Source organism: Peribacillus sp. NPDC097264 (assembly GCF_050277925.1).
In the GTDB taxonomy this organism is placed as follows: Bacteria; Bacillota; Bacilli; order Bacillales; family DSM-1321; genus Peribacillus.
This window is the reverse complement of sequence record NZ_JBNNSR010000010.1, coordinates 1-57,671: the sequence shown is the minus strand read 5'-3', so window position 1 is coordinate 57,671 and position 57,671 is coordinate 1. Positions and strand designations below refer to the sequence as shown.

General features: G+C 43.7%; 49 protein-coding genes and 1 pseudogene. 16 read left to right on the top strand and 34 right to left on the bottom strand.

The genetic code is table 11. From position 1 onward, the window contains the following. Nucleotides 1-75 precede the first annotated feature (75 nt). From ACQKL0_RS16270 to putP, 3 genes are all read right to left on the bottom strand, one after another. Nucleotides 76-1,212: a DEAD/DEAH box helicase gene (locus tag ACQKL0_RS16270; RefSeq protein WP_402871896.1), complete on the bottom strand. Its 1,137-nt coding sequence runs from the start codon at nucleotides 1,210-1,212 to the stop codon at nucleotides 76-78. Nucleotides 1,213-1,263: 51 nt separating this feature from the next. After that, nucleotides 1,264-2,538, bottom strand: coding sequence for an ATP-binding protein (locus ACQKL0_RS16265; protein ID WP_407408491.1), 1,275 nt, complete (start codon nucleotides 2,536-2,538; stop codon nucleotides 1,264-1,266). Nucleotides 2,539-2,692: 154 nt separating this feature from the next. Next, nucleotides 2,693-4,165 carry a sodium/proline symporter PutP gene (putP, locus tag ACQKL0_RS16260; protein WP_427688616.1) on the bottom strand — a complete coding sequence of 491 codons (1,473 nt, stop codon included), beginning with the start codon at nucleotides 4,163-4,165 and terminating at the stop codon, nucleotides 2,693-2,695. A 175-nt stretch (nucleotides 4,166-4,340) separates the two neighbouring features. Here putP and ACQKL0_RS16255 point away from each other — a divergent pair, with 175 nt between their 5' ends. Beyond that, entirely contained in the window at nucleotides 4,341-6,383 is a 2,043-nt protein-coding gene (locus tag ACQKL0_RS16255; protein ID WP_427688614.1) for a molybdopterin oxidoreductase family protein, read from the top strand. A gap of 181 nt (nucleotides 6,384-6,564) precedes the next feature. Here the strand turns inward: ACQKL0_RS16255 and ACQKL0_RS16250 are convergent, their stop codons facing one another. The 4 genes from ACQKL0_RS16250 to ACQKL0_RS16235 form a co-directional block, all read right to left on the bottom strand. Further along, nucleotides 6,565-7,890 (bottom strand): aspartate aminotransferase family protein, encoded by a 1,326-nt coding sequence (locus tag ACQKL0_RS16250; RefSeq protein WP_427688612.1) that lies wholly within the window; start codon nucleotides 7,888-7,890, stop codon nucleotides 6,565-6,567. 399 nt (nucleotides 7,891-8,289) lie between these two features. Continuing rightward, nucleotides 8,290-9,723: an NAD(P)H-hydrate dehydratase gene (locus tag ACQKL0_RS16245; RefSeq protein ID WP_427688610.1), complete on the bottom strand. Its 1,434-nt coding sequence runs from the start codon at nucleotides 9,721-9,723 to the stop codon at nucleotides 8,290-8,292. A 37-nt stretch (nucleotides 9,724-9,760) separates the two neighbouring features. Beyond that, entirely contained in the window at nucleotides 9,761-10,402 is a 642-nt protein-coding gene (gene bluB, locus ACQKL0_RS16240) for a 5,6-dimethylbenzimidazole synthase (protein ID WP_402871915.1), read from the bottom strand. A 208-nt stretch (nucleotides 10,403-10,610) separates the two neighbouring features. After that, nucleotides 10,611-11,216 (bottom strand): uridine kinase family protein, encoded by a 606-nt coding sequence (locus ACQKL0_RS16235; RefSeq protein WP_427688608.1) that lies wholly within the window; start codon nucleotides 11,214-11,216, stop codon nucleotides 10,611-10,613. Between the two features lie 87 nt (nucleotides 11,217-11,303). On the opposite strand from ACQKL0_RS16235, the pseudogene ACQKL0_RS16230 reads away from it, so the two are divergent. Further along, nucleotides 11,304-11,981, top strand: a pseudogene (locus ACQKL0_RS16230) (HAD-IA family hydrolase). Here the strand turns inward: ACQKL0_RS16230 and dacB are convergent. After that, nucleotides 11,964-13,385: a D-alanyl-D-alanine carboxypeptidase/D-alanyl-D-alanine endopeptidase gene (gene dacB / locus ACQKL0_RS16225; protein ID WP_427688606.1), complete on the bottom strand. Its 1,422-nt coding sequence runs from the start codon at nucleotides 13,383-13,385 to the stop codon at nucleotides 11,964-11,966. The pseudogene ACQKL0_RS16230 and the gene dacB sit on opposite strands and share 18 nt — an antisense overlap. Nucleotides 13,386-13,621: 236 nt before the next feature. On the opposite strand from dacB, the gene ACQKL0_RS16220 reads away from it, so the two are divergent. Together ACQKL0_RS16220 and ACQKL0_RS16215 are read left to right on the top strand one after the other, a co-directional pair. Then, nucleotides 13,622-14,116 (top strand): PH domain-containing protein, encoded by a 495-nt coding sequence (locus ACQKL0_RS16220; RefSeq protein WP_402871923.1) that lies wholly within the window; start codon nucleotides 13,622-13,624, stop codon nucleotides 14,114-14,116. A 1-nt stretch (nucleotide 14,117) separates the two neighbouring features. Beyond that, on the top strand, nucleotides 14,118-15,578 hold the full coding sequence (locus ACQKL0_RS16215; RefSeq protein WP_427688604.1) for a PH domain-containing protein: 1,461 nt from the start codon (nucleotides 14,118-14,120) through the stop codon (nucleotides 15,576-15,578). Between the two features lie 31 nt (nucleotides 15,579-15,609). On the opposite strand, the gene ACQKL0_RS16210 is transcribed toward ACQKL0_RS16215, so the two are convergent. Then, nucleotides 15,610-16,281 (bottom strand): aspartate/glutamate racemase family protein, encoded by a 672-nt coding sequence (locus tag ACQKL0_RS16210; protein ID WP_402871929.1) that lies wholly within the window; start codon nucleotides 16,279-16,281, stop codon nucleotides 15,610-15,612. 202 nt (nucleotides 16,282-16,483) lie between these two features. On the opposite strand from ACQKL0_RS16210, the gene ACQKL0_RS16205 reads away from it, so the two are divergent. Next, nucleotides 16,484-18,475, top strand: coding sequence for a methyl-accepting chemotaxis protein (locus ACQKL0_RS16205; RefSeq protein ID WP_402871932.1), 1,992 nt, complete (start codon nucleotides 16,484-16,486; stop codon nucleotides 18,473-18,475). Between the two features lie 52 nt (nucleotides 18,476-18,527). Here the strand turns inward: ACQKL0_RS16205 and ACQKL0_RS16200 are convergent, their stop codons facing one another. Then, nucleotides 18,528-19,034, bottom strand: a complete 507-nt coding sequence (locus ACQKL0_RS16200) for a general stress protein (RefSeq protein ID WP_402871935.1) — start codon at nucleotides 19,032-19,034, stop codon at nucleotides 18,528-18,530. Nucleotides 19,035-19,197: 163 nt separating this feature from the next. On the opposite strand from ACQKL0_RS16200, the gene ACQKL0_RS16195 reads away from it, so the two are divergent. The 5 genes from ACQKL0_RS16195 to ACQKL0_RS16175 all read left to right on the top strand — a co-directional run bounded on the left by ACQKL0_RS16195 (nucleotide 19,198) and on the right by ACQKL0_RS16175 (nucleotide 25,457). Next, a complete protein-coding gene (locus ACQKL0_RS16195; RefSeq protein ID WP_402989183.1) occupies nucleotides 19,198-20,265 on the top strand; it encodes a M20 family metallopeptidase in 1,068 nt (355 codons plus the stop codon). A 431-nt stretch (nucleotides 20,266-20,696) separates the two neighbouring features. Next, complete coding sequence (locus tag ACQKL0_RS16190; protein ID WP_402871940.1) at nucleotides 20,697-21,248, top strand: 3D domain-containing protein; 552 nt, start codon at nucleotides 20,697-20,699, stop codon at nucleotides 21,246-21,248. Between the two features lie 130 nt (nucleotides 21,249-21,378). Then, entirely contained in the window at nucleotides 21,379-22,299 is a 921-nt protein-coding gene (locus ACQKL0_RS16185) for a ketopantoate reductase family protein (RefSeq protein WP_427651306.1), read from the top strand. Between the two features lie 186 nt (nucleotides 22,300-22,485). Further along, nucleotides 22,486-23,754 carry a dicarboxylate/amino acid:cation symporter gene (locus ACQKL0_RS16180; RefSeq protein ID WP_402871946.1) on the top strand — a complete coding sequence of 423 codons (1,269 nt, stop codon included), beginning with the start codon at nucleotides 22,486-22,488 and terminating at the stop codon, nucleotides 23,752-23,754. Between the two features lie 284 nt (nucleotides 23,755-24,038). Further along, nucleotides 24,039-25,457: an NAD-dependent succinate-semialdehyde dehydrogenase gene (locus tag ACQKL0_RS16175; protein ID WP_402871949.1), complete on the top strand. Its 1,419-nt coding sequence runs from the start codon at nucleotides 24,039-24,041 to the stop codon at nucleotides 25,455-25,457. A gap of 56 nt (nucleotides 25,458-25,513) precedes the next feature. Here the strand turns inward: ACQKL0_RS16175 and ACQKL0_RS16170 are convergent, their stop codons facing one another. From ACQKL0_RS16170 to ACQKL0_RS16135, 8 genes are all read right to left on the bottom strand, one after another. Then, on the bottom strand, nucleotides 25,514-26,620 hold the full coding sequence (locus tag ACQKL0_RS16170) for an AI-2E family transporter (RefSeq protein ID WP_402871952.1): 1,107 nt from the start codon (nucleotides 26,618-26,620) through the stop codon (nucleotides 25,514-25,516). Between the two features lie 360 nt (nucleotides 26,621-26,980). Then, on the bottom strand, nucleotides 26,981-28,507 hold the full coding sequence (locus tag ACQKL0_RS16165; RefSeq protein ID WP_402871954.1) for an acetyl-CoA hydrolase/transferase family protein: 1,527 nt from the start codon (nucleotides 28,505-28,507) through the stop codon (nucleotides 26,981-26,983). A 130-nt stretch (nucleotides 28,508-28,637) separates the two neighbouring features. Further along, nucleotides 28,638-29,288, bottom strand: a complete 651-nt coding sequence (locus tag ACQKL0_RS16160; RefSeq protein WP_427688601.1) for a LytTR family DNA-binding domain-containing protein — start codon at nucleotides 29,286-29,288, stop codon at nucleotides 28,638-28,640. Nucleotides 29,289-29,624: 336 nt separating this feature from the next. Next, nucleotides 29,625-29,801: a hypothetical protein gene (locus ACQKL0_RS16155; protein ID WP_402871960.1), complete on the bottom strand. Its 177-nt coding sequence runs from the start codon at nucleotides 29,799-29,801 to the stop codon at nucleotides 29,625-29,627. Nucleotides 29,802-29,825: 24 nt separating this feature from the next. Then, a complete protein-coding gene (locus ACQKL0_RS16150) occupies nucleotides 29,826-30,185 on the bottom strand; it encodes a P-II family nitrogen regulator (protein ID WP_402871963.1) in 360 nt (119 codons plus the stop codon). 14 nt (nucleotides 30,186-30,199) lie between these two features. Then, on the bottom strand, nucleotides 30,200-31,414 hold the full coding sequence (locus ACQKL0_RS16145) for an ammonium transporter (protein ID WP_402871966.1): 1,215 nt from the start codon (nucleotides 31,412-31,414) through the stop codon (nucleotides 30,200-30,202). Between the two features lie 253 nt (nucleotides 31,415-31,667). Then, complete coding sequence (locus tag ACQKL0_RS16140) at nucleotides 31,668-31,871, bottom strand: YbdD/YjiX family protein (RefSeq protein WP_402871969.1); 204 nt, start codon at nucleotides 31,869-31,871, stop codon at nucleotides 31,668-31,670. A 19-nt stretch (nucleotides 31,872-31,890) separates the two neighbouring features. Beyond that, nucleotides 31,891-33,939, bottom strand: coding sequence for a carbon starvation CstA family protein (locus ACQKL0_RS16135; protein ID WP_427688599.1), 2,049 nt, complete (start codon nucleotides 33,937-33,939; stop codon nucleotides 31,891-31,893). A 341-nt stretch (nucleotides 33,940-34,280) separates the two neighbouring features. On the opposite strand from ACQKL0_RS16135, the gene ACQKL0_RS16130 reads away from it, so the two are divergent. Next, a complete protein-coding gene (locus ACQKL0_RS16130; RefSeq protein WP_427688597.1) occupies nucleotides 34,281-35,009 on the top strand; it encodes a MerR family transcriptional regulator in 729 nt (242 codons plus the stop codon). Nucleotides 35,010-35,066: 57 nt separating this feature from the next. Here the strand turns inward: ACQKL0_RS16130 and ACQKL0_RS16125 are convergent, their stop codons facing one another. Both ACQKL0_RS16125 and ACQKL0_RS16120 read right to left on the bottom strand, forming a co-directional pair. Continuing rightward, complete coding sequence (locus ACQKL0_RS16125) at nucleotides 35,067-36,848, bottom strand: ABC transporter ATP-binding protein (protein ID WP_427688595.1); 1,782 nt, start codon at nucleotides 36,846-36,848, stop codon at nucleotides 35,067-35,069. Beyond that, nucleotides 36,823-38,571 carry an ABC transporter ATP-binding protein gene (locus tag ACQKL0_RS16120; RefSeq protein ID WP_427688593.1) on the bottom strand — a complete coding sequence of 583 codons (1,749 nt, stop codon included), beginning with the start codon at nucleotides 38,569-38,571 and terminating at the stop codon, nucleotides 36,823-36,825. The genes ACQKL0_RS16125 and ACQKL0_RS16120 overlap by 26 nt, the downstream gene beginning before the upstream one ends. Nucleotides 38,572-39,024: 453 nt before the next feature. Here ACQKL0_RS16120 and ACQKL0_RS16115 point away from each other — a divergent pair, with 453 nt between their 5' ends. After that, on the top strand, nucleotides 39,025-39,585 hold the full coding sequence (locus tag ACQKL0_RS16115; RefSeq protein WP_402958494.1) for a nitroreductase family protein: 561 nt from the start codon (nucleotides 39,025-39,027) through the stop codon (nucleotides 39,583-39,585). Between the two features lie 148 nt (nucleotides 39,586-39,733). Here ACQKL0_RS16115 and fosB read toward each other — a convergent pair whose 3' ends face one another. The 3 genes from fosB to ACQKL0_RS16100 are packed head-to-tail and all read right to left on the bottom strand — an operon-like array spanning nucleotide 39,734 to nucleotide 41,873. Further along, the gene (gene fosB, locus ACQKL0_RS16110; protein WP_427688591.1) at nucleotides 39,734-40,162 is read right to left on the bottom strand and encodes a metallothiol transferase FosB; all 429 of its coding nucleotides are present in this window, start codon (nucleotides 40,160-40,162) and stop codon (nucleotides 39,734-39,736) included. 28 nt (nucleotides 40,163-40,190) lie between these two features. Next, the gene (locus tag ACQKL0_RS16105) at nucleotides 40,191-41,162 is read right to left on the bottom strand and encodes a sensor histidine kinase (RefSeq protein WP_427688590.1); all 972 of its coding nucleotides are present in this window, start codon (nucleotides 41,160-41,162) and stop codon (nucleotides 40,191-40,193) included. A gap of 12 nt (nucleotides 41,163-41,174) precedes the next feature. After that, nucleotides 41,175-41,873, bottom strand: coding sequence for a LytR/AlgR family response regulator transcription factor (locus ACQKL0_RS16100; RefSeq protein ID WP_427651461.1), 699 nt, complete (start codon nucleotides 41,871-41,873; stop codon nucleotides 41,175-41,177). 162 nt (nucleotides 41,874-42,035) lie between these two features. On the opposite strand from ACQKL0_RS16100, the gene ACQKL0_RS16095 reads away from it, so the two are divergent. Both ACQKL0_RS16095 and ACQKL0_RS16090 read left to right on the top strand, forming a co-directional pair. Next, nucleotides 42,036-42,788, top strand: a complete 753-nt coding sequence (locus tag ACQKL0_RS16095; RefSeq protein ID WP_427688588.1) for an ATP-binding cassette domain-containing protein — start codon at nucleotides 42,036-42,038, stop codon at nucleotides 42,786-42,788. Next, complete coding sequence (locus ACQKL0_RS16090) at nucleotides 42,778-43,944, top strand: ABC transporter permease (RefSeq protein ID WP_427688586.1); 1,167 nt, start codon at nucleotides 42,778-42,780, stop codon at nucleotides 43,942-43,944. Before ACQKL0_RS16095 ends, ACQKL0_RS16090 begins: the two co-directional genes overlap by 11 nt. A 34-nt stretch (nucleotides 43,945-43,978) precedes the next feature. Here the strand turns inward: ACQKL0_RS16090 and ACQKL0_RS16085 are convergent, their stop codons facing one another. From ACQKL0_RS16085 to queF, 7 genes are all read right to left on the bottom strand, one after another. Then, the gene (locus ACQKL0_RS16085) at nucleotides 43,979-45,127 is read right to left on the bottom strand and encodes an ABC transporter permease (protein ID WP_427688584.1); all 1,149 of its coding nucleotides are present in this window, start codon (nucleotides 45,125-45,127) and stop codon (nucleotides 43,979-43,981) included. After that, a complete protein-coding gene (locus ACQKL0_RS16080; protein WP_427688583.1) occupies nucleotides 45,124-46,317 on the bottom strand; it encodes an ABC transporter permease in 1,194 nt (397 codons plus the stop codon). Before ACQKL0_RS16080 ends, ACQKL0_RS16085 begins: the two co-directional genes overlap by 4 nt. 12 nt (nucleotides 46,318-46,329) lie before the next feature. Next, nucleotides 46,330-47,265 (bottom strand): ABC transporter ATP-binding protein, encoded by a 936-nt coding sequence (locus ACQKL0_RS16075; protein ID WP_427688582.1) that lies wholly within the window; start codon nucleotides 47,263-47,265, stop codon nucleotides 46,330-46,332. A gap of 141 nt (nucleotides 47,266-47,406) precedes the next feature. Continuing rightward, the gene (locus ACQKL0_RS16070; protein WP_402872008.1) at nucleotides 47,407-48,066 is read right to left on the bottom strand and encodes a response regulator; all 660 of its coding nucleotides are present in this window, start codon (nucleotides 48,064-48,066) and stop codon (nucleotides 47,407-47,409) included. Beyond that, nucleotides 48,066-49,253 carry a histidine kinase gene (locus ACQKL0_RS16065; RefSeq protein WP_402872011.1) on the bottom strand — a complete coding sequence of 396 codons (1,188 nt, stop codon included), beginning with the start codon at nucleotides 49,251-49,253 and terminating at the stop codon, nucleotides 48,066-48,068. The genes ACQKL0_RS16070 and ACQKL0_RS16065 overlap by 1 nt, the downstream gene beginning before the upstream one ends. Nucleotides 49,254-49,377: 124 nt before the next feature. After that, nucleotides 49,378-50,724, bottom strand: a complete 1,347-nt coding sequence (locus ACQKL0_RS16060) for an aspartate kinase (RefSeq protein WP_402872014.1) — start codon at nucleotides 50,722-50,724, stop codon at nucleotides 49,378-49,380. A 244-nt stretch (nucleotides 50,725-50,968) separates the two neighbouring features. After that, nucleotides 50,969-51,466, bottom strand: a complete 498-nt coding sequence (queF, locus tag ACQKL0_RS16055; protein ID WP_402872017.1) for a preQ(1) synthase — start codon at nucleotides 51,464-51,466, stop codon at nucleotides 50,969-50,971. A 267-nt stretch (nucleotides 51,467-51,733) separates the two neighbouring features. Here queF and ACQKL0_RS16050 point away from each other — a divergent pair, with 267 nt between their 5' ends. Then, a complete protein-coding gene (locus tag ACQKL0_RS16050; RefSeq protein WP_402872020.1) occupies nucleotides 51,734-52,591 on the top strand; it encodes an EamA family transporter in 858 nt (285 codons plus the stop codon). A 279-nt stretch (nucleotides 52,592-52,870) separates the two neighbouring features. Beyond that, nucleotides 52,871-53,005 carry a BA3454 family stress response protein gene (locus ACQKL0_RS16045; protein WP_402958509.1) on the top strand — a complete coding sequence of 45 codons (135 nt, stop codon included), beginning with the start codon at nucleotides 52,871-52,873 and terminating at the stop codon, nucleotides 53,003-53,005. A gap of 163 nt (nucleotides 53,006-53,168) precedes the next feature. Here the strand turns inward: ACQKL0_RS16045 and qoxD are convergent, their stop codons facing one another. The 4 genes from qoxD to qoxA all read right to left on the bottom strand — a co-directional run bounded on the left by qoxD (nucleotide 53,169) and on the right by qoxA (nucleotide 56,985). Further along, nucleotides 53,169-53,453, bottom strand: coding sequence for a cytochrome aa3 quinol oxidase subunit IV (gene qoxD / locus ACQKL0_RS16040; protein ID WP_402872024.1), 285 nt, complete (start codon nucleotides 53,451-53,453; stop codon nucleotides 53,169-53,171). Further along, the gene (gene qoxC / locus ACQKL0_RS16035) at nucleotides 53,453-54,049 is read right to left on the bottom strand and encodes a cytochrome aa3 quinol oxidase subunit III (protein ID WP_402872026.1); all 597 of its coding nucleotides are present in this window, start codon (nucleotides 54,047-54,049) and stop codon (nucleotides 53,453-53,455) included. The genes qoxD and qoxC overlap by 1 nt, the downstream gene beginning before the upstream one ends. Beyond that, complete coding sequence (gene qoxB, locus ACQKL0_RS16030; protein ID WP_402872029.1) at nucleotides 54,049-55,995, bottom strand: cytochrome aa3 quinol oxidase subunit I; 1,947 nt, start codon at nucleotides 55,993-55,995, stop codon at nucleotides 54,049-54,051. The genes qoxC and qoxB overlap by 1 nt, the downstream gene beginning before the upstream one ends. Before the next feature lie 69 nt (nucleotides 55,996-56,064). Next, a complete protein-coding gene (gene qoxA, locus ACQKL0_RS16025; protein WP_402872032.1) occupies nucleotides 56,065-56,985 on the bottom strand; it encodes a cytochrome aa3 quinol oxidase subunit II in 921 nt (306 codons plus the stop codon). Between the last annotated feature and the right edge of the window lie 686 nt (nucleotides 56,986-57,671).

The window sequence follows — 57,671 nt, the reverse complement described above, 5'->3', positions numbered from 1 at the left end:
AAATGAGGATAGCCGGATTACGCTACAGAACATAAAAAAAGAGACAGCCTTCATGGCCATCTCCATTCTTCATGCCTATTCTTCTTCTACGATATTCCCACCATAGAAAGTGACTTTCGTTAAGGGGATTTCAAGTTCGCGAGCCATTTTCTTCAACTCACGCTCTTCTCTTTCCGTCACGATCGAGATGACCGTGCCATCCGCTCCGGCACGTCCCGTTCTACCAGACCGATGAATATATTGGTCAATGTTTTCAGCCATATCAATATGAACGACGGCTGTCAGTCCTTTAATATCAAGTCCACGGGCCGCCACATCGGTTGCAATCAACATCGGTGACTTTCCAGAACGAAGCTTACGCAACGCTTTTTCACGATCGACTTTATTCGACTCCCCGTGAAGTACGCCCATTTCGATGCCTTTAAACTTAAGCTTCTCATGTAACACGCTAAGCTCGGCAATATCGTTCAAAAAGGCCAATGCCTTCACATCTTTCAATCTTGTGATTTTCTCCAAGATTTTGGACTTTTCGCGTCTTTCGACTACAAAATAAAGATGATCGACCTTCGAATCCATTTTTTCACTTTTATCAACCTTGATCAATTCTGGTTCATTCATGAATCCTCGGGCCACTTTTTCCGTTTCTTCGGGAAGGGTCGCCGAGAACACCATGATTTGGCGGTCCTTAAGCGTCGTTTTGATAATATTGTTGATTGTTTGCATATGCTCGGGAATGATCAATTGATCTCCTTCATCGAGTACGATCGTTTTCACTTCATGCATCTTCAACTTCTTTTGGGCAATCAATTCATAGACACGGCCTGGTGTTCCCGCAATCACTTGCGGATGCTTCTTCAGTTTGTCCAACTGACGCTTCACATTGGCGCCACCAATGAAGGCTGCTCCAGAAATACCGCTACCTTCCGACCAAATCCGAATCTCTTCATTGATCTGCATCACCAATTCCCGTGATGAAGCCAAGATTAAAGCTTGGGGGGATTTTTTTTCAGGATCTATTTTTTCAAGCAATGGCAGTAAATAAGCAAGTGTCTTTCCCGTCCCCGTTGGAGATTCGGCCATGACGTCTTTTCCTTGTGCAATGACAGGAATCGTTTTCGTTTGTACCGGCGTAAGTTGTGCAAAGCCTGACTTTTTCCAGACTTCCTGGATAAATGGCTTTCTATCGTTCAGTAATACAGGTAATTCGCTCATATCGTTCTCCTTTAATAAAAAAACTTTTCATATCCTTTATAGTACCATTTGTTATAGGGTAGTAGCTAACGGAATCCGAATTGTCACCGTCGTCCCTTTATGTTTCTCACTTTCAAATCGCATCTCACCATTCAATCGATGGACAATTTTCTGACAGATGGTAAGCCCGATTCCCGTTCCCTTTTCTTTTATCGAATAAAACGGTTCACCAATTCGCTCCAACCGCTCTGGCTCCATCCCGATCCCATTATCACTGACCATGACTATAGCATGATCATCGATGATTTGCAGGGATATGTCAATTTTTCCATTCTCACCAACAGCCTCGATGCCATTCTTGATGAGATTGATGAATAGCTGTTTAAGCTCGATCGAATCGGCCATGACTAAAACGGGGTCTGCCCCTTTCACTTCAATGGCCATCTCAATATTGTTCAGGTTCGATTCAGCTTTCATGAGTGTATACACTTGATGCAGGCAGTCCCCAAGGTCCAGCTTACGGAAGGTGACATCCTGTTTCTTGCCAAGGACGAGCAACTCGCTCGAAATGATATTGATGCGTTCAATTTCCTTTAACATGATGTCAGTATGCAACGGGTCGACTTCCTTGGTCATATCCATTAATTGCACGAACCCTTTTAATGATGTCAACGGATTTCTTATTTCATGTGCCACGGCTGCCGAGAGATGCCCGATGACGGAGAGCTTTTCAGACATGATCATCAATTCCTCTTCACGCCGGACCTTGGTAATGTCCCGGACGATGGCATAGATTCCAAGTAACTCCTTGTGGACAATGATGGGCAAAAAGGTGACACGCATGATTCGCTTTTCGTCATCCATCCTCTGGATATTCGTTTCGAAGTGTACAGCTTCTCCCTCCAAAGACTTGATAAAATAATCAGATGCTTTTTCATTTTCGATCAAATCGATGAAGTATCCCGCTTGTTTTGCTTTTAATGCCTCACCTCGGACCCCGAGGAACTTTTCGGCTTTTGGATTAACCGACATGATCCTGCCTTCAAGATCCAATTGTAGAACACTATCTGGATTGTGCTTAAACAAGGATTGATACTGCTCATCCTTCAAGTTGAATTCCTGTTGGGACCGCAACATTTTCCCTGTCCAATACCGGATGATGACATAGAGAATGATCCCGGTTATGAATATATAGATCCACCCCTTCGAATGCTGGAACATCGCATAGGTGTGAACATTCTCTTTTGCGCGGGACATCGAGATGTAATCGGTAACAAAAATCCATAAGGCCCCAATGATCATATATATAATAGCTACTTTACCTGCAATTTTATGTGAATGGTTCATCGCGTATCCTTTATATTTATTTTTTGGCTTATTATTCCCAACTCACTCAAAAAAAAGTCCTCATGCACTACACATAAGGACTTTACAGCTATTGTACCATGTTTTTGCTAATGATTGAAAAGAGAGTGCCATCCATTCAATTGAACAGCGCATTCTATTTAGTTAGGTTTTTAACAGCCTGATCAAAATCTTCGTCTATTTCTTTAGAAGGTTTCGCCGATAACAGACTGAAAATCACGACGGCAAGCGTACCTGCGATAAAGCCAGGTATGATTTCGTAGACTTCCGCGAACTTGTCGATGGATTCCCATACGATCACGGTTACCGTACCGATGACCATTCCAGCCAGTGCTCCCCATTTTGTCATTCTTCTCCAGAAAAGGCTCAGTAAAATGACCGGTCCGAATGCCGAGCCGAAACCTGCCCAAGCATACCCGACCAATTTTAAAATGGTCCCGCTCGGGTTGAACGCCAAAATAAGGGCAATCACGGATATCGCCAATACGCCCAACCGTCCAACCAGCACTAATTCCTTATCTGAAGCATTTGGACGAACGAACTGTTTATAGAAGTCATCCGTCAACGCACTTGCCGACACCAATAATTGAGAAGCGATCGTGCTCATGACTGCGGATAGAATCGCCGCCAGTAAGAATCCCGTAATTAGAGACGGGAACAACTCTTTAGAAAGGAGGATGAATACTGATTCAGCATTCGCTTCCCCCAAAGGCGCATTCGCCTTGCTAAAGTAAGAAATCCCGACCAATCCTGTGAACATGGCACCTACAATGGCGAACACCATCCAGCCCATACCGATTCGACGGGCACTTTTCAATTCTTTCACGGAAGATATCGCCATGAATCGGACGATGATATGCGGTTGGCCAAAATAACCAAGTCCCCATGCCAGCAACGAAATGATCCCAATCGTCGACATTCCTTCAAACGCATGCAAAAGGGTCGGATCAATTGATTTTATTTCCGTAAATGTTGGAGTCCAGCCTCCTATATTTACAATGGTGACGACAGGTACTAGAATTAAGGCAATGAACATGATGGTTCCTTGAACAAAATCCGTCCAACTCACGGCAAGGAAGCCACCGAATAACGTGTAAAGAATGACGACACTTGCCGTCAGCCAGATTCCATATCGGTAATCCAGGTTAAAGGCCGTCCGGAAAAGCTCCCCGCCTGCTACCATACCGGAAGAGGTGTAGAAAGTAAAAAAGATTAAAATGACTAAAGCGGATACCACTTTTAAAATTCGGGAGGTATCTTTAAACCGATTCCCCAAATAGTCTGGTATAGTAATAGAATTATTCGCGATCTCCGTATATGTACGAAGCCTTGGCGCCACGAATAACCAGTTTAGATAAGCGCCTACTGACAGACCGATGACGATCCACCCGGCACTTAAGCCATTCAAGTACATGGCTCCAGGAAGGCCCATCAGCAACCATCCGCTCATGTCGGAAGCACCGGCACTTAAAGCGGTTACAGCCGGACCCAAGTTTCTTCCTCCGAGCATGTAATCCGTCAGGTTAGCGGTCCTTCGATAAGCAAGGTACCCGATTAACAGCATACCTGCCATGTATATGACAATTGAAACGATTGCTCCATATTCCAAAAATTCTTCCTCCATTACTTACGAACCTTTCGATAGAGAAGGCTCATTTTATTAAAATAAGCTTATCAGAAAAAAAAACATAAGTTAAGTAGTTCTTTCTAATACCCAATATATTAAAATATACAATTAATAGACTATTCAAAAAAGCGCTCCAAAAAACAAGGAGGACAAAGTCATGCAACCCTATTTCAAACAACAGGATGGAATCTTCCCATCGGTTTGCTCACTTGATTGCCCCGATCAATGCGGTTTACTCCTTCACAAAAAAGACGGAAAAATCGTGAAAGTCCAGGGGGATCCCAAACACCCGGTCACAAAGGGAAATATCTGCAACAAGGTCCGGAATATGACAGCCCGTCTATATGATCCGCATCGTCTTTCGCAACCGCTTATGCGAATCGGTCCAAAAGGAAAAGGGCAATTCGCCCCCATTAGTTGGGACGAAGCGATCGGGATGATCACGTCAAAATGGAAGGCCTTGATAGACCAGCATGGACCGGAATGCATCCTCCCCTACAGTTTTTATGGAAACATGGGAAACCTCAGTGCTGAAGGCATGGATCGTCGCTTCTTCCACAAACTTGGGGCAAGTAGGCTGGAGCGTTCCATTTGTAACTCTGCCGGTTCGGTCGGCTACAGTTATACCATGGGCGGTTCGTTCGGAATCGATCCGGAGGAAACGATCGACACAAAGCTTTTCATCATGTGGGGGATTAATGCCGTGAGTACCAATATGCACCAAGTGACAATTGCCCAGCAGGCCCGGAAAAATGGCGCCAAGGTTGTGGTGATCGACGTCCATAAAAACCAGACCGGGAAGTGGGCTGATTGGTTCATCCCCATCCTGCCTGGTACGGATAGTGCACTTGCCCTTGGCATCATGCATATTTTATATGCCGAAAATATGGTCGATCAGCCTTTCCTAGACGCCTATACGGTCGGTTCTGACGAATTGCGTGAGCATGTCCGCCAATATGACCCGGCGACCGTCTCCACGATCACGGGCGTTCCAATCGAAGACCTTTATACATTAGCCCGGATGTATGGACAGACCAAACCATCATTCGTTCGAATCGGTAATGGCCTGCAACATCACGATAACGGCGGAATGGCTGTAAGGACCATCGCCTGCCTTCCCGCCCTTACCGGACAGTGGCTTGTTAAAGGCGGTGGGGCGATGAAAGGGAACTCCGGTTATTTGGCATTTAACAAAGATGCCTTACAACGCCCTGAGCTTTTGCGAAACAAGACTACTCGCATCGTCAACATGAATAAAATCGGAGAAGCCCTTTTAGATAAGGAGAACCCGATTCGTTCCTTATTTGTATACAGCTCCAATCCTGCCCTTGTCGCTCCCAATGCAAACAAGGTTAAGGAAGGACTTATGCAAGAAGACCTATTCACGGTCGTCCATGATTTATTCTTAACTGAAACGGCGCAGTATGCCGACCTGGTCCTTCCCGCCTCTTCATCCTATGAAACGGAGGATTTTTATACTTCCTACTGGCATAATTACATACAAATTCAAAAGCCAGTCATGGAGAAATATGGAGAGTCCAAATCAAATGTGGAATTGTTCAAGCTGTTGGCTGCTAACATGGGATTCGAGGACCAAGCTTTTCAAGACTCTGAGGAAGACATGATCCGTCAAGCACTCGACTTCCCCGAGAATCCTTATTTAGGAAACATCAACTATGAAGCTCTTTCTGAACATCAGTTTGTAAAAGCCGAGATGCGACCACTCTTCCCAGGGAAACTGCCGACACCGAGCGGCAAAATCGAACTCTATTCCGAACGGATGAAACAGCATGGGTACGAACCATTGCCTACCTATACACCCATCGCGAAAGACAGCGATCTGCCGTTCTTATTCATACCGGCGCCGAACCATAATTTCCTGAATTCGACTTTTTCCAATAATGAGAAACATATATCGATGGAAAAAGAACCAAAACTGCATATGAATACGGAAGACGCAGTAAAACGAGGGATAACAGACGGCGATATGGTCCGTATCTGGAATGCACGAGGCGAATGTGTATTAAAAGCCGTCATAGGAGAAAATGTCCTGGCCGGTGTCCTAGTCAGCCAAGGCATATGGCCAAATACACCTGGCAGAAAGCAGCATATCAATGCCCTCACGCCAGACCGGCTCTCCGATATGGGAAATGGTGCCGTCTTCTTTTCCGGCCGTGTTGATGTGGAAAAAGCAGTGTAAATGATGATTTTATTTCTCGCATTCACTCGTTTCCCGGGAAATATCCTCGATTCTTGTAATATATTAACTCAAATTCTGGATTCATTCGCTCCACAAAAAAAGGCTGTTCCCTCTGGGGAAGCAGCCTTTTTCGTGGCATCCGAACCACCCTGGTTGATTCGAATGCCATCCTCTTCACGTCTTATACAACTTCTTTTTCGATAGCCGCAAATGTATCGTCCAAGATTTCGATCAACTTCCCTACCTCTGCTTTAGTGATGATCAAAGGTGGTGCAAACACTAGCGTATCTTGATCGAATGTAACAGATCGGCAGATTAAACCATTTTTAGCGGCCTCCGAAACGATCCGTGGAGCCAAAGGGGTTTCGAATTTTTCCCCCGTTTGTTTGTCTTTGACGATCGATATACCACCAATCAGTCCTAGCGCCCTTACATCCCCGATTATGGAATGTTTAGCTTGAAGCTTGTTAAAGCCTGCAAGCAATTCCACTCCACGTAGTTTCGAGTTTTCAATTAAGTTTTCCCGTTCAATGATTTCGATATTTTTCAACGCAACGGCACAAGCCATCGGGTGGCCACTGTAAGTGTAGCCATGTAAAAGCGTCCCTTTAGAAAGGGCTATGAAATCCTGATACATCCTATCATTCAGGACAACACCGCCCAATTGGGCATATCCACTCGTCACGCCTTTGGCAAAGCACATCATGTCTGGTATGACCCCGAAGTGCTCGATTCCGAAATACGCACCCGTTCTGCCAAAACCGGTAATGACTTCGTCCGTCACCAACAAAATGCCGTACTCATCACAAATCTCCCTGACTTCCTTGAAGTAGCCTTCAGGAGGCATATTCACGCCACCAGCCCCTTGTATCGGTTCCGTTATGAAAGCAGCGATAGTTTCCGGTCCTTCCTGTACAATGGTCTTGCGCAATTCCTCAATGGAGGAACCATCCACATAACAGAAATCCGGCGCAAGGGAATTCGTGAAGTCGCGGAAAGGCTTCAATCCCGTGGCACTAGTCGCTCCCATCGCCACCCCGTGATAGGACTTCGAACGGGAAATGATTTTTTGCCGGTTGGGCTGGCCTTTTAAGATCCAATAGTGACGCGCAAGCTTGATCGCCGTATCACTCGATTCCGACCCTCCGGACGTAAAGAACACGGCATTCAAATTTCCGGGTGCGATGGAAGCGATTTTGGCAGCCAACCGAATGGCTGGTTCATTACTGAAGGTGGCAAAATTAGAGGTGAACGCCAATTTCTCCATCTGTTCCTTCGCCACTTTGGCAATTTCGTCCTGCCCATGCCCGATATTCACATTCCAAAGGGAAGACATCCCATCGATAACCGTCCTGCCCATGATGTCCGTTAGGTAAATCCCCTTACCCTCGGTAAAAATGAAACTCGGTCCATCTTGCTGCTGTTGTTCGATCGCTGTTGTCGGATGGATAAAATGCTTTTTATCCCAATCAATCAATTGCTGAATATCCGTCTTTTCTTTCACCATGTAGAAACACCCTTCTCTACTGATATTTTTAATACAGAGATATGTATTCTGCTAACAAGATGCATGCCGAGGTACTGTGTTCTAACATAACCATTCAGGAAATAATCAGGAGATAAGTCAACCTCTCTATCTAGTTAATTTTCTGAAATATTTCATTTAACATTGTATTATTCTTGTATTTTTTTTATCCCATAAACTTCGAAAATCTTTAGCCAGGATATCGCTACATGCCATGAAGACCTGCATACCGGGACCCACTAAAAGGCGGGGACACGAGCAAAAAAAAAAAAACTAGCTGCTAAGATGACAGCTAGTTTTTGATTCCCTACCTTTTCATGGTACTTTCTTTTTATTTTATTGTTATCGAGCACTCACTTCATGTCGTCCATCAGCGAGTGCCTATTCGAATTCCTTCAACACATAGGCCAAGTTTTCACTCACATCACTTGCGAGCAGACTGCTCTTCGCCCTCGTTTCACTCCATTGCTCCGCGCTTACCCCGTGACAGTATACAGCATTGGCCACGGCCGCTTTCTTATCTTCATAGAATGAGATAAATGCAAGGATCATCCCAGTCAAGGTATCACCTGTCCCGCCTTTGGCAAGTCCATCATTGCCGGTCGAATTCACCCATACATCGCCATCGGGAAACGCCATCACCGTATTTCTTCCTTTGAGTACAACGGTCACCTTATTCGAGATCGCATATTCAGATGCGAGGCGCAGGCGGTCTTTCTGGATTTCCTTCGTCGGAAGACCCGTCATTTTACTGAACTCACCAGGATGGGGCGTGACGATCGTCATCGCTTCACGCATGGGATAGTCGCGTTTCTTAAGGGCTCCTGCATCGATAATGATCGGCAGGTCCCTTTTCATTACTTCATGTAACGCCCGGTCGATTTTTTCCTCATTATCCAATCCTGGGCCGATTGCCACTCCCCTTATCCCTTTAGGCACCGCTCCAGCCGCTACCTTTTCCAGTCCATCATGTGAAAATGTGCATTCCGGCACCCGGCTCGCGATAATTGCTGAAGCGAACCTTGTTGTCGCCACAGTCAATTTCCCGATTCCACTCCGCATCGCGGCAAGGCTCGCCAGCATGGCACTTCCCGGCATTTCATCCGTACCCGCTATCAACAGTCCCGTCCCGAATGTCCCCTTATGCGAGGCACTATTTCGCTTCGGGAAGCTTGCGGCAACGTCCCCTTTGGTCCATACCCGCCAATTGGATGTCTGTGGCAAGCCAATATCGAGCACTTCGGTCTGACCATAATACTCGACACTTCCTTCGAGAAACGCCGATGGTTTGTACCCGTGGAACGTGAATGTTCGGTCAGCCTTTATAGCCTTTTCCACTTCACCGGTATCCGCCAAAACGCCTGTCGGAATATCGATTGCCATCCGAACGGCCTCTTGCTCATTCATCCAATCAATCAGCTTTTCGATATCATTACAGAGTGGCAACCTCGCTCCGACCCCAAGCAGCGCATCTATCAACACATCATAATCCTCACTGATTTCCGATACCTCAAATCCGCAGTGGAGATAATAGCGGTAGTGGCGCTCTGCAGTCTCAGAAACAGGTTCCCCTAGTGGGATAGCGAGCTCACATATGAAACCATGTTGCTTTAAATAACGGGCGAGAACCACTCCATCTCCGCCATTGTTCCCTTTTCCCGCAAGAATCAAGATTCGCTGCGATTTGCTCACATTTTTGACAATGGCTTCAAATAAAGCCCGTCCCGCATTTTCCATCAGCGTAAACGTTTCAAGTCCATGATCCGCTGCAGTTCGATCGATTCTTTTTATTTCCTCTCCTCGATAGATATACAAAACGAAACACCAGCTTTCTACAAGATCCTTACAAGGTCTAGTTTTGGCCCCACTTATCTTTAAAAATCAAATCATCCATCGACCGTCTCTTTTCCCAATTGGCCGTTTCAAGAATCGGTTTATCGGGATATTGATCGGTATAGCCAACAGACATGAGCGCGACAGGCTCCACGTGTGGAGGGATATCCAAAATGTCCCGGATATCATTCTTCTTGTAAAAACTGACCCAGCCCATCGCCAACCCTTCCGCACAGGCGGCTAACCACATATTCTGAATGGCACAGGCCGTCGATAAAATATCCGTTTCAGGAATGGAGTTGCGTCCAAGCACATGAGATCCACCCCGCGTCGGATCACAGGTCACACAAATTGTATAGGGGGCTTCCTTCAAGCCTTCTACTTTCAAACTAAGAAACTTGTTTTCTTTTTCCCCTTCATAATGAACCGCAAGCGCCCTTCTTTCCTTATCCGCGGCCCAGGCCAACCGCTCTTTAATCTCCTGGTCCGAAACGACAATGAAACTCCAAGGTTGCATGAACCCAACAGACGGTGCATGATGTCCCGCCTCCAAAATCTTATGCAAGGTATCCTTTGAGATGGGATCGGGTAAAAAACTCCGGATATCCCTCCGACTATAAATCGCTTTATATACACCAGCTTGTTCATCATTAGTAAACATACTTCTCCTCCATTATCTCTGTCTCTTAGAGAAATTTATCTAAATATTAATAATCAATATGAATTCTACAGGTAAACCCTTACAATGAAAAGCAGCCTCATCCTTCCTATTCTATGACAAAAACCGGAATCGATGAAGGATAGCTAGGGGAAATGGACGCGGGGTACAAGACCTTCATCCGCGAGAAAGGAAAGGAACGAGACTCTATTCATCTCGTTCCATCCACAATCAGGTTGACCCTATCTCGTGGAAGATGTGCATCGACATAGAGATCTTCATAGACCATCCAGTTATCTTCCCACATGGAACGCATCTCTTCCCCATCACGCTCAATTCCACGGTCTAACCGTTTCTCCCGGGGGCACTCCACCCAAATGGTAAAATTATAGAAGGCAGCCAATTCATAGCGAGTGGAGTATGTGCCTTCAATGATGACAGTTCCACCCACTGGGATGGTATGCCACTCAGCCATTGCATCCGATTCCCAATCATAACGTTGGTAGACCGCTTCTTTCCCTGAGGTAAGCGGTTCCAAAACTTGACTGAAGACACGGGACCAATCGTAGTTCACACCAATCAAATTCCCGACTGAAGGCAACTGGGCCCTTTGAGAAGAAGGAAAATAGAAATCATCCATATGAACAATTGTGACATCCTGACAATGAGCTTTTATATAGGCAGCAAGGGTACTTTTCCCCGAACCACCGCGACCATCTATGGCAACTAAATATGGCCTTCGGTTTCCAGGGGAATTCTGGATTTCAGCAATAAGTTGGGAAATCGTGTGCTGGCCACGAATTGTTGGGAAATTCATCAAACCCCTCCTCTTCCTATATATTTCTCTACACCCTCCCAAGAAACCCTCCTTGGGCCGCAAAAAAATTGAAAGAAGGTACAAAATATGAATTCCATTCCCTTTGCCGTCATCTTCGACATGGACGGCACCCTGTTTCAAACCAATAGGATTTTAGGTTCATCACTTGAAAGAACGTTCAAAGTCCTTCGGTCAGAAGGAAATTGGCAGGGAGAAGCCCCTCTTGCCACAAACCAAAAAATCATGGGGGTTCCACTAAAGGTCGTATGGGAAACCTTATTGCCAAATCACGCCGAGTCTATTCGGGATTAAGCCGACCGACTCTTTCTTGAATGTTTGAATCAAGAAATCGAAGAAGGAAAACAGCTTTACCCAAACGTCATCGAGACCTTGTCAGTCTTTAAACAACAAGGTATTCCAATATTCATAGCCAGCAACGGACTTGAAAAGTATTTGGAAGAAATCTGTACATATTTTCATCATCATGAATACCTTACGGACATTTACAGTATCGAAAGGTCATTGAAAGGCTCGAAAACGGATCTAGTTCACATGTTGTTGAGAAACTATAACATTGAAGAAGCCATCCTGGTTGGCGACCGAAAGTCCGATATCGAAGCTGCAAAGGAAAATGGATTAGTGGCGGTCAGCTGTCCATTTGGTTTTGCGACTGTCAATGAATTGGTGGAAGCAGATCTTCTCATCGCGGATTTTTTTGAATTACAAGCATATGTTTTTAAACGAATATCAACGCTCTCTTTCTAACAGATCTTCCTGTTCCGCTAGCCATACCACTATTTTATCTTGGATGTCCCTGATTCCCTTTTCCTCCACGAAGTTGTTCAAAAGAATTGAAAAGATGATGCCTTCCCCACTTTTGGTGGTCACATATCCAGACAAAGTGCTCGTAGCGAAAATCGTCCCCGTTTTAGCGCGGACATTTCCCACGGCCGCCGTCTTTTCCATCCGATTCCTTAATGTACCGCCTATCATCTTTTCTTTAACCCCAGCAACCGGCAGTGCATTGAGATAGGAAGGAAACCATGTTTTTTCCCGAACGGAATAAAGGAGTTTGGTCAATTCGTTCGCTGAGATCAGATTGACCTGGCTAATCCCTGAACCATCCCGCATCATGGTCGATTGCGTGTCCATCCCCATCAGCTCGAGCTTACTTTCTGCTATCTTCAATCCATTCTCCCAACTGCCTTCCCCCTTCGCTGCCTCCCCCATTTCCTTCACCAAAACTTCAGCATGTGTGTTATTGCTCAGTTTCATGAAGGGAACCAGCAATTGTGAAAGGGTCATCGAATCATGGCTGGCAATTTTCCTAGCTTGCGCGGGTGTTTTTCCTTGTTTGGTCGTACCTAACACCTTGATGCCTTGCCGTTCCATCGATTGTTCAAATAATCTTAGGGCATATTTGGTAGGATCAATCACCGCCATATATTCTTTTGTCGGCAAGCCATGTTCCGGCATAGTCCCCGTTACCGTCAAGACATTTCGCTCATGATCGCGTTCGACCTTGATTTTCTGCTTTCTGTCCGGTGCTACGGTTATCGCTTCATTAACGACTGTTACATAGTCCGTTTCCGGTTGCATCGTCACGGTTGCTTTTTTTCCAGCCCTTTTCCCTGGTGATATCTCCAGAAGGACAGTCCCGGTATCATACTCCTCATCGGGTGCGGCGGTTAAGGCTGAAACGGCCGCCCCGTAGTACTCTTGCTCATCACTTCGTATTAAATCAGGCGAATGGCGTTCATCGTCATACCATGTATCATCGCCGATAAGATCTCCATGAACATAGTGGATTCGATGTTGCTTCAACACCTTCGCCAAACCATCAAAGTCCTTTTCTAGAAGGGTTGGGTCTCCTTTTCCCTTCAAATAGACATCCCCCTGAAGGACGTTCGCGACCTGAATGCCTTTTATGTATAGTTCCGTTTGGAAGACATGCTCCTCCCCTAACGTTTCAAGTGCCGCTGCCGCTGTCAGAAGTTTCATGTTCGATGCCGGTCTCATCCTTATATCCGCATCATGCTCATACACCAATTCCCCTGTATCTGCCGAACGGATTGAAATTCCGGCTAAGGCCCCGGTTAAAGCAGGCGACTCATGTACGATACGCTTGATTTCACCAGCCATCGATTCCTCTTCATAAGCAGCCTGCATCGTTTCCCCATTAAAAAAGCACATCAAAAACAGAAAGAAAATAATGTATACTTTCCTTATAAAGGTCAAATCCATTTCACCTACTTTTAAATTTCATTCACATGTCCCTTCATATCAGGCATACACAGTATTCCGTATTCCAGGAAAGCCTCACCTCAGGGACTTTTTTAGCCCTAAAGGGAACTTTTACTAAGAATCATCCGTATAAAAGTAATGACACAGTAAGGAGTGAACATATGTATTCAAAGATTCAAGCGCCAACAAAGAAAATTTCGAAAGAATCCATCAAGGTTTGGCGGATGACGGAAACCATCACCAACCTCATTATTCTCGTCATACTCGGCATCTTATTATTCGTTGATACTTATTTTTCCTGGAAAGAGTGGATTGGATGGGTTTTAATCGGACTGACCATCATCGAATGCTTTTCCGCCATTTGGTCCATCATCATCGCCCCCATTTTATTGCAAAAATATTGGCGATATGACGTAAGCGAAGAATTCATCCAAACGAAACATGGAGCGTGGTACGAATCCCATGAACTCATCCCGATGACGAAAGTTCAATCGGTCGAGCTGAACCAGGGGCCGTTTCTACGGAAGTATGGCCTTTATACGATTAGTATCGGAACCATGGGCGACTCACATACCATACCCGCCATTCCGGAGAAAGAGGCGTATGAACTTCGAGATAAAATTGCGCACTACGCCAAGATAAAGGAAGTGGAATGACATGGCGGAACAATCCAAACGGTTACACCCGCTCAAAATCCCATTTGAAATGTGGAATGTGCTGAAGAAGGAATTCTTTTTAATTATCCTCCTTTATGTATTGAATTTTGGTACGGAAAAGGTTTATATGATCGTGCTGCAACTCATCTATCTCTTATACTTCGTATGGAAGGTCATTTCATTGACTTTGAACTGGTTCACCTATACATATCATATAAAAGAAGGAAACATTCAGATCAAGTCCGGGCTTATTTCCAAGTCCTATCGGACAGTTCCGCTTCACAAAATACAAAACGTCCAACGACGGACAACCGTCCTTCATAAGTTTTTCCACTTAACTTCTTTAACGTTCGAAACGGGAATGACTGGTGACCAAGGTTCTGTCTTGTTTGAGGCGATTTCTTTAAAAGAAGCCCAACGACTTGAAACGGAATTTTCCTCACAAGAAATCCCGGCTGTAGAAGAAGATCATCTGGAAGAGGAAAGCTTGAAAGAAACGGGTGCTGAACAAACCATACATTTCACACCGACTAAACGGGATGTGTTAAAAGCTTCCTTCACGTCACTAAGCTTCCTGGCCATCATTCCGATTGTCGCTACGATTTATAAAACACTTGATGATTTTTTCAATCTGGAAAATGCCGAAGGGGCTGTGGCATCATTTTTGAATTCATGGCTAACCATAACCATCGCTCTCATTGTTTTAGTAGGATTAGCTATTGGTTTTGGAATTATTTCCACGTACGTGAAATATGGGAAGTATGAAATTTCATCGGATGCCAAACGTGTGTATATAAAAAAAGGGGTGCTCGATGAATCTGCCTTTTCAATTCAGAAAGAAAAGGTGCAGGCGGTGGAAATCACCCAATCCCTCATCAAAAGAATGCTTGGATTAGCGGAGGTGAAACTGATAAGCGCGGGAAGTACAGGAGATGAAAAACTGGAAACGAATACGCTCTATCCATTTTTATCGGTTGACCGTGCCCATGCCATAATCGAAGAGATTTTGCCTTCTTACAAGGTGGAACGCTCCATGCATCCCTTATCGAAACAAGCTTTCATCGTGCGAATGCTAAGGCCAAGCTATATCTGGATAGTTGTGACGGTTGCCATTTTTATTTTCAAGCCAGCGATATGGTATATTTCCTTGATTCTTTTCGTACTCATTTATACATCGAGAATCATAGATTACAAAAATGGCCGCTATTTATTACATGACGAATTCATTCAATTTAAATCAGGAAGTTTGGAAACGTCCCTGTTCATCACGAAAAGAAGCAAGGTCATTCAGATTAAAGTCGAACGCTCAAGACTGCAAAAACGCTTTGGGCTCGCATCGATCGAAACCATTAACCGTTCCAAACCGGTACATCATACCAAGCTACAAGATGTTTCCCTTGAATATGCCGACGAGTTTTACACATGGTATATTGATCGCACGAAAAACATTCAAGTCGAATAACCAACCAGAAGAAAGAGTTGACTGCATCCAGTCAGCTCTTTTTTTGTAAGTCTAATTGGCTGACAATGGAGGTCACTACTGTTTTTAATGGATTCATCATTCCATGAGATGTCTGCTGTTCGAATCGCTTGGCTGCATCCACCATTGATAATTGAGCAACAGAAATTGCCTTTTGATCATCTTGAACGAGTTGATGTAAGACCTTGATGATTTCAGCATTGTACTCTTCTTTCAATCCTTTCATGATTAATTCGAAAGTATTTTCCATGATCATAATCTCCAAATCCAAGGATTTTTGATGGATTTCCGCATACTTTTCAAGACGCCCCACGGTACCGTTAACTGTTGCTGGGTTCGTAAAAAGGAGAATCTGAGGTTGAGATAGCGTACAGATGTATTCGAAGTAAGGTTCATCAATTTTAATGATGGGCACGGATGCTACCATACGTTGGTCTTGTAAAAGGGCGATATAGTTCGTGCAAGTAATTAGGATAGCATCCACTTCACATTGAGCGATCCAATCCAGTTGCTCTTTTACTTTTTTCTTTGCTTCTGTTTTATCGTAATTCCCAACAGAAGTCATTCGATACATTATGGAAGAGTCCACAAAATGCATGAGATCGATGTCATAGATTGAAAGAGCTCTTTCAATATATTCTATATTTGAATAATGGGCATGAAGGCATCCTAATCTTTTTTTCAACTCACCATTCCCCCTTCATTATGCTTTCTGATTATTCTACCAGTAAAATTCCTTTCTTGGATAATCTTTTCTTTCCTGTTTCAATCACTTTACCTCCTAATATAAGTCATTCTTATGAATTTTCTAAAAAAACTAAAAGATAGGGAAACTAAGCCGAAATATCTAGAGAACTCATAAGAAGTAGATATAAAGGAGCAAACCTATGAAACGTCTGAAAAACTGGTACTTCAATTCTCTTAAAAAACAAATACTGATACCCTTTTTAGCTTTAATTATTATTAGCGGATTTCTCATATCCTACGTAGCCTATGATCAAAGCATTGAACTAACGACAGATGAACTGAAAAATACGACAGAAGGTCAAGTAAAATCAATGAATGAAGTATCTGATCGCTTCTTCCAAGAAAAGGAAAAGAATTTAGACAGGATAAGCAAAGATATGGCCATGACCACACCCCATTCAGACGCTGATTCCATACTTACCGAGTTTACCAATACCCAAACGACCAATGAAGAGATCATCAGCTTGTACATGGGGACGGAGAAGGAAGGACAGACGATCATCTTCCCTAAAGCCTATTTACCTGGTGACTTTGACCCAAGGCAACAAGATTGGTATCAAGCCGCTTTGAAAGGAAAGAATGAAGTCATATGGACCGAGCCTTATACGGATACTGCGACCAATTCCCTTATCATCACGGCAGCAAAAGCAATCTATGATGGCGATAAATTGGTCGGCGTTCTTGGTGTCGACATCGCGATGGAAACGTTACTGAATACGATCAATCAGACGAAATTCGGGAAAACGGGATATGCCATTCTACTGAATGAGAAAGGGTCTATCCTTGCCCACCCTGATCAATCGAAAATCATGAAGGATCTTTCGGCTCAACCCATTTTTCAGCAAATGAAAGGTGAATCAGGATCTATGATCCTGGATTTTGAGGATAAAAGGCAAATCATCGGATACTCATCCAGTCCTACTACTGGTTGGAAAATAGTTGGAGTCGTGGATAGAGATGAAGTGGTGGACCGTGCAAGCTCTATGGTCATGCACAATATCCTGGCCATGATCGTCACTTTTACTTTGGCTACCATTTTTTCCATCTTCATCACACGTTCTTTGACAAAGCCCATTAAACGCCTTCAAGAATCCATCAAGAAAATGGCTGGCGGTGACTTCGCCTCCACGATTTCCATTTCCAGTGGGGACGAACTCGGCAAGCTTGCAGAAGACACCAACACCTTAGCAGAGAATATGAGTGCCATGCTTAAAAATGTCCATGCCCTTTCCAATAAGGTTGCCGATTCCTCCATGTTGCTCGTTGCCAGTGCCGAAGAGAATTCGGCTGCCGCAAACGAGGTCGCCATGACGATGGAACAAATCGCTTCAGGTGCCATTGATCAGATCGAAGTCGGCCAAGATAACGAAACGGCCATAGAGCTCATGGCCGACAAAATCAACAACCTGGAAAATCAGGCAGAAAAAATGTCGCTTGCCTCCGGTGACATGTTCAAGGCATCGGAAAATGGAATGATCACCGTTCAGGGCCTAAAACAACAATTCGATGTTACAGCCCAGATCTCCAATCAGATGAGTACAGCCGTAAAATCACTGGATGTTCGATCCCATACGATTAGCGATATCGTCAAAACCATAACAGGGATTGCCGGGCAAACCAATTTACTCGCCTTGAATGCAGCCATCGAGGCAGCCAGGGCAGGCGAGCATGGAAAAGGTTTCGCCGTCGTTGCCGATGAAGTGAAAAAATTGGCCGAACAAACGGAACACTCCTTAAAGGAAATAGCAGAAATCATTTTTGCCATGCAAACTGATACCGCAAATACGGTTAGCTTGATTGATCAGGTCAACCAGAAAATCGATCATCAGAGTACATCCGTCACTAACACCGAAGTGGCCTTTGGCGATATTGCATCAATCATCTCTACCACATTCAGTAACTTTGATGAAATAACAAGTACCATGCACGAAATGATTGCCCAGATTGCCGTGATGTCAGGCAACGCGAAACAATTAAACTCCGTTAGTCAGGAGGCAGCTGCCGGCACAGAAGAAGTGTCCGCTTCAATTGAAGAGACGAATGCCTCCATGGAACAATTAAATGCCCTGGCTGGGGAATTGGACAGCCTATCGCAGGAAATGCATAAGGAGATCCAGAAATTCAGCTACTAAACAAAAGAAAGAGCAGAAGCCAAAAGGCCCTGCTCTTTTTACATGCTCTAAATTAAAGTGGTCTTCTTCTATTCGTAAGCGTTTCATCCGTTTCAGTAATACCTGTGTATGAAGAGTTACCCCTTTTCGCATCGGCATCCACCAATACAAGCAGTTTCCCATTCTTAACATCCGATTCATATTGAGTGGCTTCACGTTCAGGGATACCGAGGCCAATCAATGTACCGGCCAAACCACCTGTACCAGCTCCTACTGCCGCACCAGCTAATGTAGCTGCAATCGGTCCAGCCGCAAGTACCGGTCCGATTCCTGGAATGGCCAAAGCACCGATTCCCGCTAAGAATCCAGCTGTTCCGCCTAGAACTCCACCAGTGGCAGCTCCAGTAGCAAGCCCTTCCTCTACTTTCGTTCCAGTTTCTTTTTTCACCGTTCTAAGTTCTTCTTTATCTTTAGCAACCACCGAAATATCATCTTGAGTATATCCTTGAGCCTGTAATGCCTCAACTGCCTGAATGGCCTCTGATCCAGTATCATAAACTCCAATTATACGTTTATCCATATCTATCATCCTCCTTAAAGAATGTTGTTTGTCGCTCCCTCTTTACATACCCCCGGAATCCAAAGCACTAAACACATTTCCACCGGAAAAGATTTATGGTTCAAGCCCATTTATAAGGGTATATAAAATTATAGTTTGCATACTTATAGGAGGTTTTTTTTTAATGCTTATCGATTTACTGAAAGATTTAGTCTCCATTGACAGTTCCTCCAAAGAAGGGGCCAATGAAGCAGTGGATTTCTGTGCCGGTTGGCTTAAGGGCCAGGGATTGACTGTGGATGTGATTGAAAATAACGGGTACAAAATGCTCGTTAGCGAAATCGGGAGTGGAGAAAAAACATTGATATGGAATGGCCATGTTGATGTAGTGAGCGGGACGCCTAATCAATTCTTCCCCGAGGTGCATGAAGGGAATTTATATGGCCGTGGAACGGCCGATATGAAAGCGGGGGTTGCAGGCATGATGTGCGCCTTCGCCGAATTGAAAGATAGGGACTTAGGGTTGAAAATCCAGCTACAAATCGTTTCCGATGAGGAAATCGGGGGCTTGAACTGCTCTGGCTACCTAGCGAAGCATGGATATCGAGGCGATTTCGTCATTTGTGCAGAACCCACGCAGTTAGGCATCGGCCTACAGGCTAAGGGCTCCCTTCGCCTCGATATCGAAGTTTCCGGTAAATCCGCACATGGAAGCCGTCCATGGGAAGGTGTCAATGCCATCGAAAAGGCCTATGATATCTATACGAAAATCAAGGCCCTTCCTTTCACACGGGAACATACCCCCCTTTACGCTTCCCCCTCTCTCAATCTCGCAAAAATAAAGGGCGGAGATGTGTACAATAAAGTACCGGATGCTTGTTTACTCAGTCTCGATATTCGTTATCTTCCGACCCAGACAATGGAGGAAATCGTCGAGCAAATCGAAACCGTGGTAGGCAAGAACGTCCATATTAACATGTATAGTAAACCCGTTAATACGGAAGAAAACGATCCTTACATCACCCTACTCCGTCCGATTATCGAAAAGAACACGAAACAGGAAGCGGTCGTCTTCGGTCAACATGGCTCCGCTGACACCATCTTCTTTGCAGCGTACGGCATCCCAGCCATCGAATTCGGTCCAAAAGGGGAGAATTGGCATGGTGACCGGGAATGCGTCAATCTCGAATCCGTCGAAGTCTATCAAAAAATGCTCGTTGATTTTGCCTCTGAATTCATTTTACAAAAATAAGTATAGAAAGAAGCCGATATGTTCATCTATCGGCTTCTTTTTTTATAGAAGAATCCATCGTGAACGTCACTTCTAACCTCTTAAAACGGAAAATTCTCTTCTTTCCATATAATTGACAGCCTTTTCTTTCAAAAATGACTCGTCATACCCTCTTAAAATGGCAAAACCATAAAGTAGGCTTTTAAGCCCATACTTTTTCCATTTATTTTTCCATATTCATACAAAATACGTTATGAAATTAAGTAATCTTCCAAATTTTATAGGAAACCGTGAAGTATTTCGTGATAAAAGTTCAAATTAATATCATTCCTTTTACCTAGTTTATTTTTCAATGAAATGTTTTTGTAACACAATTACTATGCCACCGAAACATTATTGTCATATAGACCTGTTATTCTAAGTCTACGCTTTAAAACAAAGGAGAATATTAATTGAAAAAAATACTACTTCCTATTATCACTGCTTTCTTCCTGGTATTTAGTTTTTCCGGAGTTTCATCAGCTGCTACTACTACATATAAAGTTAAAAGTGGTGACACACTATGGGGCATCGCGAGTAAACATAACATAACGGTCAATCAACTAAAGAGTTGGAACAACCTTAAAAAAGATCATATTAAACCAAAACAAGTTTTAAAAGTTAAGAAAACTGCAACGAAGGCAAAACCCAAAGCAAAAAAAGCATCAAAGAAATATAAAACTATCACAGTTAATGCTACAGCCTATACAGCGAACTGCAAAGGGTGCAGCGGGATTACGGCAACTGGCCTTAACCTGAAGAAAAACCCTAAAGTCAAAGCTATTTCTGTCGATCCTAAAGTCATTCCACTAGGAACAAAAGTTCATGTAGAAGGTTACGGAGATGCCGTAGCAGCAGATAAAGGCAGTGCGATTAAAGGAAAAAAAATCGACGTCTTCTATTCTTCTAAAACAAAAGCTCTTAACTGGGGCAGAAAAACAGTAAAAGTGAAAGTCTATCAATAAAAAGTAATCAGCTTGTAACAATTCAGGCTGTTTTTTTTTTGCCTTTTTTTCTTTTATAGTCATTATTTCACCATTCATATTTACTGAAAATTCAGCTAATGGTATGATTGGTCCATCAATCAGAAGCGAGGTGTACATATTGAAGATAGTCGTTATCGGAGCCGGTGCACTTGGTTCCTATTATGGAGGTAGACTACAGCAAGCAGGACAACAGGTTCAATTCGTCGTCCGTAAAAACCGAGCCCAACAATTGAGAGAGCAAGGGTTGAACATAACAAGCCCTCATGGAAACTATGAGTTTAACGAACTTCAATTCACAGAGGACGTACATGACATACAACAAGTTGACTTGGTCCTCCTAACGGTAAAAGGGTTCCACCTGAGAGGGGCGCTGCCTGACTTGAAGGTCCTGGTCGATAAAGGGGCAAAGGTTCTTCCCCTTTTAAATGGACTCGAGCATATCTCCATACTTCAGGATGAACTGGGCGAAGCGAACGTCATAGGGGGAAGTGCCTTCATTATCGCTACCTTAAACGAAAAAGGCCATGTCGTACACTCTAACCGGAACCATGACTTAATTTATGGCCCGCTTCATCCCTCTCAACAAGAGATCTGCGATGAGTTTGAACAAGCAGTTAGTTCAGCCATCATGGGAGCAAGCAGGACAGAAAACATCTTAATTCGTCTATGGATTAAATATATGTTCATTACTGCTTTCTCCGGCGTGACAACAGCATCCAATCTTCCCATAGGGACCATACGCAACTATCCAGAAACGAACCGGGTACTGGAAAAGGCGCTTGTGGAAATGCAGATGCTCGCTAACGCTCATGGCATTGGATTGACGGAAAGGAATGTCGCTCAGGCACTGGAGGACATAGCCGCTTTACCCGACGAAGCTACCTCCTCCATGCATCAGGACCGTCGGAAAAATCAATCCCTTGAAGTCGAGCATTTACAAGGGGGTGCCCTAAGGCTCGCCAAAAATGCCCATATCCAACTTCCTGTGATTGAAACCCTCTACGCACTCATCAAGCCTTTTGAACAATGATTTTTCTTAGGCACCAGTTTTAAAACTGGTGCTTTCTTGTTCCTCCTCTCTTCTCCCTCTCTCTCACTTTCCAAGACCAAAAAGACCAAAAAGAACAATATCACCAAAAGAATATTCTGACTCTTTCTTCTGTTACACTATAGTTAATTAAAGAAAGCGCTATCATATAACAAAGGAGAATACAGTATGAAACTATTAAAAAATCTAACTGTCCAAGTCATCATAGGTATCATTCTCGGTATTACAGTCGGTTTCTTATTCCCTGCTTTCGGTGAACAGCTGAAAATCTTAGCTGATTTGTTTATTAAAATGATAAAAATGGTCATCGCACCCATCATATTCTTAACCGTCGTTATCGGCATTGGCGGCATGGGTGACATGAAGAAAGTGGGTCGTATCGGTGGGAAAGCCCTCCTTTACTTCGAAATCGTTTCCACCGTTGCCCTTGCGATTGGTCTTATCGTGGTCAACCTGTTAGGACCGGGTAAAGGATTTAACATCGATTCAGTGGAAGGCGGAGATGTATCGCAATATACAACCGCTGCTGAGGAAACAGAACACGGTGCCATAGCCTTTATCTCCAATATCATCCCGGACAATGCTGTCGCTGCAATGGCCGGTGGCGACTTGCTTCCTATTCTGTTCTTTGCCGTCTTGTTCGGTATCTCCATGGCAATGATCGGACCAAAAGTACAACCTGTCGTCTCCTTCTTACAACATATAGCGGATATTTTCTTCGGCATCGTTGGGATCATCATGAAGTTTTCACCGCTGGCGGCATTTGGGGCCATGGCCTATACCATCGGTAAGTTCGGGCTTGGTTCTCTAAGTTCTTTAGGACAATTAATGGCTAGCGTATATATTACCATGGCGTTATTCATCATCATCGTCCTTGGGGGCATCGCAAAATTCTATGGCTTCAACATTTTCAAATTCATCGCTTATTTAAAAGAGGAACTTTTATTGGTATTGGGAACTTCTTCTTCGGAATCCGCATTGCCAAGTGTGATGAAGAAGCTTGAGAATTACGGATGTTCAAAATCCGTGGTCGGGCTGGTCGTACCGACCGGTTATTCCTTTAACCTTGATGGCACATCGATTTACCTGTCGATGGCGGCCATTTTCATCGCCCAAGCTTATGGCGTGGATTTAAGCATCTGGCAGGAAATAACCCTTCTTGGAATCCTGATGCTAACATCTAAAGGGGCTGCAGGTGTAACAGGATCCGGTTTCATCACCCTTGCGGCAACATTGGCTGCTTTCCCGATGATTCCTGTTGAAGGCATGGCACTTCTTTTAGGGGTCGACCGCTTCATGTCGGAAGCTCGTGCCATCACGAACCTGATCGGAAACAGTGTTGCTACAGTTGTCATTTCTAAAACAGAAGGCGAATTTGATCCAACTCATTCAAACTACAACAATTTGGATGAAGTAGCCGCCTCCACAGATCGATGAAGAACGGACACTAAGAAAGAGGATAGATGGGAAGCAGAACTCTCTGCCCGCATCTATCCTCTTTTCCATATGCATTCTTACTTCCTTACTGTCCCTTGAAACACTTCTTCACTCCGTTTTATTGTCCCTATTGACTGAACCCACCATCATTTCTTAAAACTTATCAATCATATTCATTTAAGATTTCCCGAAAAGTGTTTATACTTTTATATAGCAGATGATATTAGCTTATAGACATTCACTTTAAATTAAAAACAAAATGATACAAAACGGGAGGTTTTATCATGAAAGATTACGGATTATACATTAATGGGGAATGGTCCGATCACGGACTTGAAAAAATCGAAGTGAAAAACCCGGCAACCGATGAAATTGTCGCCACTGTCCCAAAAGGAGGAGCCACGGAAGCAGCCAAAGCTGCCGATGCAGCTTATGCGGCCTTTACTGATTGGGCTGCCCTCTCGGTTTATGAACGTGCGGATTTGATCTGGAAATGGCATAAATTGATCGACGACAATAAAGAAGAACTAGCTAGAATCATGACAGAGGAACAAGGTAAACCATTGAAAGAAGCCCTTGGGGAAATGAACTATGCGAATGGATTTTTATCCTGGTTTGCCGAAGAAGGAAAACGGGTGTATGGGGAAACGATTCCTGCCTCCACTACGAATAAGCGACTTTTTGTAACCAAACAACCAGTCGGTGTCGTAGCCGTCATTACCCCATGGAATTTCCCGGCGGCGATGATTACGCGAAAAGTGGCACCCGCACTTGCCGTCGGCTGTACGGTTGTCATTAAACCCGCGAATCTGACGCCGATTACAGCTTTGAAAATGGCCGAATTGGCTGAAGAAGCAGGCATTCCAAAAGGTGTCATCAATGTAGTGACAGGTAAATCATCGGAAATCGGCGAAACTTGGCTTCAAGATACCCGGATTCGCAAATTGACCTTCACCGGTTCAACGGAAGTCGGGAAAACTTTAATGAAGGGCTCTGCCGAAACCGTGAAGAAGATATCGCTTGAGCTGGGTGGCCACGCTCCCGCCATCGTTCTGGAAGATGCCGACCTCGATAAAGCCGTTGAGGGCATCATTAGTTCGAAATTCCGGAACGCCGGACAAACATGCGTGTGTTCAAACCGCATTTATGTTCATGAATCCATCCAGGACGTCTTCATCGAGAAGCTTGTTGCCAAAGTGAACGAACTGAAAGTGGGCAACGGTTTGGAAGAAGGCGTCGACATCGGACCTCTTATTGACCAAAGTGCAGTCGAAAAGGTACAAAAGCAAATTGACGAAGCCATCAATAGCGGAGCCAAACTCGAAGCTGGTGGGAAATCGATTGGCGGACTCTTCCTTGAACCGACCATCCTTTCCAACGTCAGCGATAGCATGCTTTGCATGAATGAAGAAACATTCGGACCACTAGCACCGATTGCTTCCTTCAAGACAGATGAAGAAGCGGTACAACGTGCAAACGACTCGATTTTCGGGCTGGCAGCATACGTCTTCACCGAGAACATCTCAAGGGGCATTAAAGTCACCGAAGCCCTGGAATTCGGGATCGTCGGCTTGAACGATGGCCTCCCTTCCGTTCCACAGGCACCATTCGGCGGATTCAAGCAAAGTGGGCTTGGCCGCGAAGGCGGACATCATGGGATTGAAGAGTTTTTAGAGGTCAAATATATTTCACTAGGCCTATAATCAAATATTGGTACAAAAAAAACGGGACCAACTCTCAAAGAGTCGATCCCGTTTTTTCATTCAATTAAATCTTCCCCGAGTTTTTCCTCTTTCCTGATCCTGATGAACTTAACGATATTCAATACAATCGTTTTAATGACGGAATAAGTCGGTACAGCCAGGATCATCCCAATGATGCCTGCGATGTTTCCCGCAACCAATAAAAGGATGATGATGGTTAACGGATGCGTATTTAGCTTTTTCCCGATGACCAGCGGTGAAATGACATTACCGTCCAACTGCTGAACAATCGTGATGACCACTATGACCAAAAGCGCCTGTGTCGGCGAATGAATCAAGGCCACGATCACTGCAGGAGCGGCTCCTATAAATGGGCCGACATAGGGAATGATATTGGTAACGGCACCTATCAATGCAAACAGGAAGGCATAAGGCAAATCAATGATTAAATACCCCACGAACGTCCCAATTCCAACAAACAAGCAGACTAGCATTTGCCCCTGTATGTATGTCGTAAGGGTCTCTCCCGTTTCCTTAAGAACGGATAATGCCGGTTTGTGATAACGGACCGGTACAAATTTCATGATGGAGCTTGGTAGCTTATCGCCATCCTTCAACATATAAAACAGGATGAATGGAACCGTTACGACTACCAACGTTATATTCGTGACAACGCTGAATACAGAAGACAGACTTTTAGTAATATTGCCCGGTAGGTCCGTCAAGTATCTTTGAAGGGAATCTCCCACTTCTTTCAAAGACACATAATCCTGTTCCATCGTCCACATGAACCATCTTGATTTGGATAAATCTTCGATGAACGTTCTGGATTGATTAAAATAATCAGGAAGGTTATTAATCAAATCCGTGACCTGACGTGAAAGGGACGGGCCGACAAGACCGACCAATAAACTTACTAGACCAAGGAATATCACATACAGCAATAAAATCGCCAATCCCCTCGGCACTCTCCTTTTCACGAGCAAATCGACCGTCGGATTGAACAAGAAATAAAGAAAACCGGAAATGAGTATTGGAAAGAACAAAGTTGAAGTGAAAATTACGATTGGTTCAAAAAGAAACGAAATCTTCGTCCCCACATAAAATAACACGGACAATAGCAATAGCTCTAATGTCCAAAAATGCAGTTTAGCCTTGAACAAGTTATCTCCTCCTATATAACTCTTCTTTTTCTAAAGAAAGATGATCCATTATGTATGTAAAATTTTATAATGCTACCTATCATTGATAGAAGTTTACCATACTTCCATTACCACAACGTAAAATTCTGTATAAAATTTATTTCAATGATTCCCAGGATTTACATTGGGAAAAAATCATCCTTCTCAAGGCAGTCTTTTAGGATGGGAAACCCCTTTTCGGTCAAAACGACCAATTTATCGGTCAAACTTGCCTTTTATCGGTCTATTCATCCTATTTATCGGTCAAATCCAGCACTTTATCGGTCAAACCCCATCTCAGCACACAAAAAAACCCCGCTGCAATGAGCGGGGTCCATCTTCTTATTTTTGATCTTGAAGAGTAGCTTCAAGCATTGTACCGTTCTTGGCAAGGTTTGTATACCAAGAGAATGCTTTTTCAAGAACATGCGGTGTTTGGTGTCCACCAGTTAGAGCGACAGCTTCGTTGAAATAATCACGAAGTTGTTGACGGTAATCCGGATGTGCACAGTTTTCAATGATTGCATGTACACGTTCTTTTGGTGCTAGACCGCGTAAATCAGCGTAACCTTGTTCTGTAACGATAACATCCACATCATGCTCAGTGTGGTCAACGTGAGATACGAAAGGAACGATACTTGAGATTTTGCCGCCTTTTGCATAGGACTTCGTTACGAAGATACCCAAGCGTGCATTACGAGCATAGTCTCCAGAACCACCGATACCATTCATCATTCTTGTACCAGAAACATGTGTTGAATTTACGTTTCCGTAAATGTCGCATTCTAACGCAGTGTTGATAGAAATCAATCCAAGACGACGGATGACTTCCGGGTGGTTAGAAATTTCTTGTGGACGAAGAACGAGTTTATCACGATATTTATCAAGTTCGCCATATACTTGCTTACCTTTTTCTTCAGCCAAAGTAATGGAGCAACCTGAAGCGAATTTAACTTTTCCAGCATCGATAAGATCGAATACTGCATCTTGTAACACTTCAGAGTATACTTCTAAATCTTTGAATTCAGAATCAATTAAACCATTCAACACGGCGTTTGCAACGGAACCTACACCTGATTGAAGTGGTGCAAGCGATTCAGTTAAACGACCAGCCTTGATTTCTTCGCGAAGGAAGTTAGTAAGGTGATTGGCCATGACAGCAGTCTCTTCATCAGGAGGCACGATTGTAGAAGGTGCATCCGTAACTGTTGCCACAACAATCCCTTTCACTTTTTCAGGATCAACAGGAATACCGATCGAACCAATACGATCACTTGCACTCGTCAATGGAATCGGTTGGCGCTCACCTTGTTGAGCTGGTAAATATATATCATGCATGCCTTCTAATCCTTCTGGATGAGACACGTTTAATTCGATGATGACATTCTTCGCTTCTTGTACGAAGATAGCTGAGTTACCTACAGAAGTTGTCGGAATGATTAATCCGTCTTCTGTGATAGCCACTGCTTCGATGATAGCAAAGTCGATTGGTCCAACAATCCCTTGACGAACTAATTCAGCCGTATGAGATAGATGTTGGTCGACATAAGTGATTTCATCAGCATTGATTTTATTACGAATACCTTTATCCGCTTGGAATGGTAAACGTTTATTTATGAGTCCGGCTTCCGCCATATGTTGGTCGACTTCAGGTCCTAATGATGCACCTGTATATACGTCAACTTTGAATTTTTCAGTTTTCGCTCTTTCAACTAGAGCCATTGGAATAACTTTCGCATCACCAGCACGAGTAAATCCACTCATACCTAGTTTCATACCATCTTTAATCCATGAAGCAGCTTCTTCTGCAGTGACAACTTTCCCCTTAAGTTGCTCATTGCGGATTTTTTTGAAAACGCTTTCGTTCATACAAAAGACCCCCATTTTCGCTTTTCTTACACCTAATTTTATCAAGTACGTGTAATTGTCACATTCTTTTATGAATGAAAAGCCTTAAAAGGAGCACAAAACAGCATTTTTATTACACGAAACAGAAACTCTAAAAACCAAGTGCTCTTCGGAACTGGCTTGCGTACGTTTGGCTAACTTGAATTTTCGAATGATCCTTCATCACAAGCAAGAATGTAGAGTGAAAGTCAGGCAAGATTTCCTCAATGAAATGAATGTTGACAATATAGGAACGGTGCACCCGAATAAACATTTCACTTGGTAAAACGAACTCCAATTCACTTAAATTCAATTTATGGAAACCACTCACGCGTTCAGACTGGATCCTTGTCTTCCTATTTTGCGCTTCTAAAAACAGGATTTCCTCATAAGGAAGCGGAATCCATCTGTCTTCCGTCTTGACGGTTAAAAAGGAAGTCGGCAACACGAACGGCTTGGAGGGAAGGATGGCTGTCACGGCGCCCATTGGATTTTCACCTTCCAGGATGGGAACGCTCAAACCATAATACGGGACGCCAAATACATCACTTTCAACTTGAACGGCAATTTTCTTCCGGCTCTGCAATGCCTTGAAAGCGGCCGTCCCTTCACTTATTAAATCTCCAGGTTTAATCCCGACATCGATTTGTTTGCTTGGTTGATAATAGATAAACTGCTCAGAATCAGCCACTGCAATCGAAGCGTTTTTTGGAACAAACTCACTAATGATATTTAAAACGGATTTAACCGTAAATTGATCCATTTTTCCCCACCCCATAAAGAACATATTGATTGATTATTTTCACTCTAAAGAAAAAGACTTTCTTCTGATTTTTCCCATATTAATGAAAAATGGAAGTAAATAAGCGAAAATCGTCGAAAAAAGCCAGAAAACAGGATTTAAATTACCTGTCCCATTTCATTATAGTGGGTACTCCCACCAATTTCTATGGTGGAACCAATAAAAAATCCGTCCTTCTATTATAAAATTCACTTCCAGGATATAAACTATTCAAATACGCTGCCGAAAAGGTTTGCCACTATCTCTAAAACACAGGAAAAACCGTTCCTCTTTTTATAGAAGAAACGGCTTCCTAACTTAGACATCTGCTTTTTTAGACGGGGAATTGGTTCGGAGAAGTAAGATTGATTCTAAATTCTTCAATGGTAATTCTAATAAATAAGACCTGTCGGTAGGTTGGTAAATGTTTTCGGATATCAGTTCAGTCACAATCTTTTGCTTTTTCCTGGAAACAATCTCAATCAACTTGCCCATCTGTCCCCTCCTTTAATGTTTTCCTCAGTCGTTCTTTAATGCATCGTGCCCTTCTTTTCCTGTCCGGATATTCACCACATTGGCTAATTCATAGATGAAGATCTTTCCGTCTCCAGGTTTTCCAGTGCTTAAGAATTTCCTGGCAACATCCACTACATCTTGAACGGGGACTTCACATACTACAATCTCTATTTTCATTCGGTCATGTAAGGATATTTCCCGATTTCGGCCTCGATATGTTTCGACATAACTCTTCTGTAGCCCAGTACCTTTCGCATCTGACACCGTGATACCACTGACACCAATCTTCGCCAACTCCTCTTTGAACTGTTCAAACTTGATTGGCCGCGTAATGATTTCGATTTTCGTCAATACCTGAGACATATGAATTCCCTCCTTTAAATTGATTCGTGATAGGCCTTTTCACCGTGGAGTGTAAGATCGAGCCCCGTTGTTTCATCTTCTTCGCTGACACGTAATGGAACGAACAAGCTAATGACTTTTGCGATGATATACGTGACTACAGCCACGAAGATATATGTGGCGATAATCGCTACAACTTGTTTCCAAAGTAGGTTGAAGTCTCCGTAGAACAAACCGTTGGCTCCCCCTTCATTCACCGAAGTAGTCGCGAATAATCCCGTCGCGATTCCACCCCAAGTGCCTCCAATGCCATGTAAGCCGAAAGCATCAAGTGCATCATCATAGCCCAATTTGTTTTTAAGGAAGAATACACCCCAGTAACAAACCGCTCCACCAATGACCCCAATCAGGATGGAAGATGCTGTCGTCACGAACCCACAGGCTGGTGTAATGGCCACCAATCCAGAAATGGCACCCGATACTGCACCAAGCAAGGTTGCCTTCTTATTTGTCATGTACTCAACGATTAACCAGCCAATGATACCAGCCGCAGCTGCAACAGCCGTATTCACGAAAACATTCATCGCCACTGCATCGATCGTCAAGGCACTGCCGACATTAAAACCGTACCAGCCAAACCAGATCAACGATCCACCAAGGAATGTTAAAGGTAGATTATGCGGGGCACTGTTTCCTGATTCCTTCCTTTTCCCCAACATGATAGCCAACACTAAACCAGCAACACCTGAAGAGATATGAACGACGTTACCGCCGGCGAAATCAAGCGTACCAAGTTCAGCTAACCAGCCGCCTCCCCATACCCAGTGAGCAACGGGTGCGTATACGAATAAAGACCAAAGAATGGTGAAAATTAAGAAAGCGGAAAATTTCATTCGTTCAGCGATCCCGCCTGCGATAATGGAAACGGTCAATACTGCGAATGTCATTTGGAATAGCATGAATAAACTATGAGGAATTGTGTCGCTGTATGGGCCAGGAGCGAAGCCGACATCCTTTAAACCTACCCAATCCAGACCGCCTAGGAGAGTATTTCCTGGTGAGAAGGATAATGAATACCCAACCAGCACCCAAAGAATAGAAATGACAGCGAGTGGCATATAACTATGCATTGCCGTATTGAGGACATTCTTGCTTTTTACCATCCCTCCATAAAATAGGGCAATTCCTGGAGTCATAAGCCAAACCATCATTGTCGCTAAAAACATGAATACCGAATCTGCCATCTGCATTTGTTTTTCCCCCTTAAATTTTTAATATGTTATGTTATATAACATTGTTATGTGATGTAATTTATCATATACTTAATTTTCAAAAAATTCAACCATTTTATTTACTTTTTTTGAAAATCCTATGTAATAAGCACCGGAAAACGAACGGTACGAAATAGATTCTTAGTCCTTTCCTCACATGGTTTCATACTCTTCTTATAAAAATCCGCGCAAAAAAGGGCCCTAATAATAAGGGCCCCTCCTAACTATATGACTAGCAACAGCGTGATACCTTCCCATCCTTAGCGTTATACCTTTCGTCCTGCGCTTCGCAGAAGAACTCTTTCCTTGTCTTAATCGTTTTATCAGGATGTTCCAGCTTCATATGGGCTACATACGTTTCATAACTAGGAACTCCGACAAGTAGACTAATGAATTGCTTTCGGTAGCTAAGAATCCGGGTAATTTTTTTTAACATGGTTTCCTTCCCTCCATTATCACCTTGATATATAAGGAGATTCATGCATGTCAATTTTTTCATTTTTGATGATCTTGATCCATAATCGTACCGCGGAAATCAAGACAGTGATGACCACGATCATAAAGAAGGCACAAAGGGCTGCATCTAAATAATCATTGAAGATGACTCGTTTCATTTCCGCTAAATTCGCCGCCGGAGCAAGGACCTCTCCTGCATCATAGGCAGCCTTGAATTTGTCCTTATGCGCCAAAAAGCCAATTGCAGGGTTTTCGTGGAATAGCTTTTGCCAACCCGCTGTCATCGTCGCAATTAATATAAAGGTCGTCGGTAAAAGTGTGACCCATGTGTACGCTTTCTTGCCCATCTTGAACAAGACGGTCGTACCAAGCAGTAACGCAATCGCGGATAGCATTTGATTCGCAATCCCGAACAATGGCCATAGTGTATTGATTCCTCCAAGCGGATCAATGACCCCCTGGTACAGGAAGTATCCCCACCCTAGAACACAAATGGCTGTCGCGATGATGTTCGGCACCCATTTATTCGTTTGCGCAAATGGTTTATAAAAAGTACCGATAATATCTTGAATCATGAAACGGCCCACCCGGGTACCGGCATCAATCGTCGTCAAGATGAACAGTGCCTCGAATAGTATCGCGAAATGATACCAAAACGCCATCAAGGAAGCACCCCCGACTACTTGTGAGAAAATATGCGCCATCCCAATCGCAAACGTGGGAGCTCCTCCAGTACGGGATAATATCGTTTCCTCCCCGACATCATCGGCAAGGTCCGTAATCATATCAGGCGTCAAGACAAATCCCCAATCAGATATCGTCGTCGCAACCTGAGCCGGCTCCGTCCCAATGACAGCACCCGGACTATTAATGGCAAAGTAAATACCCGGTGTTAATACGCAGGCCGCTACCATCGCCATGATGGCCACGAATGACTCAGTCAGCATGGCTCCATATCCGATTGGACGTGCATGGGATTCACGTTCGATCATCTTAGGCGTCGTACCCGATGAAACGAGCGCATGGAATCCAGACACCGCCCCACATGCAATCGTGATGAATAAAAATGGGAATAGGTTACCCGAGAAAACCGGCCCCGTTCCATCAATGAACTGCGTGACCGCAGGCATTTCAAGATTAGGCATGACGATGAAGATGCCTAGTGCAAGAGCGATGATCGTACCGATTTTCAAGAAGGTACTTAGATAATCCCGCGGAGCCAAAAGCATCCAAACCGGTAGCACAGAAGCAACAAAACCATACACAATCAAGAGGATGGCAATCGTTTCACCTGAGTATGTAAACATGGGAGCCAATGTTGCACTTTCCGCTACAAAACGTCCGAAGTACAAAGCAAGCATCAACAGGATAATCCCGATGATGGATCCTTCCCCGACTCGTCCAGGCCTGATATACCGCATGTAAACACCCATAAGGACGGCAATAGGTATGGTCGAAGCAATCGTGAACATCCCCCAAGGGCTTCCTACCAAGGCCTTCACGACTACTAGCGCAAGCACGGCCAATAAAATGACCATGATGCCAAAAATCCCTAGCATGGCAATGAATCCTGTGACGGGACCGATTTCTTCTTTTATCATTTCACCAAGCGATTTACCATTTCGGCGCATCGATCCGAAGAGAATGACGAAATCCTGTACCGCACCGGCCAAAACGACACCCACCACAAGCCATAGCGTGCCCGGCAGATACCCCATCTGTGCCGCTAAGATAGGCCCTACAAGTGGCCCTGCCCCAGCAATCGCTGCAAAATGATGACCAAACAGTACCCATTTATTCGTCGGTACATAGTCCTTACCATCATTATTCAATTCAGCTGGAGTCTTACGTTTATCATCAAGCTCGAATACTTTCTGTGCGATAAATTTACTATAAAAGCGATAAGCAATCGAATAGACACAGAGAGCAGCCGTAACAATCCACATAGCATTAATGCTTTCCCCGCGATTTAAGGCGACAACACCGAAGCTCACGGCTCCCAACGCAGAGATGATTCCCCAAAGAATAACTGATTTAAGCGCTTTCATTTTTTTCATCTCCTACCCCATTGTATTTACTAATTATTGTGCCTGAACGTTTTCCACAGCCTCCTTAAAACGACTAAACAACGTTAATTTTGTATATATTCTGAATTATATGTCATTTTATGGTTAATAAGCAATAGGTTTTCTTCACTAGCCGAAATTAATAGCACGGCATGTACCGTTACGATTTTTTCAGACTACCCAGACTTCCTCCCCCTACGTCCAGACTCCGTTTTTAACGTTTATTTCCATACTACCTATTTAATTCCTATCGCCTATTCCGCTATAATAAAAAGGAAAGTTTAGCCATCACCTGAGCTGATGAACGAATGGGAGGTATGACAATGGAATTTTTGACCGTTGGACAATTGTCTAAGCGAGCGAATGTGACGATAAGAACCATCCGTTACTATGACCAGATTCAATTATTAACGCCTGAATACAGGCACGCCAATGGCCGCAGATATTACTCGGCCAATGACCTGAAGCGACTTGAGAAAATCTGCCTGCTTAAAGCCCTTTCTTTTTCATTGGACGATATCAAAACCGTATTGAATAAAGAATCCTTCAAAGAATTACTTCTCCAGCACCAACAACAAATACAATCCGATATAAAAGAAGAGGAAAATACATTAAAGAACATCCAGACTTTATTAAACAGTATCGAAATCGAAGGAGAATTCAATTGGGAGTTACTGCTTCCATTATTCAAAAGAAAAGAGCATAATCGAGGGTCACACTTCAACGAGGAAGAACAGAAAACCATCAATAAACTACCCAAAATGGAACAAAATGATATCAGCATGAAGCAATGGATCAATCTCATGAAGAGAATCGAATGGTCCCTTGAAAAGGGCGTTTCCCCCTTATCGGAAGAAGGACGGCTCATTGCCGAAGATTCCCTCCTGCTGTCCGAGTTGGTATTTCAGGGAAACAAAGAGCTTGAGGAGAAATTCTGGGAAATTCGAAAGTCCAAGGAAGGATCCGCTTCCGCAGGTTTGTATCCGATAAACGAAGATGTGCTGACCTTCTTGGATGAGGCAATTGCCTCGGTAACGGAATGTACCCCATAGGTTCCAGTTTTTTGGACCAACTAAAAAAAATGTGCGCCAAGAGGCACACATTTTTTTTCATCCCGTGTGATTTCCATTTAAGGAACCGCGATGAAGTTCAGCATAGAAACCTTTTTGCTTCAATAACTCGGAATGGGACCCTTTTTCGATGATTCTCCCCTCATCCAATACCAGTATTTGATCGCTTTGCTGAATCGTATTCAGTCGATGCGCAATGACGAAACTTGTTCGCCCCTTCATCAATCGATGTAACGCCTCCTGTATTTTGATTTCGGTGATCGTATCAATACTGCTTGTCGCCTCATCCAAAATCAAAAGAATCGGATCGGCTAAAATCGCCCTCGCAATTGAAAGGAGCTGTCGTTGCCCCTGGCTGATTCCACTGCCATCTTGGGTCAAAACCGTATCATATTGATTGGGCAGTTTCATGATAAAGGTATGTGCATTGGCAAGTTTGGCCGCTTCCACTACCTCCATATCCATGGCTTCCAAACGGCCATAACGGATATTTTCACGAATTGTTCCTTGAAATAGAAAGGAATCCTGTAAAACGAATCCCATATGTTTACGGAGGCTCGCCCTCGTTACGTGTTGGATATCTTGTCCATCGACCAGGATCCTGCCACTGTTCGGTTCATAAAACCGGGCGAGCAGATTAATGATCGTCGTTTTACCCGCACCGGTCGGACCGACTAATGCAATGGTCTCTCCTTTTTCAGCATGGAAACTAATATCGTTGATTGTTTGATCGTCATCATCATAGGAAAAGAACACCCCTTCGAAATCAACCTCTCCACAGATGTCCCGTAGTTCACCCGCATCTTTCTCATCCACGCCCTCTTCCTCTTCATCCAGGATCGAGAATACCCGCTCAGCACCAGCGACAGCCGAAAGCAGGGTATTGAACTGGTTAGCCAAGTCATTGAGCGGACGCGTGAATTGCCTGGAATACTCGGTGAAGATGACAATCACGCCAATGGTGACCCCACCCATTCCTTCCAAGGCCAAATAGCCACCGACAGCAGCAATCACGATGAAGCTTAAGTTATTCAATAAATTCATCAGCTTCGGTATCAATCCCGAATAGGATTGAGACCAATAACCGGCTTTTTTCAAGTTCTCACTGCGGGTGATAAAATCACGAATCACTTTTTCTTCCTGTGAAAAGGCCTTCACGATGCGCTGTCCGGAAATTGTTTCTTCAATGAATCCATTCAATTCACCCAGGTTTTTCTGCTGTTCCTTGAAAAGCCTGCCTGTCCGGTTCGTAATCCATTTCAACCCAAAGAACATAAGCGGGACAATGAAAAGGGTTAGAATCGTCAGTAATGGACTCAAATACAGCATGACAGCCAGTGTCCCAACAAGAGTCAGGACGCTTGAAAAGATTTGAATGACCGAACTGTTCAATGTAGAGCTGACATTTTCAATATCATTCGTGACCCGGCTCATCAGTTCCCCATGCTGGCGACGGTCAAAAAAGGGAATCGGCAGCTGCTGGAGCTTCTTGAACAGCTGGTTGCGCATCAGATAAACCGTATCCTGGGCAATCCCGATCATCCAATAGTTTTGTAGCCACATGGACAGTGAATAGAACACATAAACCGCAAGGAGCCCAAACAGCAGATTGATCAAACCATCGCTGTCCTTCGTGACGATATAATCGTCGATGGCCATTCCGACAAGAAATGGACCAAGCAGTCCTAACACTGAACTGACCAGGACCATGAACAGGACCATGACGAGCATACTTCTATTCGTCGTTAAATAAGGGAGGATCCGTTTGACCGTGCCTGCAGAATTGGACGGCTTTTTAGCGGGAGACGTTTTTCGTTTCATAGGAAATCTCCTCCTCCCCATATTGTGATGCAACGATTTTCCGATAAAGGGCATTCGTTTTACTCAACTCATCATGCTTGCCTTCCGCGAGTACCTCGCCATCTTCAAGCAATAAGATTTTATCGGCTTTCATCGCTGTACTTATTTTTTGCGTAATGATGAGCGTCGTGCACGTATAGGATTCCAATGCCGTAAGCAGCCTACTTTCCGTATTTAGATCCAAGGCGCTTGTGCTGTCATCCAAAAGGAGGATCTTCGGCCTGCGGACCAATGCCCTCGCAACCGATAGCCGTTGCTTTTGCCCACCTGAGAGATTCACTCCTTTTTGTCCTAGCCGCGTTTCATATTGCTTTGGCAGTCTCATTACCGTTTCATGGATTTGGGCATGTTGGGCCGCTATCATGATTTCCTCCAGTGACGCGTCTTCTTTCCCCCAGGCGATATTGGTCTGGATGGACCCGGAAAATAGCATCGCTTCCTGTGGCACGTAGCCAATCCTTTTTCGGAGTGAGTCCAGAGGAATGTCCCTCACATCCTGTCCATCTATCGTGATTGCTCCACTCTCCACTTCGAATAAACGTGGAATGAGCTGAAATAGGGAGGTTTTCCCCGACCCAGTCGCACCGATGATCGCGAGAGTTTGTCCCGCTTCGACGGTGAAATTCAAGTGTTTCAATACCTGTTCATCTCCGCCAGGATAGCGGAATGACACATCCTGGAACTCGATATGCCCCTCTTTGATAAGGTCCCCCCTGCTTTCCACCCTACCATCATCGAGATCAATGGGCGTCTCGAAAATTTCGGTCACGCGGTCCGCTGACGCTTTTGCTCGGGACAAGACCATGATCAACCAAGAAAAGACCGATAAGGAGCCTGCGATTCTTGTGGCATAATTGACAATCGCCACGACTTCCCCGACCTTGATATCTCCCGTCGAGATATAGCCGCTACCGAACCAAAGGACTACAAGGATCGCCACGTTCATGACCAGCATCAGCACGGGCATCGTCGTTTCAATCAAGCGAAGCGATTGGACGGTCTTCTTTTTCAATTCATCGTTTGCCCCGTCAAACCGGCCGATTTCATGACCCTTACGAAGAAATGCTTTGATCAACCTCATCCCAATCAAATTTTCCCGCATGACACTATTGACGTTATCCAGCCTTTTTTGGACAAGTCGAAACAGCTTTGCCGCACGTTTCATGACCCATCCCAGGAACAGCACGAGAACGGGAATCGAAATGATCAATACAAGGGATAACTTCAGATTGACCGTTATCGCCATGATTGTGCCCCCAATGACAATCAGCGGTGCCCTTGCCATGATACGCAATCCCATAAATACCGTATTCTGAAGCTGCGTCACATCATTCGTCATCCGGGTGATCAAGGAAGAGGTCGGGATGTTGTTTAAATTGGCAAAAGAAAAGGCCTGGATTTTGCCGAAGAGATTTTTCCTTACTTCATGTCCAAAACTTTGGCTCACATGAGAAGCTGTAAAGGAATTGACGATTCCGCCAAGGAAAGAAAATATCGACAGGCCGACCATGATCGCTCCCCACTTTATCACGACGGAAAGGTCTTTTTGTAAAATGCCATCATCAATGATTTTTGCAATGAAGAGTGGCTGTAATAGCTCAACACCGAGCTCGACTAACATTAAAAATAAAGCAAGAGCGATGAAGAGACGATATGGTTTAAGGAACGAAAACAGTTTTTTCATCTACGACACCCTTCAATCTTCATATGTAGGTAATATTTTTATCTTTTCATTATACATTTTTATACAGATTTAATAAAAGAATTAGCAAGCTTGGTTAGCATTGGAAAAAGTTTTTTAATTTTTTCCGAGATCCTCTTGACAAAAAACAGGAAATAAGAGAAAATTCTAATTGATAATGATTTTCAATTTCATTATCGATCTCTGAAATTTGTTAAGTACTACGATAATTTCTTATCGTACCCATTTGATATTGTACATAGATACAATGTCGCCCCGGTCTCTCTGTGCCTAGTAAAAATTATATGCTTAGTTGCGAATGCAAGTCACTAGAATATTGCCCCCTCTTTATTCAAGTCAGTTTATTCAATTTAAAGCATATTAGGCATCCGGGGTCCTTTTTTTTCAAAAAACATCCCTATACATAGATCATTAAGAATAAGGAGAAATACAAATATGAAACTAGAACAAATCATAAAAGAACGACGGAGCATCAAACGATTCAAGGACCAACCCGTTCCCCTCGAAACCATTCAATCACTTTTGGAAACTTCCACGTGGGCACCCAATCATAAAATGACCCAACCGTGGCGATTCGTCGTTGTTCACGGTGACAGCCGCGTGAAGCTAGCAGAAGCGACACGGGCCTTTATGGCAGGTAAAGAAAAGGATCCGTCAAAGAAGAAAGAAGCCGGTCAGCGTGGGTACAATAAACTGAACGGCGTTCCGATGTTCGTTGCGGTCATCATGGAGGAAAACCCGAATCTCATGACCCGCGAAGAGGATTATGCAGCCACGAGCGCCTTGATCCAGAATTTCAGTTTACTTGCCTGGGAACAAGGAATCGGCATGATTTGGGAAACGTACGGCATGATCCACAGCCAAGAATTCCGCGAAGCCTTAGGCGTAAAACCCGGGGAGAAAATCGTAGGAAGCCTGCACGTCGGATACCCGGACATGATTCCTACGCCCCGTCCGCGTACACCAATAGATGAACTGCTCACCATAATGGATTGAATCGGGAGGAGCCTCCAAGCTTATTGGAGGCTCCTTTTTCAACCCGTTTTTGTCTTTTATCGGTCAAATTAAGTCCTTTATCAGTCAAACTGGACTTTTTATCAGTCAAGTCGTCCCATTTATCGGTCAATCCCTGCATTATATCGGTCTATTGGAAAAACCTCATATGGGGCTTTTCCTGTTTATAATAATCTAGTCTTTCCTTTAGCGTTCCCGTATGGAATTCGAACTTATGGCCATCCAAGTCAGTAAAATAGATGGATTTATTATCACGCTTATTTCTCTCTCTGCCGCTAAGAATATTCACCTGTAAACGCTCAAGCCGGTCCTGGATGCCTTCAAAATCCTTTTCGGTAATGGAAAATGCGACATGCGTATACGATTCTTTTATTTCGTTTCTCGGAATATCCTTTTCCAGATTAAGAGCCAGCCATATCCCATTCAGGTCGAAGTATGCCGTTTGGTTCCCTTTCACTAACAATTTCGCCCCAAAAACGGCCTGATAGAATTCAATGGACTTCTCTAAATCCGAAACGGAAAATAATAAGTGATTCAATCCTTGAATATGGATGACCATCCTCCTCCCTTTTCGCACAAATAACCTCTTACACGATGGCCGGGACCTTGATTTTCAATATGAATTCCTCGTTCTTATATGTGAAATCCAAATGGCCTTGATGTTTCTTTACGATATCATAGATGATTTTCGTTCCCATTCCTTCATGTTCCCCACCCTTCGTCGTTTGGCCATGTTTCTCAAACATGGTATCCAAGATGGAGTGAGGAATCGCCAGGCAATGATTGGTGCAAGTCAGAATGTAGACCCCACTTCGTTTGTAAAACTGAAGCGTGACATGAGCATTATCCCCTTTTTCTTCCTGCCATCCTTTTGCCGCTTCCACTGCATTGGCAAGCACATTCCCAATCAAGGCGACAAGGTCCTGGTCATAAAAAGGGAGGGACGAGAGCGGCACATCGAAGTGATAGGTCATCTGGATCCGTTCTTCCTTGGCCTTACGGAACATTTGATGCAGGATCCCGGCGACGACCCCTTTTTCTCCTTTAATGGATAGATTCGTTTCTTCAAAGCCATCCACCAACTCATTCATATATTCTTTCGCGGCAGCCATCTCGTCCTGCTCCATCATAAACTGCAACGCTGATACATGTTTCAGGAAATCATGGCGCTGACTGCGGACCACCCGGAACGTTTCATTGACCTGCAACCGCTCCTTTTCCATTCCTTTTTGCTCTCTTTCTAGACGATCCCCCATTCCAGACATATGGAGGCGGACCGTTTCGATTCCTATAAAAGTCGCAGCTAAACCTAAGTACGAAAGGGAGGGTGGCATGGAAAAATAGAGAAGAATGACGACAAGCTGCATGCCCCATAGAGTTCCTTCCATATAGATTCCTAGGGAAGCTTTTTTATATAAGGGGCGGAACTTGAGGTAAAGTCCCATGCCAATCAGACAAATCAGAAGGATGACTATCGAAGGAGAGATCTGCCAAGGTAATAGTCTAATTATTTCGTAGAGATGCCATACCCCCAATATGGCTATAATGAATGCATGCATAGTTTTCACACCTTAAAAGTATTGGACTTGCAGGAAGTCCACCCTTTCCTTCGTGATCATCGCCTGTTCCTCGATCCCGTCAAAGCTGACGACATACGAGTTTTTGGCGTACAGTGAAAAGTTCTTCACAAAATGAATATTAATGATGAAAGAACGGTGTGAACGGATAAAGTCCCTTTCCCGCAGTTCTCCCTCCAATTCATTCAATGTTTGATAGGTTTTGATAGGACCGTTTTTAGTATGTATGGTCGTTGAACGCCCTGAACGTTCAATGAAAATAATGTCCTTCTTCTGCAAAATATGAATATCATTTTTCTGTTTTATAAACAGCCTTCCCGCCACTTCAGCGGTTCTTGACTTTTCCCGGAACCGTTCGATTGATTTGATGAGCCTGTCTCTCGAATAGGGCTTCATGATATAGTCATGCACATTGAGTTCAAAGGCATGGACGGCGTACCCGCTCGTACCTGTCACGAAAATGACCGCTATGTTCAATGCATGGGAATGGATGATGTCGGCCATTTCATATCCGGACAAGTTAGGCATTTCGATATCCGCAATCAGCAAATCTATCGTTTCCTGTTTGATCTGCTCATACGCATATTCAGCGGAATCCGTGGAAAAAACCAATTCGATGCCAGGCATTTGGGCCACGATCCCATTCAACTTATCCAAATCAATCTTCCGGTCATCCACAAGGCCTACCTTCATCTACAACTCTCCTTCTCTGAAATTACCTTTATTTTACCATCAAAATATGGAAAATCGATACTTTCGCGACATAAAACGGCACTTTCGCGACATAACTACAGATTCCCCTCTCCTTTATTTGTATGATTGAGTTAACCAAAAGAGATGTAGGAGGTTAGAAAAATGATTGAAATACATGAAGTCACAAAAACATTCCAAGATAAAAAAACATTCATCACCGCCCTTAAACACGTTTCCCTTACCATCGGAAAAGGCCAGATTGTCGGATTACTTGGAGAAAATGGTGCCGGAAAGACCACGCTGTTGCGTTCGATTGCCACACTCCTGACACCGACAGAAGGGTCTATCAAAGTGGCCGGATTCGATACATTGGATCATCCCAATGAAATCAAGAAAAAGATCGGTGTCCTGTTCGGTGGGGAAACCGGCCTATACGACCGCTTAACCACGCGTGAAAACCTCGCCTATTTCGCCACTCTGTACGGTTTGAGCAAGCACGAAACTAAGGTGAGGATAGAAGAACTGGCCGTCATGTTCGGGATGAAGGATTATCTCGATCGTAAAGTCGGCGGATTCTCGAAAGGCATGCGCCAAAAAGTGGCCATATCGCGGACGCTCATCCATGACCCAGAAATCATCCTGTTTGACGAGCCGACGACAGGACTCGATATCACTTCATCGAATGTATTCCGCCAGCTTGTTCTTCGGCTAAAGAATCAAGGCAAAACCATCATATTCTCAAGCCATATCATGGAGGAAGTGACCCTGCTATGCGACTCTGTAGCCATGATGCACAAAGGGGAAATGGTGTATGAAGGCCAGTTAGAATCTCTATATAAGGAAGAGAATAGCCGTGATCTAAATTATATATTCATGTCCAAACTTGTAAGGGGGAATCAGCCTCATGTTTCTTAATATGTATATAAAAGAGTTGAAGGAAGCTTTACGGGACCGCCGGACGCTATTATTAAGTGTATTTCTTCCCATCCTTTTGTTGACGGGACTGACGTTATTTTATGAGAGCATGATGGCAACGGATGAAGAGGAAACCCATACCCTTGCTGTAGATCCATCATTCACGACGGACGCCAAATCACTACTGAAGGACTTCCCTCAAATTGATGTCCAATCGTTCAAGAATCCGATAGACGCTGTCCAAGACGGAAAAGCCGCTGCTGCCCTACAGGTTAGTGATAAGTTCATGGAGCAAATCAAAAAGGGGGAACAAGTCACATTCAGCCTTTCAGGTGACTCCTATAGCCAAGATGGCTCCTTCGTCCTTTCACAAGTCGAGTCAGCCTTAACTCTCTTTGAAAAACAAATCATCCAGGAGCGCTTGCAATCGATCAATGTGGATACTAACATGATCAGCCCGCTAAAGGTCGACTTCAAAGAGGCCGGGATAGATAGCGATAATGGTGCCTCCTTGAGCATACTATCGCTCTTTCTCCCCATGATCATCACGATGGCAATCAGTACGGGTGCCTATCCGCTTGCCTCTGACTCATTTGCCGGGGAAAAAGACCGGAAAACGATGGAAGCTTTACTTATGACACCAGTTAGCCGGGGAAAGATCCTGCTAGCCAAATGGCTGACGATCTCTTCCATCGGCGCACTGGCAGGAATCGTCTCGATCCTTGTCGTCACCTTGGAACTTATGTTTTTAACGGAGGAATTGAAAAAGGGCTTTCATTTCGGTAGCGACCTATGGTTGATTCTTCCTACCGCCCTACTGATCACCATTTTATTTTCTCTATTCATTGGCGCCCTGCAAATGTCAGCCAGCATCATATCCAAAACCGTGAAAGAGTCGCAGAACTACCTATCGCCGATTACGATGCTCGGTGTCCTGCCTGTCCTATTCCTAGGAGGCACTGGCCTGCACGAATTGACGACCAAGCATTTCTTGATTCCATTCTTCAATATATTCGCCCTTTTTAAGGAACTGCTTTACGGCGTTATCGACTACCAGAATATCGTACTGACAGCAGGTAGCCTTATCGTCTCCATTGCCATCTTTTTCACTGTATCAAGACTATTATTCTTGAAAGACAAATGGGTATTGAATTAAGTAAAAGACGCGCTGACCTACCAGCGCGTCTTTCTTATTCAAATCGGATCCTCCGTATGCCCAGTAATAAAAACACGAGTCCGAATAACAGTAAGATCGCGATTGATTCAATAGGGAGGGACCCATTGCCTGCAATATCCGTCAACCCCTTCATGGCCCACCTCTGAGGCAGGAACTCCGCCATCTTCTGCATAAAGGCGGGCTCGATTTCCAGTGGCCAATACACACCGGCAATCATGCAGGTGGAAATGACGACGAGGTTTCCGATTGCAGACTGTTGCTCGACCGTTTTTACAAAGCCCGAAATCATCAGGCCCAGGCCTACAATCGCGAACAACATGGCAGAAACGAGAAGCACCAAATAGATGGGATTTCCCCAGCTAACATCAAAAAAGATAGAAGTCGCCAGCATCAAGATTCCAAATTGAATCCAGCCAATCATGAAAAAGGAAAGTAGGTAACCGAAAGCTATCTCAAAACGCGAGGCCGGGGTGGACAGTAAACGGTACCATACGCCGTTACTTCTCGCCTCTAAAATCGTACCCGTGACACTCATCATCGTAATCATCAAAAACATGATGGAAAACCCGGAAGCGCTTCTCGATAAACCGCCCTGCTCATTAACCCGGCCTCCACCTAGGGTAACCTGTTTCAGACCTGATTCTTCCGTATCCGATTCCGTTCTCAGTTTTCCATATAGTTTTTTCCAGTCTTCGCCGCTCTGTTCACTCCAAACGAGGGAGCCGTTCATTTCAATATTCAGTTTCGAAAGCTTATTTGAAAGATACCCGGTGATCGTTTGACTCGTGGTGAACTCGGGAATATGTTCAAACCGGACATTGGGAAGGTCCCCCTCCAACATTTTGGCTTCGAATCCCTTACCGACATGAATGACTCCGACGATCTTTTTATTATCAAGATCCGTGAGCGCATCCTGGTTAGAACCCTTTTCCAAGGTGAACAGGGCATTCTTCTCATGCAATTCTTCAAATAGCGATTTCGATAACAAGGACTTATCTTCATCCACGAATGTAACCGCTAGCGGATCTCGATCATCCGATCCCATTAAGGTACCGAATAAAAGTGTAAAAATAAGAGGCATAGCAAACATGATAAGATAGCTCTGCCGTTCCTTAAAGACCCGCTGGATTTCAAAGCTGCAGATGTTCCAGATTTTTCTCAAGCATATCTCCCCCTTAAGCGCCAAGCACCAATCAGCATGGATACAAGCCCTATTAGCCCCAAAACCGAAAACGGCAACAACAGTCCACTCCAGCCCACGCCGGACATGATGTCCAAGAAACCGGTCAGTGCCCAATTATTCGGCGTTAGTGCTGCAATGGTTTTAAGCCGCTCAGGAAACGCATAGATTGGCAGCATCGACCCTCCGACGATTGCGAACAGTTGGATGCCGATCCCGCTGATCAAGTCAGCTGTCTTCTCTCTCTTGATGAAGGCGGCCAACAACATGGACAGACCCGCGACGGCGACGGAATACATGAACCCGAACGCCACCACCTGGCCTCGGCTTTCTCCCCAATTGACGTTGAAGAAGAGAGAAGTGGCTACGTAAAAGAGCAATAATTGAATGAATGCGAAATAGAGGGTGCCCAAGAACTTCCCGATAAGGATTGAATATTGATTCATCGGGGCACTGTTCAATCTTGCCAGCGTGTCTGTATGACGTTCCTGGATCATGGATTTGGCTCCCAGAGTCACATTAAAAAGCAAAAACATGACCAGCATCGCGGCCGCATAATACTGCATCGACGAAATGGATGTTTCGCCGACCGATTGATTCCCGACTTCCATGTCCACCTTTCCACTTTCCGTCAACTCCATGGATACTCGCTCTGCAGTTTCCTTGCCAGCGCCTTCGCCCGTAGCGACTGCTTGTGTCTGCGTCGCATTTTTCATGACAGCCTCAGATGTCTTTGAAATCGTCTGTACCCGCTCGGTAAAAGAAGAGATGATCGATTCGACGACCGTCGCTTTTAGTTGAGTATCTTGATTCGAGTAAAGAACGGCCTCATCAAGGTTTGCACCCCATTCAGCCGGGATAAGGATTCCAACTTCAACTTCCTCCTTTTTCACCATTTCTTTAAGCTTCTCTTCACTGTCTACCGTTTTTAGTGTAAGGAACTCCGTCTTTTCTAAGACATCTTGCTTCAATGCATCGGCCATCGGGTCTTTTTTATCCACGTACAGCCCGACCGATGTTTCCCGAAACCCTTCATCTCCACCAAAGATATCCTTCAAAGCCATCCCTAAAATCAACGTCAAGATTAAGGGCATAATCAGCATGGTCATGAAACCTCGCCTGTCCATGGCCCGTATCTTAAAATCCTTCCATGCAATCAGAAAGCTCTTCATTCTCCACCCCTCCTAATCCCGTAGCGATTTCCCCGTCAATTGAAGGAAAAGACTCTCTAAATTCGGTTCCTTCCTTTCAAAGGACAGCACTTTAACAGTGGACTTCACAGCAGAAGCTATAATATCAGAGACGATATTCGGGTGATTGGTCACCATGACTTCTAGTGTGTGTGTTTCTTCATTGATCACGACTCTATCCACATTCTCCATCCCTTCCAATTCCTTAAGCCACATACCATTGAGGGTATCGACCTGTAGTTTGATGAATATTCCCTCCGCCAACGTGTCACATAAGGATTCTTTCTTGCCGAGCGCAATGATTTTCCCTTCATCGACGATGGCGATCCGGTCGCAAAGGTGCTCGACTTCCTCCATATAGTGACTGGTATAAATCACCGTCATCCCTTCCCTATTCAACCGCTTCACCGTTTCTAGAATATGGTTGCGCGATTGCGGATCGATTCCGACCGTTGGCTCATCCATGATCAGTAGCTCAGGCTCATGCATTAAAGCGGCTCCGATATTCAGCCTTCTTTTCATCCCGCCCGAGAAGGTTTCGACTTTATCTTTGGCCCTATCCAACAACCCGATGATTTCAAGCACAACCCCTGCCCTTTGTTTCCCTTGTGCCCTCGTCAGTCCCTGCATCCTTCCCCAGAACAGTAAATTATCCTGTGCGCTCATCGTCGGGTACAGGGCAATTTCCTGTGGAACGATTCCAATTTTCTTTTTAACGTCCCTTGGCTGTTTTTTCACCGAAAGACCATCGATAAGGATGTCTCCCGAGTCATAAGGCAACAACCCGCAAATCATGGCAATCGTCGTTGACTTACCTGCTCCATTTGGTCCCAACAAACCGAAGGATTCCCCTTTATCCACCGAAAAAGAAACATCCTGTACGGCCACATGCTTCCCGTATGATTTCCTGACCTCTTTCACCTTTAACACGATACATTCCCCCTCGTATGACGCTTCCCCCTAATTCTATGACCAAAGTAAAAAAAAACCATCTGCCTCAAGGAAGAATTCCATAAAAAAAATGACCTTCGTCTATGCCGAAAGTCATCTATCTTGGATGATATGGAAGTTTCACTCTGTAAACGTAGTGACCCCATATCGTACGGCAAAAACGGCAGCCTGGGTGCGGTCACGTAATTCAAGTTTGGAAATGATATTGGAAACATGGTTTTTCACGGTGCCCTCCGTGATGCACAAAGTGGCTGCGATTTCCTTGTTACTTTTTCCATGGCCAAGATCCCGAAGGACATCATATTCCCTGTTTGTTAAATCACCAAGGACAGCAGGCGATTCACTCGCTTTCCTTTCTTTTTCGCTCCTTAACTCTCGAAGCATGTGTATGGTGATTTCCGGGGGCAGCACCACCCCACCTGATTGAACGGTCCTGATGGCATTTGCAATCATGTCCGCTGACATGTCCTTCAGCAAATACCCGCTCGCCCCTTCCTCCAATGCTGAGAAAATGAGGGCACTATCTTGAAACGTTGTAAGCATCAGCACCTTTGTATGGGGAAGTTTTGATGTAATCAACTTTGTCCCTGCCACACCATTCGTCTGTGGCATCCGGATATCCATCAACACAATATCCGGTTTCATTTCCACTGACCGTTCATAAGCCTCCATGCCGTTACTTGCCACGCCAACCACTTCCAGTTCTGGACGCAAATTCAACAAAGCCGCCAAACCGTCACGGATGAGCGGCTGATCATCAACCACCATTACCCTTATCATCACGTTCCTCCTATCGCCCATTTTTTCTCGTTTAACGGGAACTCTGCGGTCATATGGAACCCTTGGGCTTCCTTGCTTCCATATGACAACACCCCACCCATTTCATTAATCCGGTCTTGCATCGTCTTCAACCCGAACCCTGGAATGATAAGGCTTGCACCCTTGCCGTTATCCTGGATCTCAACCCTCACCATTTCCGGAATGCAGACCAGCCTGATTGAACTAACCGTTGCATTTCCATGACGTTTTGCATTGGTTAGACTCTCCTGAATCACACGGATGAGTGTTGGCTGAAGGGTATGGGGAATATGGCTGGAATCCCCCGAAAGTTCTACAGTCGATTTCAGGCCTGTCGATTGGTGAAATTCATTCAGCAACCTATTCACACTTGTCAGGAAAGCCGTCTCGTCTTCATTCAATGCCTGAACGGAATAGCGAACCTCCTCCAAGGCACCCTGGGCCAAATCCTTGCAAATATTCATCGTACCCTTCGCCTTTTCCAAGTCATGGTCAATCAGTTCATAAGCTAGCTCCATCTGCACGAATAAGGCTGTCATCTTATGTCCCACCGTATCATGTATCTCCCTTGCAATCCGGTTTCTCTCTCTGATTTTTGCCGTTTCCTCTGCCTGAAGGGAATATTCCTGCAACCGTTTATGGGCCACAGACAGCTCTTCATGCGCCTCATTCAATTGTAAGTATTGCTCATTCACCACATCACTGGCCTCAGTGAGTTTCCGGATCAAATTGCCGACTACAGACGTAAAGGCGACAAATGAGAAACTCATGAGGTTATCCATGATATCCAGCGTACCTGTTTGTAAATAGGCCGAAACCATAACCAACCCCCATAGGAATACAAAAAACAAGCCAAATATCCTATGTTTCTTAGACTCCGAGACAAGGATAAACACAGTAATCGCAACGACACCGACTAGAATCATATAAAGGGTAGTCTGGGGGAACAAAAATCCATATACAAAACTGAGGATGCCATCGAAATAGACGATTCGGAGATCATGTTGAATTGAATCCTTATAAAAAAGCAAATAATGATTCAGGATAAAACCAATAGCGATCAAGATGAGCAGGCCTTTTACATATGGATTGGAATCCGGAATCCTCCAGTAATACATAAAGCTGATCATCAAGAACATGACAATCCGTAGATTGACTAACCACCCCATACCGTCCGCCCTCTTTCCTTCTCTCTTCTACCATCATGCCTAAATTATGGTAGAAAATAAAGAGCTTATTTTTCCGAAAACGAAAAAACCCCCCTGTTCAGGAGGGTCTCATATTCTCTTATTCTTAAAAGAACTCATGATATAGCGCCTGGATGGCCGTCTCTTCGCTATGACCCTTCACACCGAACATCATGCTCACTTCGGAAGAACCTTGGTTAATCATTTCAATGTTGACCTTAGCATCGGCCAACGCTTTCGATGCCCTAGCCGTTGTTCCCACATTATGACGCATGCCTTCACCGACGACCATGATCAAGGCCAGATTATGTTCAACAATGACTTGATCGGCATGAAGCTCCTGCTTAATGCGCGAAACAATTTTCGCCTCGGCCTCTTCACTCATTTGATCTTGACGGAGGATGATCGTGACATCATCAATGCCAGATGGGGCATGTTCATAAGATACACCGTAATCTTCAAGAATATGAAGCAATTTACGACCGAATCCAACTTCACGGTTCATCAAGTATTTATTAATGTAAATACTGCAAAACCCTTTGTCACTCGCAATCCCTATGACGGGCCCATTCATATTATCACGGGTACTCACAATCCTTGTCCCCTGTGCACTCGGATTGTTCGTGTTCTGTATATGTACTGGAATACCAGCACGGAATGCAGGGATTAACGCTTCATCGTGAAAGACCGAAAAACCGGCATAAGACAGTTCTCGCATTTCCCGATACGTCAATTCACGTATTCCCTTCGGATTGGACACCACATGTGGATTCACTGCGTACACGGCATCCACGTCCGTAAAGTTCTCATATAAGTCTGCCTTGACGCCATTTGCAAGAATCGAACCCGTAATATCCGATCCGCTCCTTGAAAAGGTTAAAACATCCCCATCCATTGTATATCCGAAGAATCCGGGGAATACCACGATACCCGGCTCCTCACGAAGTGCATATAAACGCTCATATGATTCAGGAAGCACCTGTGTATATCCGCCCTCATCCGTCACAATCAAGCCGGCTTTCATCGGGTCCATATACTGAGCCTCTACCCCACGACTCCGAAAATAGGCTGAAACCAGCTTCGCATTATTATCTTCTCCGCTCGCCTTCAAGGCATCCAAATAACGCTTCGGTTTACTCTGGTCTGCATGCAGCAGGCTATATAAATTGTCACGTATCTCCGCAATGACCTCTCCTGGAATGTCTAACTCCTCAGCAATACTCGCATATCGAGAAACGACATCTTCTATTAAAAGCCCACCATCATCCCCATGCAACTGGCGTTCCGCAGCGGCAATCAGTAAATCCGTCACCTTTATATCATCAGAATTGCGTTTCCCTGGTGCTGAAACAACGATGACTTTTCTCTCTGGATCTGAAACCACAATTTCGAATACCTTCTTCAATTGTTCTCCCGACGCGAGTGAGCTCCCGCCAAACTTTGCTACTTTCATCCCGACAACCCCTATTTTTAGAAATATTCTGTCAAAATCAACTCTCCCTATTATTACGCTTTTTTACGAAACAATCAAGGATTAATTCCATTATATGAGGACATATGTATTTTTGATAAAGACAATTCGAATGAAATTTTCATGATGGTTAAATTGCCTTATCCTATCCGCCCAATTTAAGTTCTAAACATAAAAAAGCTTCCCGAAAAATCGAGAAGCTAAATCATTAAAGCCCACATTTCACTTACCGATTATCCACAGTTTCTGGATACAAGTCATGGTTCATCAACCGGTAACTCGCCATTTCTTCAAACTTCGTCCCTGGTTTTCCATAGTTCGTATAAGGATCAATGGAAATGCCACCCCGTGGAGTGAACTTGCCCCAGACCTCAATATACTTCGGATCCATCAATTCGATTAAATCATTCATGATGATATTCATGCAGTCTTCGTGAAAATCTCCATGATTGCGGAAAGAGAACAAATACAATTTCAACGACTTGCTTTCGACCATTTTCACACTCGGAATGTAGCTGATATAGATGGTCGCAAAATCAGGCTGCCCCGTAATCGGACATAAACTCGTAAACTCCGGGCAATTGAACTTGACGAAGTAATCCCTGTTCGGATGCTTATTATCAAAGGACTCCAAAATCTCCGGTGCATAATCAAAGGAATATTGTGTACCCTGGTTTCCTAGTAGGGTGATATCCTTTAATTCTTCTTCTTTTCTTCCAGACATATAAACGTCCTCCTCTTCCACGTATCCAGGGAGGTTCATAATGGGGCCTCTACACAAATAAAAACCATATCTCCTTAAAGATATGGTTGATTCGCAAAATATCAAGCCATAGTTTTTTTAAGAGGGTGATGCTATGAACCTCTCCCGTTTATCGGGAATTCATTTGATTTTATCATGTGTAAATATAGTAGATAAACTCAATTCTGTCAATATCAAACTTTGAAACTTTCTTATCTTAAGCTAGAATATATAAAGAGTTTATCCTAAATGAAGGAAGAGATTACAGCCATGTGGATTTTTGCAGCCCTCATCACCAGTTTTTGTTTCGGCATCAATAACAGCATTTTCAAATGGAGTGGAACAAAGGGCCATTCCAAAATACATATCCAGTTCTTCTTTTATTTTGTTGCTTTCATTCTATCCATTATGTATGGTGTGCTCGTCGATGGGCTGAACCTGAATTGGGTCTCCATCCTGCTAGGTGCGGCAATCGGGGTCCTCAATGCTAATGGGAATATCCAAATGGCAAGTGCCTTTGAAAAAGGCCCGGCAAGCCTGACTTCCCCTTTAATCGCGGCGAATACCATTTTCCCGATTCTCTGTGCAGCACTCATTTTTCATGAGCACATTTCTCAGTTGCAATGGAGCGGCGTCATCTGTATGTTGCTCGCCACCTTGATTATCCAGTACACGCCAAATGCCAAAGGGAATCATCAGTATGTCCCTTGGATGATGCATACCTTATTTGCCATCTTCTCCTTTGGCGTACTCGGCATCCTGATGACGACAACGACACGCCTTCACCTGAGCTCCCTTGATATTCTGGTATCCATGTACGGAGGAGGAACGGTTTACCTCATGGTCGCGATGGGCATTAAACATGAGAAAATTAAATCTAAAGAAATCAAGATTGGTTCCTGTGTAGGCCTCTTGAGCGTGATCGGATACGGCTGCTATTTCTTCGCCCTGAATACCGGCATAGCAAGCATCATCTTTCCAGTCGTCAGCCTCAACTGCCTGATCGTCGTATTCGCTGGTTGCTACCTATTCAAAGAAAAACTAAAAACCTACCAAATCGCCGGCGTCTTCGCAGCCCTGATCGGAATCATCCTAACCAAAATCTAAAATTCAAATCCCATTCCCGAACCACCTTGGGAAATGGGGTCTGACCCCTTAACCAATTGTCATGAACCCTGTTGTACCAAGCATATTTCACTTGAATGAATTCTGGGAAATAGGGTCTGACCCCAAAAAGTGTTGACATCTCATTTGATTTATCAGATAATTATGAATATTAAATATTTTAGAGAGCAGCATAGGCTAAATGTTTGATTGCCCGGTAAGAATGGGTATATAGTAAGTGTGTACTTTGAAGGTACCATGATAAAGAAAGGAAGATGGAAAATGGTTAAAGTTACTGTGAAAGTGGATTACAATGGAAAGTCATATCAAACGAATGTTCTTGCAAAACCAGGTGCTAATGAGCAAGAAATTTTTCAAACGGCGCTTCATCAAGTCGAGAAACAGTGGAAGGAATAAAAAAGCAGGCATCGCCTTAGATACCTGCTTTTTTTATTGCCTTTTTTTATGAAACTTCAAAGAATCCTATCGAATGTATCCCCTTACCCTACTATATGAAATTACCCCGAACAAACAAAAAAAGAGCGCCTTTTGAAGGACGCCCTCTTTTGATTAGATTCTCTTACAAGTAACCCCAAGTCATAGCTAGTAAAGTACCAAAGACCGTGAATAATGCAATGAACATACCGTAATAAACGTTTACGTAAATTGCTTTTCCATCTTTCGTTTCACCAGCATGCATGAATACAACAAGCTGAAGACCTGCTTGTATAAATGCAGTAACAAGAAGTACCGTCATACCAACTGGGAATGACATATCAAAGAAGTAAACCGCAATAGCCACTGCAGTAAGAATCATTGAGAATACAAAACCCATTACTTGTTTTCGTGGGAACAATTCAGACATTATGAGATCATTCCTTTCAGATAGATGAAGCTAAAGATAAAGATCCAAACTACATCTAGGAAATGCCAGTATAGAGAGAAGATAAACGATTTATTAGCTGTTGCCGGAGTCAATCCGCGCTTTTTAACCTGAAGGATAATGAACGTTCCCCAGAATAAACCAGCAGTTACGTGAGCTCCATGTGTACCTAGTGTTGTCATCAGCATAGCTGTGAAAGCACTAGTTTGTAATCCTGCCCCAATATGAACATAGTGCATAAACTCGTAAATTTCAACGCATAAGAATCCTAGGCCTAGCAAAAGCGTGATAGCAAAGAATGTCATCATCGCTTTCTGTCTGCCAAGACGCATGGCGTGGATACCAAGACCGATAACAAAACTACTTGTTAAAAGTAAGATTGTTTCAGCTAGAACTGGAGTGATTTCAAAAATCTCCACTCCAGGTCCTCCAGCAGTACGATCCTGTAATACGAAATATCCAGCAAATAGTGTAGCGAAAAGCATAATTTCAGCACCAAGGAAAATCCAGAAACCAAATATCTTCAGACTATTCTCTTCAGTACTATATTCAAGTGGCAGCGAGTTATCAATTTTCATTATTTAGCACCTCGCAATTTTGATTCTGTCTCTTCAATTTCTTCAACTGAAATGTAGTGACCATGATCTTCCTCGAATGACCGAAGCGCCATACAAACAAAGATCGCGATTGTTGCAACGATAGCAGGAATCCAAAGTGCAAATATGAATGAGAAGCCCCAAACAAAGAAAATCGCACTCATGATGATCGGCATTCCGCTATTATTAGGCATATGAATTTTTTCGTACTTGCCTGGGAATAAGTCATGTCCCTTTTTCTTAGCATCCCAAACAGGTTCAATTGAATTAACCTGTGGTAATACGGCAAAGTTATATTCCGGTGCAGGGTTATGAGTAGACCATTCAAGAGAACGAGCATCCCATGGATCTGAACCGATGTTTCTTGGAGAGTAACGTACGCTGTAGTACACGTTATAGACGATTACTACAAAACCTACAGCAAGTCCTGCTGCACCAATGAATGAAATCATATTCATCAACCCGAATCCAGTTGATTCAGAATATGTGTACATACGACGTGCTTGACCATCTAATCCACTGAAGAACATTGGCATAAAGGCAACTAATGTACTCATTGTAATGATCCAAGCTGAGATCTTACCAAGCTTTTCATTTAACATGAAACCGAACATTTTTGGCCAGTAGAAATGCAGACCAGCTAGCATCGCGAATACAACACCAGGAATAATAACCATATGGAAATGGGCTACCAAGAACATTGTATTATGGTACTGGTAATCGGCTGCTGACATACCAAGCATTACCCCAGTAACACCACCGATAGTAAAGATCGGTAAGAATAGTACTGAATAAATCATTGGAGTGGTAAATGTAATCTTACCTTTCCAAAGCGTGAACAACCAGTTGAATATCTTAACTCCGGTTGGAACAGCAATCGCCATCGTTGTGATAGAGAAGATACTGTTTGTAAGTGCTCCTTGACCCATAGTAAAGAAGTGATGCACCCATACTAAGAATGAAAGAAGCGAGATAAGAACCATTGAAGCTACCATTGATTTATAACCATATAGGTTACGTTTGGCAAAGGTTGAGATAACCTCACTATAAATACCGAATGCCGGCAAGATTAAGATATAAACCTCAGGATGTCCCCAAACCCAGAAGAAGTTGGCCCAAAGCATATCCATACCGCCACCAGTTGTTGTAAAGAAGTGGGTTCCGAATAATCTATCCATTGTTCCCATGATAAGCAACACTGTTAATACAGGGAAAGCGAAAACAATGATTAAGTTAGTGATTAAAGCTGACCAAGTAAACATTGGCATTTTCATCAATGTAATACCAGGTGCTCTCATTTTCAGGATTGTAGTGATGAAGTTAATACCCGTCATCAATGTACCAAGACCTGAAATCTGAAGAGCGAACATGTAATAATTCGAGCCTACCGACTCACTGAAGTCATTACCTGCTAGTGGGAAATAAGAAGTCCAACCTGCATCAGGAGAACCACCGACTACGAATGAAATGTTTATTAACATCGCACCCATAAAGAATAACCAGAAACTTAGTGCATTTAGACGTGGGAATGCTACGTCACGTGCACCGATTTGAAGCGGAACAACGATGTTCATGAACGCCATGATAAATGGCATTGCCATGAATATGATCATTACGACACCATGTGTCGTGAAAATTTCATTATAATGCTGTGCATCTAAAAGAGTGTTATCTGGTACGGCAAGTTGTGCACGCATCATGATAGCATCTGCGCCACCGCGGAAAAGCATGGCTAAAGCAGCAATTATATACATGATACCGATACGTTTATGGTCAACCGTTGTTAACCATTCACGCCAAAGATAACCCCATTTTTTGAAATAGGTCAAACCAGCAATTATGGCAAGCGTAGTAAGACCAATGGCAACCATCGATGCGTAAATCGCAAGACTTGGATGAGGTACGGCAAATCGATCAAAGAATTCCATACTATCGTGACTCCTTTTGGAAATTTATTGTTTACCCTGTAAGGTTAGTTGTATAACTAACCCCACATCTTAATGATTGCTATGTTCTTCGTGCTCTTCGTGCTCTTCGTGTGAATCATGTCCTTCGTGTGAACCTTCGTCTGATCCATGATCATGTCCACCATTTTCACCCTCAGGAGCAGGACTGAATTCTAGATGAGTTCCAGTGTAAGTGGATGTACCAAGATGACCTGGTTCTAATAACTCATCGAATTTATCTTCTGTAAGAGGTTTAGCAGTTTGATGCACTTCATCTACCCATTCATCAAACTCGGCTTCAGGCATTGCTGTAACGTTGAACGTGTTCTCAGCGAATCCTTTACCACTAAAGTTTGCGTTTCTACCCATGTATTCACCTGGTTCGTCAGCTGCTAGGTGCAGAGTGTTAACCATGTCGCTCATTGCGTATTTTTGACCACCAAGTTGTGGAATCCAGAAACTTGTGATTGGTCCATAAGAGTAAAGTTTGAATTCAAGCGGACGGTCTGTTGGAATGTATAAATAGTTAACCGTTTCAATATTTTCTTCTGGATAACTAAAATGCCATTTCCAGTTAGATGTTGAAGCGTAAACAACCAAAGGCTCTTTATCTTCATATCCTTCAGGTGTTGCCTCTACTTTATAGTTACTTTGAGTAGAAACAATAGAAAGGAAACCTACAATTAAAATTGGAACACCAACACAAATTGTCTCTACTAGTTTACTTCCTTCAATATGAGGCGGTTCGTAATCCTTACTTTGTTTAGAAGCTCTGTACTTGACTAACATATAGATTAAAATTCCAAAAACGACTAGAACGATAATCGACATTAATCCAATAGATAACATTATGTCCTTAGCTTGCGTTTCAGCTTGAGGCCCTTTTGGATCTAAGACCATTAATGGTTCGCAGCCTGTTAACACTGTGGCAACAGTAAAAAGGATGGTTAAAAAAGCCCACTTTATTTTCATCGTGCTACCCCTCTCTTAGTATAATATATTTGACATTGGTAATTATTCGGAGAAAACATTTACCAATCTTTAAACCTCTTATTCTCATATCTTAGTTCCAAGTGGAAAAAAAGACAATATGAAATGAAGAATGTCATAAAAAGTTCATTTAAAAACCGTAAATATGTGGTAAATGAGCAGTTATATTGTATTATTTTTTTCTTATGCCCTATAATAAATCCTTATAATGAAAAACGAGACAGCTTCCCAAAGTACAGGATTGTCCCTACCTATGTCTATTTTATTTTATATTAATATAGTGAAATAAACAATTGTAACATTATACATCATGGGGAAATATGCCTCAAAATCACCTCTAATGTTAAATATTTCACAATATTAGTAGGATAATATGTCTAATCTGGTATAAACATCCTTTTTCTTCACTTACTTATTTTATTCTGATATAAATTATTGTAAGTGTTTTTCCCTTAGCCATTGTGGAAACTAAAAAATCATACTTTTTTATCATTACCTGCATACAGTTTTTTTAAAGTAAATAAGCGTTTCTTCTATTGAAGAAACGCTCTACTCTCCTAATAAAAAAGAAGAGGCTGTCTAATAAGTCCCTAAAATAAAACAGGTGGAGAAAAACGAGTTGTTTTTCTCCACCTGTTTTTCTATTTCTATAATAATTTACTGAAAGT

Excerpts from the sequence above, each read along its gene's own strand:
- ACQKL0_RS16090 (WP_427688586.1), top strand. The coding sequence starts at position 42,778 with ATGTTTCTTAATATGTATATAAAAGAGTTGAAGGAAGCTTTACGGGAC.
- ACQKL0_RS16120 (WP_427688593.1), bottom strand. The coding sequence starts at position 38,571 with ATGAAAAAACTGTTTTCGTTCCTTAAACCATATCGTCTCTTCATCGCT.
- dacB (WP_427688606.1), bottom strand. The coding sequence starts at position 13,385 with ATGCAGGCTGCTTATGAAGAGGAATCGATGGCTGGTGAAATCAAGCGT.
- ACQKL0_RS16065 (WP_402872011.1), bottom strand. The coding sequence starts at position 49,253 with ATGGGGTGGTTAGTCAATCTACGGATTGTCATGTTCTTGATGATCAGC.
- qoxB (WP_402872029.1), bottom strand. The coding sequence starts at position 55,995 with ATGGAATTCTTTGATCGATTTGCCGTACCTCATCCAAGTCTTGCGATT.
- ACQKL0_RS16080 (WP_427688583.1), bottom strand. The coding sequence starts at position 46,317 with ATGAAGAGCTTTCTGATTGCATGGAAGGATTTTAAGATACGGGCCATG.
- ACQKL0_RS16070 (WP_402872008.1), bottom strand. The coding sequence starts at position 48,066 with ATGATAAGGGTAATGGTGGTTGATGATCAGCCGCTCATCCGTGACGGT.
- ACQKL0_RS16105 (WP_427688590.1), bottom strand. The coding sequence starts at position 41,162 with ATGCATGCATTCATTATAGCCATATTGGGGGTATGGCATCTCTACGAA.
- ACQKL0_RS16150 (WP_402871963.1), bottom strand. The coding sequence starts at position 30,185 with ATGTCTCAGGTATTGACGAAAATCGAAATCATTACGCGGCCAATCAAG.
- ACQKL0_RS16045 (WP_402958509.1), top strand. The coding sequence starts at position 52,871 with ATGGTTAAAGTTACTGTGAAAGTGGATTACAATGGAAAGTCATATCAA.
- ACQKL0_RS16050 (WP_402872020.1), top strand. The coding sequence starts at position 51,734 with ATGAAGGAAGAGATTACAGCCATGTGGATTTTTGCAGCCCTCATCACC.
- fosB (WP_427688591.1), bottom strand. The coding sequence starts at position 40,162 with ATGGTCATCCATATTCAAGGATTGAATCACTTATTATTTTCCGTTTCG.
- ACQKL0_RS16060 (WP_402872014.1), bottom strand. The coding sequence starts at position 50,724 with ATGAAAGTAGCAAAGTTTGGCGGGAGCTCACTCGCGTCGGGAGAACAA.
- ACQKL0_RS16195 (WP_402989183.1), top strand. The coding sequence starts at position 19,198 with ATGCTTATCGATTTACTGAAAGATTTAGTCTCCATTGACAGTTCCTCC.
- ACQKL0_RS16220 (WP_402871923.1), top strand. The coding sequence starts at position 13,622 with ATGTATTCAAAGATTCAAGCGCCAACAAAGAAAATTTCGAAAGAATCC.
- ACQKL0_RS16100 (WP_427651461.1), bottom strand. The coding sequence starts at position 41,873 with ATGAAGGTAGGCCTTGTGGATGACCGGAAGATTGATTTGGATAAGTTG.
- ACQKL0_RS16255 (WP_427688614.1), top strand. The coding sequence starts at position 4,341 with ATGCAACCCTATTTCAAACAACAGGATGGAATCTTCCCATCGGTTTGC.
- qoxC (WP_402872026.1), bottom strand. The coding sequence starts at position 54,049 with ATGAAAATTGATAACTCGCTGCCACTTGAATATAGTACTGAAGAGAAT.
- ACQKL0_RS16250 (WP_427688612.1), bottom strand. The coding sequence starts at position 7,890 with ATGGTGAAAGAAAAGACGGATATTCAGCAATTGATTGATTGGGATAAA.
- ACQKL0_RS16155 (WP_402871960.1), bottom strand. The coding sequence starts at position 29,801 with ATGGGCAAGTTGATTGAGATTGTTTCCAGGAAAAAGCAAAAGATTGTG.
- ACQKL0_RS16205 (WP_402871932.1), top strand. The coding sequence starts at position 16,484 with ATGAAACGTCTGAAAAACTGGTACTTCAATTCTCTTAAAAAACAAATA.
- ACQKL0_RS16270 (WP_402871896.1), bottom strand. The coding sequence starts at position 1,212 with ATGAGCGAATTACCTGTATTACTGAACGATAGAAAGCCATTTATCCAG.
- bluB (WP_402871915.1), bottom strand. The coding sequence starts at position 10,402 with ATGTTTACTAATGATGAACAAGCTGGTGTATATAAAGCGATTTATAGT.
- ACQKL0_RS16145 (WP_402871966.1), bottom strand. The coding sequence starts at position 31,414 with ATGCAGATGGCAGATTCGGTATTCATGTTTTTAGCGACAATGATGGTT.
- queF (WP_402872017.1), bottom strand. The coding sequence starts at position 51,466 with ATGTCTGGAAGAAAAGAAGAAGAATTAAAGGATATCACCCTACTAGGA.
- ACQKL0_RS16235 (WP_427688608.1), bottom strand. The coding sequence starts at position 11,216 with ATGAATTTCCCAACAATTCGTGGCCAGCACACGATTTCCCAACTTATT.
- ACQKL0_RS16095 (WP_427688588.1), top strand. The coding sequence starts at position 42,036 with ATGATTGAAATACATGAAGTCACAAAAACATTCCAAGATAAAAAAACA.
- ACQKL0_RS16265 (WP_407408491.1), bottom strand. The coding sequence starts at position 2,538 with ATGAACCATTCACATAAAATTGCAGGTAAAGTAGCTATTATATATATG.
- ACQKL0_RS16125 (WP_427688595.1), bottom strand. The coding sequence starts at position 36,848 with ATGAAACGAAAAACGTCTCCCGCTAAAAAGCCGTCCAATTCTGCAGGC.
- ACQKL0_RS16115 (WP_402958494.1), top strand. The coding sequence starts at position 39,025 with ATGAAACTAGAACAAATCATAAAAGAACGACGGAGCATCAAACGATTC.
- ACQKL0_RS16140 (WP_402871969.1), bottom strand. The coding sequence starts at position 31,871 with ATGTTAAAAAAAATTACCCGGATTCTTAGCTACCGAAAGCAATTCATT.
- ACQKL0_RS16215 (WP_427688604.1), top strand. The coding sequence starts at position 14,118 with ATGGCGGAACAATCCAAACGGTTACACCCGCTCAAAATCCCATTTGAA.
- qoxD (WP_402872024.1), bottom strand. The coding sequence starts at position 53,453 with ATGTCTGAATTGTTCCCACGAAAACAAGTAATGGGTTTTGTATTCTCA.
- ACQKL0_RS16160 (WP_427688601.1), bottom strand. The coding sequence starts at position 29,288 with ATGGATCAATTTACGGTTAAATCCGTTTTAAATATCATTAGTGAGTTT.
- ACQKL0_RS16175 (WP_402871949.1), top strand. The coding sequence starts at position 24,039 with ATGAAAGATTACGGATTATACATTAATGGGGAATGGTCCGATCACGGA.
- ACQKL0_RS16200 (WP_402871935.1), bottom strand. The coding sequence starts at position 19,034 with ATGGATAAACGTATAATTGGAGTTTATGATACTGGATCAGAGGCCATT.
- qoxA (WP_402872032.1), bottom strand. The coding sequence starts at position 56,985 with ATGAAAATAAAGTGGGCTTTTTTAACCATCCTTTTTACTGTTGCCACA.
- ACQKL0_RS16135 (WP_427688599.1), bottom strand. The coding sequence starts at position 33,939 with ATGAAAGCGCTTAAATCAGTTATTCTTTGGGGAATCATCTCTGCGTTG.
- ACQKL0_RS16165 (WP_402871954.1), bottom strand. The coding sequence starts at position 28,507 with ATGAACGAAAGCGTTTTCAAAAAAATCCGCAATGAGCAACTTAAGGGG.
- ACQKL0_RS16180 (WP_402871946.1), top strand. The coding sequence starts at position 22,486 with ATGAAACTATTAAAAAATCTAACTGTCCAAGTCATCATAGGTATCATT.
- ACQKL0_RS16130 (WP_427688597.1), top strand. The coding sequence starts at position 34,281 with ATGGAATTTTTGACCGTTGGACAATTGTCTAAGCGAGCGAATGTGACG.